This is a genomic window from Streptomyces sp. NPDC012888, assembly GCF_042900645.1.
Classification (GTDB): domain Bacteria; phylum Actinomycetota; class Actinomycetes; order Streptomycetales; family Streptomycetaceae; genus Streptomyces.
Genome location: NZ_JBIBBM010000006.1, coordinates 223,810 through 281,480 on the forward strand (window position 1 = coordinate 223,810; position 57,671 = coordinate 281,480).

A 57,671-nucleotide genomic window follows, 5' to 3' on the forward strand; every position below is an offset into this window, starting at 1 on the left:
TCGGCCTGACCGCCGAGGAGACCGGCCAGATGCTGGGCATGTCGCCGGGCGCGGTGAGGGTGGCGCAGCACCGGGCGCTCAGCCGGCTGCGCGCGCTCGCCGAGCAGTGACCGGTCCGAATCTCGTACGAACAGACGAAACTTCCGGTCGATCTTCATCGTGGAATGAGACGCCGCGCGATCCCGTTAGCATGGACATCCGCGCTGAGCAAGACCATCTGGGAAGGTGTCATGACTGTCAACGGCGACGTCGATGGAGTACCCGGCAAATTCGCGACGCTGGGTCTGACCTACGACGACGTGCTCCTTCTTCCCGGCGCGTCGGACATGGCCCCGGACGAGATCGACACCTCTTCCTACATCTCCAAGAACGTCCGTGTGAACGTTCCGCTGCTGTCCGCCGCCATGGACAAGGTCACCGAGGCCCGTATGGCCATCGCGATGGCCCGCCAGGGCGGCGTCGGCGTACTGCACCGCAACCTCTCCATCGCCGACCAGGCGAACCAGGTCGACCTGGTCAAGCGCTCCGAGTCGGGCATGGTCACCGACCCGATCACCGTGCACCCGGACGCCACCCTGCGCGAGGCCGACGAGCTGTGCGCGAAGTTCCGTATCTCCGGCGTCCCGGTCACCGACGCCGCCGGCAAGCTGCTGGGCATCGTCACCAACCGCGACATGGCCTTCGAGTCGGACCGCTCCCGCCAGGTGCGCGAGGTCATGACCCCGATGCCGCTGGTCACCGGCAAGGTCGGCATCTCGGGCGTGGACGCCATGGAGCTGCTGCGCCGCCACAAGATCGAGAAGCTGCCGCTGGTCGACGACGCGGGCACCCTCAAGGGCCTGATCACGGTCAAGGACTTCGTCAAGGCGGAGAAGTACCCGAACGCCGCCAAGGACAGGGACGGCCGCCTGCTGGTCGGCGCCGCCGTCGGAGTCGCCGGCGACGCCTTCGAGCGCGCCCAGGCGCTCATCGAGGCCGGCGTGGACTTCATCGTGGTCGACACCGCGCACGGCCACTCCCGGCTGGTCGGCGACATGGTCTCCAAGATCAAGTCGAACTCCTCGGTGGACGTCATCGGCGGCAACGTCGCCACCCGCGACGGCGCCCAGGCGCTGATCGACGCCGGCTGCGACGGCATCAAGGTCGGTGTCGGCCCCGGCTCCATCTGCACCACCCGCGTGGTCGCCGGCATCGGCGTCCCGCAGGTCACCGCGATCTACGAGGCCTCGCTGGCCGCCAAGGCCGCGGGCGTCCCGGTCATCGGCGACGGCGGCCTGCAGTACTCCGGCGACATCGCCAAGGCCCTGGTCGCCGGCGCGGACACGGTCATGCTCGGTTCACTGCTGGCGGGCTGCGAGGAGTCCCCGGGCGAGCTGCTGTTCATCAACGGCAAGCAGTTCAAGTCCTACCGGGGCATGGGCTCGCTCGGCGCCATGCAGTCCCGCGGCGACCGCAAGTCCTTCTCCAAGGACCGCTACTTCCAGGAGGGCGTGGGCGGCGACGACAAGCTCATCCCCGAGGGCATCGAGGGCCAGGTCCCGTACCGCGGTCCGCTCGCGGCGGTCGTCCACCAGCTGGTCGGCGGTCTGCGCCAGTCGATGTTCTACGTCGGCGGCCGTACCGTCCCCGAGCTGCAGGAGCGCGGCCGGTTCGTCCGGATCACCTCGGCGGGTCTGAAGGAGAGCCACCCGCACGACATCCAGATGACGGTCGAGGCGCCGAACTACAGCCGCCAGGGCTGACCGCCCCCGTGTCGCGGGAGGGCGGGTCCGGGGAGCACCCGGGCCCGCCCTCCGGCGTTCCCGGGCGCGGGGCGGCGGGCGCGGGTGTCCGTACGGCGGTCACGGGAACGCGCGGCTCCGGCGTTCGGGGATACTGGACGGGCAGACCCAGAGGGAAAGGCCACCACACGTGACTGAGATCGAGATCGGGCGCGGCAAGCGCGGCCGCCGGGCATACGCCTTCGACGACATCGCCATCGTCCCGAGCCGGCGTACGCGCGACCCGAAGGAGGTCTCGATCGCCTGGCAGATCGACGCCTACCGGTTCGAGCTCCCGTTCCTGGCCGCTCCCATGGACTCGGTGGTCTCCCCGCAGACCGCGATCCGCATCGGCGAGCTCGGCGGCCTCGGCGTGCTGAACCTCGAAGGCCTGTGGACCCGGTACGAGGACCCGCAGCCGCTGCTGGACGAGATCGCGGAGCTGCCGGAGGAGGCCGCGACCCGCCGCCTCCAGGAGGTCTACGCGGCGCCGATCCAGGCCGACCTGATCGGGCAGCGCATCAAGGAGGTGCGCGACTCCGGCGTGGTCACGGCCGCGGCCCTCTCCCCGCAGCGCACCGCGCAGTTCTCCAAGGCCGTCGTGGACGCGGGCGTGGACATCTTCGTCATCCGCGGCACCACCGTCTCCGCCGAGCACGTCTCCGGCGCCGCCGAGCCGCTGAACCTGAAGCAGTTCATCTACGAGCTCGACGTCCCCGTCATCGTCGGCGGCTGCGCCACCTACACGGCGGCCCTGCACCTGATGCGCACCGGCGCGGCCGGCGTGCTGGTGGGCTTCGGCGGCGGCGCCGCCCACACCACCCGCAACGTGCTCGGCATCCAGGTCCCGATGGCCACCGCCGTCGCCGACGTGGCCGCGGCCCGCCGCGACTACATGGACGAGTCCGGCGGCCGCTACGTGCACGTCATCGCCGACGGCGGCGTGGGCTGGTCCGGCGACCTGCCCAAGGCCGTCGCCTGTGGCGCGGACGCCGTGATGATCGGCTCCCCGCTGGCCCGCGCCACGGACGCACCCGGCAAGGGCCACCACTGGGGCATGGAGGCCGTCCACGAGGACGTGCCGCGCGGCAAGAAGGTCCACCTCGGCACGGTGGGCACCACCGAGGAGATCCTGACCGGCCCGTCGCACACCCCGGACGGCTCGATGAACCTGTTCGGCGCCCTGCGCCGCTCGATGGCCACCACCGGCTACAGCGAGCTCAAGGAGTTCCAGCGCGTCGAGGTCACCGTGGCGGACTCCCAGCACCGCCGCTGACCCTCCCGACGGCAGCCCGAAGGGCCGGCACCCCGCGCGAGTGGGGCGCCGGCCCTTCGGCGTACGGGGCGCGGCCGTACGGGGCCCGCCGTACGGGGACCGCCGTACGGGGCCCGCCGTACGGGGCCCGCCGGACCGGGCCGGGTCAGAGGCGGTGGGCGGCGCCGGCCGGGGTGGCGCCCCGGGTGTCGAGGAGGAGCTGGGCCTTCACGGCCAGGCCCTGCATGTCGTAGGTGCGGTGGTGCTGGAGCAGGAGGGTGAGGTCGGCGTTGGCGGCGGCCTCGTAGAGGGACTCGGCGCGGGGGACGGGCTGGTCGCGGACCCGCCAGCCGGCGACGAACGGGTCGTGGTAGCTGATCAGCGCGCCGAGGTCGAGGAGGCGGCCGGCGATCTCGCGGGCCGGGGAGCCCTCCTGGTCGGCGAGGTCGGGCTTGTAGGTGACGCCGAGGAGCAGGACGCGGGCGCCGCGCGCGGACTTGCCGTGTTCGTTCAGCAGGGTGGCGCAGCGCTGGATGACGTACTGCGGCATCCGGTCGTTGATCTCCTTGGCCAGGCCGACCATGCGGAGCGGGTGGCCGGGGGTGCGGGAGGAGTGGGGGAGGTAGGTGGGGTCGAGGGGGATGCCGTGGCCGCCGACCCCGGGGCCGGGGCGGAAGGCGTGGAAGCCGTAGGGCTTGGTCTCGGCGCAGCGGACGACGTCCCACAGGTCCACGCCGATGTCGTGGCAGAGCACCGCCATCTCGTTCATCAGGGCGATGTTGACGTGCCGGAAGTTGGTCTCCAGCAGCTGTACGGTCTCGGCCTCGCGCAGGCCGCGGGCCCGGACGACCTTCTCGGTCAGGCGGGCGTAGAAGGCGGCCGCGGACTCGGTGCAGGCGGGGGTGAGGCCGCCGATCACCTTGGGGGTGTTGCCGATGGTGTGCGTGCGGTTGCCGGGGTCGAGGCGGCTGGGGGAGTAGGCCAGGTGGAAGTCCCGGCCGGCCCGGAGGCCGGAGCCCGATTCGAGGATGGGCCGCAGGTAGTCCTCGGTGGCGCCGGGGTGTACGGCGGACTCGAGGATGACGGTGGTGTTCGGGCGCATCCGGGCGGCGAGGGCCTGGCCGGCCTCCCCGACGGCGGAGAGGTCGAGGGCGCGGTCGGGGCCGAGCCGGGTGGGTGCGCAGATGACGGCGGTGCGTACCCGGCCGAGTTCGGCGGGGTCGGTGGCGACCCGGAAGCCGGCCGCCGACATGCGGCGGAGCTCGGCGGCGGTGAGGCTGGTGTCGGTGGCGGGGCCGCAGGTGTAGCCGACGGTCTCGATACCGGCGGCGACGGCGGCCTGGGCGAGCGGGAGGCCGAGGTGGCCGAGTCCGATGACGGCGAGATCTGCGGGCATGGGGGTGCCGTCCCTTCCCTGACATGAGGGGCCTGTGCGCGCAAGTCCTGTGGACAGGGGAAGCTGGCGCTATGTCAGACTAGGCGTATATATGACCGATCTGTCGCATTGTGGGGTAGTGGTCTCCGTTGTGTTGTCCACAGGCGGTGGCTGATGTGGGTGCGCGAGGTCAGACTTGGTGGTCACGGGGGATGTGAGCGGGGCTACCCGCACACCAACGGGAGGCAGTGGTGAGGACAGCGACACTCGGACCGGCGCAGCGCGCCGAGGCGCTCGCCCGGATGGCCGAGCGGGAACTGGACGTGCTGGTGGTCGGGGCCGGCGTCGTGGGGGCCGGTACCGCGCTCGACGCGGTCACCAGGGGCCTGTCCACGGGGCTGGTGGAGGCCCGCGACTGGGCGTCCGGCACCTCCAGCAGATCGAGCAAGCTGATCCACGGCGGCCTGCGCTACCTGGAGATGCTCGACTTCGCGCTCGTCCGGGAGGCCCTGAAGGAACGCGGCCTGCTGCTGGAGCGTCTCGCCCCGCACCTGGTGAAGCCGGTGCCGTTCCTCTACCCGCTCCAGCACAAGGGCTGGGAGCGGTTCTACGCCGGTTCCGGGGTCGCGCTGTACGACGCCATGTCCGTCTCCAGCGGACACGGCCGGGGCCTGCCGGTCCACCGGCACCTGACGCGCCGGCGGGCCCTGCGGGTGGCGCCCTGCCTGCGCAAGGACGCCCTGGTGGGTGCCCTCCAGTACTACGACGCCCAGATGGACGACGCGCGGTTCGTGACCGCGCTCGTCCGGACGGCCGCGGCCTACGGGGCGGGTTGCGCCAACCGGGCGAGGGTGACCGGGTTCCTCCGCGAGGGTGAACGCGTGGTCGGCGCGCGGGTGCGGGACGTGGAGGGCGGCGGCGAGTACGAGGTGCGGGCCAAGCAGGTCGTCAACGCCACCGGGGTGTGGACCGACGACACGCAGGCGCTGATCGGGGAGCGCGGCCAGTTCCACGTCCGCGCCTCGAAGGGCATCCACCTGGTCGTCCCCAAGGACCGGATCCACTCGACCACCGGGCTGATCCTGCGGACGGAGAAGTCCGTGCTGTTCGTGATCCCCTGGGGCCGGCACTGGATCGTCGGCACCACCGACACCGACTGGGACCTGGACAAGGCCCATCCGGCGGCGTCCAGCGCGGACATCGACTACCTGCTGGAGCACGTCAACTCGGTCCTGGCGGTCCCCCTCACCCGGGACGACGTGCAGGGGGTGTACGCGGGCCTGCGCCCGCTGCTGGCCGGCGAGTCGGACGCCACCAGCAAGCTGTCCCGGGAGCACACGGTGGCGCACCCGGTGCCCGGACTGGTGGTCGTGGCCGGCGGCAAGTACACGACGTACCGGGTGATGGCCAAGGACGCGGTGGACGAGGCGGTGCACGGACTGGACCAGCGGGTCGCCGCCTGCGTCACCGAGGACGTCCCGCTGGTCGGCGCCGAGGGGTACCGGGCGCTGTGGAACGCCCGGGCCCGGATCGCGGCCCGGACGGGTCTTCATGTCGTGCGCGTGGAACACCTGTTGAACCGCTACGGATCGCTGACCGAGGAGCTGCTGGACCTCATCGAGAAGGACCCCGGGCTGGGCCGGCCGCTCGGCGGAGCGGAGGACTACCTGCGCGCCGAAGTGGTCTACGCGGCCTCGCACGAGGGGGCCCGGCACCTGGACGACGTACTGACCCGGCGCACCAGGATCTCCATCGAGACCTTCGATCGGGGGACCCGTTCGGCCCGCGAATGCGCGGAGTTGATGGCACCGGTGCTCGGCTGGGACGCCCAGCAGGTGGAGAAGGAGGTGGAACACTACGAGAAGCGGGTCCAGGCGGAACGCGAGTCCCAGCGGCAGCCGGACGACCAGACCGCGGACGCGGCCCGGTTGGGGGCCCCGGACATCGTCCCGCTCTGACGGCGCGCGAACCCGTTCGGGGTTGGTGGAACCGCCGACCCCGGGGGCCCGTCCGTCCCGGAGTGAGGAACAATGAGGGTTCGGCCGGGGCGGGTTATGTACAGCCGGCCGGATCCCGGGGCAGCCGGAGCGGGCGCCACGATCGCAGAGGGGACGCATGTCGAAGCCGGAGCACAACAGCGAGCCGGACGTCTCCACCGGTAACGATCTTGGTGTCGGCGCGGAAGGGCGCCCCACCGACCTGACGAAATCACCGGAGAAGCGCCGGCCGGCCGCCGCGGCGGACGAGGAACCGAGCGGTGCCGGTGCCGGTGCCGGGTCCGGGCCGGACGCGGCCGGGTCCACCACGGCGAAGCCGGCCGCGGAGGCGGACGCGAAGCCGGCCGCGGAGGCCGAGTCCGACGACGCCGGTTCCGGGGCCGGTGACGAGGCGGCGACCGCCGGGGCGGCCGGGGCCGGGGCTGCGGGGGCTGCGGGGGCGCGGTCCGCGGGGGCCGGGAAGGCGCGTACCGGAAAGGCCGCGGCGGAGCGGGCCGGGAGCGACACCAGGGCGGAGACCCGCGCCGGGACCGCCGAGCGCGCCAAGGGCTCCGCGGAGCCGGAGGCCGCCGCGAGGACCACCGGCGGGACCGCCGAGGACGAGGGCAGGCTGCTCGCCGGCCGGTACCGGCTGGAGCGGGTGCTCGGCAAGGGCGGCATGGGCACCGTCTGGCGGGCCCTCGACGAGATCCTCGGCCGGACCGTCGCCGTCAAGGAACTGCGGTTCCACTCCGGTGTCGACGAGGACGAGAAGCGCCGGCTGGTCACCCGCACCCTGCGTGAGGCCAAGGCGATCGCCCGGATCCGCAGCGGCGGCGCCGTCACCGTGTTCGACGTGGTGGACGAGGACGACCGCCCGTGGATCGTCATGGAGCTCATCGAGGGCCTCTCCCTCGCCGAGTACATCCGCGAGCGCGGCACCCTCACCCCCCGCCGCGCGGCCGAGGTCGGTCTCGCCGTGCTCGACGTGCTCAAGGCCGCGCACGGCGAGGGCATCCTGCACCGTGACGTGAAGCCGTCCAACGTCCTGATCGCCGAGAGCGGCCGGGTCGTCCTCACCGACTTCGGCATCGCCCAGGTGGAGGGCGACCCCTCCGTCACCTCCACCGGCATGCTCGTCGGCGCCCCCTCCTACATCTCGCCGGAACGCGCCCGCGGGCAGAAGCCGGGCCCCCCGGCCGACCTGTGGTCGCTGGGCGGCCTGCTCTACGCCTCGGTGGAGGGCGTGCCCCCGTACGACAAGGGCTCGGCGCTCGCGACGCTCACCGCCGTGATGACCGAGCCGGTCGAGCCGCCCAAGAACGCGGGTCCGCTGGCCGAGGTCATCTACGGCCTGCTGGTCAAGGACCCCGCCCGCCGGCTCGACGACGCCCGGACCCGGAACCTGCTGGCCGCTGTCATCAACGCGCCCGAGGAGCCGGAGGACGGGCGGGATTCCGAGCGCACCCGGGTGGTCTCCCTGACGGCCGCCCAGGCGGCCGCGGAGAAGGCGGCGGCCGACAAGGCGGCGGAGAAGGCCGCGGCCAAGGCCGCGGCGCGCAAGGAGCGCGAGCAGCGCGAACGTGCCCGCGAGGCGCTGAAGGCGGCCCGCAAGGCCGCCGCAGCCTCGGCCGCGGCGGCAACCGCCGGCACGGCGGAGGCCGCGTCCGCCGAGCACCGGAGCGACGCCGGCACGCCGGCCACCGCCTCCGCGGGCGGCCGCCCGGCCACGGTCGTGGCCCCGCTCACCGACGTCATGCAGCGCCGCACCATAGCGCTGGCGGTGGCGGCCCTGGTGGTCGTCCTCGCGGTCGTCGGCTCCCTGGTCGTATGGGCGTTCAGCGGCGACGAAGGGCAGAAGGGCGACGCCCGCAAGGGCGGCGCCACCCCCGGCACCACGGCCTCCGGCAGCCCCGTACCCGGCGGCAACGGCGGCACCACCCCCGACGGCAAGGGCGGCACCAGCCCCGTGCCCGGCACCTCGGGCGGCGGGAACGGCCAGGGCAACGGCACCGGTCCGGACGGCGGCACCGCCACCGCCGGACAGGGCGGCTCCGGCTCCGGTTCCGGTTCCGCTACCTCCGGCGCCACGGGCGGTTCCGGCGTGGGTGGCAGCCTGCCCGCCGGTTACCGGATGCTCACCGACCAGAAGTTCCGCTTCAGCATGGCGATGCCCGAGGGCTTCCACCTCACCGGCATCGCGGGCAAGGACTCCGGCGGCATATACAGCAAGGACGGCGGATTCCCGCGGATCCAGGTCGACTTCAACAAGCGGCCCGGGGACGACGCCCGGCTGGCCTGGGCCCAGCTCGCCCCGGCCGTCGCCGGCAGCAGTCAGGACTACCGGCTGCTCGGCCTCGGCGTGCGGGACTACCGCGGCTATCCCACCGTCGCCGACTGGGAGTTCGAGCGCACCCAGAACGGGATGCGGATCCGGGTGCTCAACCGCGGGTTCAAGATCGACGCCACTCACGGCTACGCCATCATGATCAGCTGCCCGGCCGACCAGTGGGACGGCCCGGAGTGCACCCAGATGCGGCAGACGGCCTTCGACACCTTCCAGCCGCTGGGCTGACCGGCTGACCGCGGGCGACCTCGCGAAGGACCGGGACGCGGGCGCGGTGTGCGACGTATCGTGTTCGAGGGGTCATCGGGGGAAACGGGGGATCCGGAGTGGAGGACTACGCGGGGCGCATCCTGGCCGACCGCTACCGTCTGCCGCTGCCGCCCTCCGACGCGTACGAACTGGTCGAGACGCGCGCCTTCGACACGCGCAGCGGGCAGGAAGTGCTGATCCGTCAGGTGCCGTTGCCGGAGGTCGTGGACGCCGAGGTGCTCGACGGACGGCCCGCGCCGGACGTCCGTTCCCCGGGTGAACTCCCCGCGGTCCGGCGGGCCATCGAGGCCGCCCAGGCGGCGGCCCGGATCCCCGACCACCCCCGGCTGGACCAGGTCTTCGACGTGTTCGCCGAGGGCGGCTCGCTGTGGATAGTGAGCGAACTCGTGCCCGCCCGGCCGCTCGCGTCGCTGATCGCCGACGAACCGCTGAGCCCGTACCGGGCCGCGGAGGTCGCCTCCGACGTACTGACGGCCCTGCGGGTGCTGCACGCGCACGGCTGGACCCACCGCAACATCACCGTGCGCACGGTGCTGGTCTGCGACGACGGCCGGGTCGTGCTCACCGGGCTGGCGGCCGGCGCCGCCGAGGACGCGCTCTGCGGCTACGACCCCGTCCCGGACCTCGAGGACGCCGAGCCGCCCATCGGCTCTGCCGACCACGGTCCGCCCGGTCCGCCCGGTCCGCCCGGTCCGCCCGGTCCGCCCCAGTGGCCCGGCAGCCCCCTCCCGGCCGCGCCAGGCGGCCACCCCGGTGACACCCTCGGGCTCCCCCGGTCGACCGGCGGCACCGCGTCCCTGCCGGGCCGGGGCGGCGTGCCCACCCCGTGGTGGTCCGACGACCCCGGCGGCGTCGCCGCGGCCCGGCGGGCACCGGGCGGGGACGGCGAGCCCGCCACGACCGTGCCCGGGCCGGGCGGCGTGGCCGCGCCCCGGTCCGCCGGTCCGGTCCCGGCGGAGGAGCGGCCCGGTACGCCCGTGCCCGGGCCGGGCGGGGGCGTACCGGGCCAGTGGACCGGTGGTGCGCCCACGGACGGCCCCGGTGGGGCCGGGCCCTCGCAGGGTCCCGCGGAAGCCCGGTCCGGGCGGGCCGCCGAGCCGCAGGGGCCCGCGTACGCCGACCGGATCACCCCGGGACGGCCGCGGGCCGAGGACCGGCCCGACCTGAAGGCCGCCGCCCGCGCCGGAGCGGTGGCCGCGTACCGGGCCGGCACCCGTGCCGCAGCCCGGGTCACCGAGGAACGCCGGGCCGTGGAGCCCGGGCAGGCCCCGGAGCCGCGCCCGCGCGGATCGCGGCTGCCCCAGGGCTACTCGTACCCCTACGGCGGCGGACCGGAGGCCGCCGCCGTCGCGCCCGTCCCCGCTCCCGCTCCCGCCCGAACGGAAGCGCCGTCGGAGGAGCTGCCCGAGGTGGCGTCCCAGTCGGCGTCCGAGGCGCCGGCGTCCCAGGCGCGGGCGTCCGAGGCGCCGATCGCGGTCCCGCCGGTGCCGTACGCCCGCCCCGCGTTGCCCGCCCAGCCGGCCCTGCCCCAGGGTTTCCACCAGGCCGACGCGCCCACCGCCCCGGCGGTCCGGCCCGAGCCGCAGCCCCAACCGCCCGCGCAGCCCCAACTGCCCGCGCAGTCCCAGCCCCAACCCCAGTCCCAGCTCCAGGCGCACGCGCATTCGCAGCCGCAGCCGCGGTTGGAGCCCGCCCACGTCCAGCCCCAGCCCCAGCCCCACGCCCGCGCCCGGGCCGGGACGCCCGGCGGCTGGGGAGCCGGTCCGGCCGGCGGGCTGGAGGCCGAGCGGGCCCGCCAGACGCGGATCACCGTCGTGGGAGCCGTCACCGAGCGCTGGGCGCCCGAACAGGCCCGTCCCGTCCAGGGGAACTGGCAGCTCGCCGCACCCGTGGGCCCCGCCACCGACCTGTGGGCGCTCGGCGCCCTGCTCTACCGGTGCGTCCAGGGCCACGCCCCCTACCCCGAGGACAACACCGCCGAACTCGTCGAGATGGTCTGCAGCGAGCCGCCCGCCTTCGCCGAGGAGTGCGGCCCGCTGCGCCCCGTCGTGGAGTCACTGCTGCGCCAGGACCCCACCGAGCGGCCCGACTTCGAGGAACTCCGCGGCTGGCTGCGTTCCCTCGTCCGGTCCGCGCCCGAGCCCGAGGACGCCGGCAACCCGCTGCCGCTGCCGCCCTTCGACCCCGCCCGGCTGCCCGCCGTACGCCGCCGGGCCGAGGTCCACCACGGCCGGCACCGGCAGGAGAACCCCCCGCGCCGCCCGCGCAGCGCCCGCTCCCTGGGCCGCAACCTGCTGCTCGCCGTCCTCGTCGGCATGGCCGGAACCGTCGCGTACGCCGTGTTCCTCATGCCCACGGGTGGCGGTGGCGGTGCCGGGAGCGACCTCGACCCGGACAAGGCCGGTGCGCAGACCCGCACTTCGGCCCCCGTGACCCCGTCCCCCGGCGGCAGCGCCCCACCGGCCCCCGCCCCCCAGACCACCGCGCCGCCGACCGCCGGTCCGGGCACGACCCCCCAGTCCACGCCCCCGCCGGCCACCGCGCCCGGCGGGTACGCCCTCGCCCAGGACGCCGAGGGCTTCGAGCTGTTCGTGCCCGACGGCTGGGAGCGGAGCGCCAAGAACGACGCGGGCCAGGTCCGCTACTCCGACGGGGACTACGAACTGATCGTCGTCCCCGGCAGGGACGCCTACCAGGGCAACCCGGACCCGCTGACCTACCAGAAGGACAAGGAGCGCGAGCTGGAGCCGTTCCGGGCCTCCACCTGGGCCTCCTCCAGCGGCACCAAGCAGACCAAGGTCGGGCAGAAGCTGATGGCCGAGGGCACGTACACCTGGACCGACGCCAACGGCCGCAGCCTGTACGTCCGCAACCACGTGGTCGCGCTCGGCGGCCGCTACCACGTGGTGATGGTGCTGGGCCCGCAGGACGGCCAGGAGAAGGTCGCCGACGTGTTCGCGAAGGCCACGGGGAGTTATCGGCCCGGCCGTTGAGGTGATCCGGGCCGTGCCTGACCATCCGTCACTACGGCAATTGCGTCACAGTGCGGTCTCACGGACCCCGCTTGGCTTCGGGCATGCCCGAGCGCTCCGTAATCTGGCGTCCGAAGTGACAGAGCGGCGGGGTTTCGTGGAACACAGCAGAGGCGCGGGAGTCGGCGAGGACGACGTCCTCGTGGGCCGGTACCGGCTCGCCGAGCCCATCGGGCGCGGCGGAATGGGAAAGGTCTGGCGGGCGCACGACCAGCTGTTGCACCGGACGGTGGCCGTCAAGGAACTGACGGCCGGTCTGTACGTCGCGGAGGCCGACCGCGCCGTCCTGCACGCCCGCACCCAGAAGGAGGCCAGGGCCGCGGCGCGGATCGCCCACCCGGCCGTCGTCACCGTCCACGACGTGTTCGAGCACGACGACCGGCCGTGGATCGTCATGGAGTACGTCGACGGGCCCTCCCTCGCGGACGCCGCGAAGGCGGCCGGCCGGATCGAGCCCCGCGAGGCCGCCCGGATCGGCCTGCACGTGCTCGGTGCGCTGCGCGCCGCGCACGCGGTCGGCGTACTGCACCGGGACGTCAAGCCCGGCAACGTGCTGCTGGCGAAGGACGGCCGGGTGCTGCTCACGGACTTCGGCATCGCCGCCATCGAGGGCGACACGTCGATCACCCGCACCGGCGAACTCGTGGGTTCCATCGACTACCTCGCCCCCGAGCGGGTCACCGGCGGTGCCCCCGACCCGGCCTCCGACCTCTGGTCGCTCGGGGCCACCCTCTACACGGCCGTCGAGGCCCGCTCCCCGTTCCGCCGCACCTCGCCGATCTCCAGCCTGGCGGCCGTGGTCAACGACGAGCCGCCGCCCCCGCGGCAGGCCGGTCCGCTCGGTCCCGTGATCACGGCGCTGCTGCGCAAGGACCCGGCCGACCGGCCCTCCGCCGCGGAGGCCGAGCGGATGCTGCTGGAGGCGATGGAGGGGCGCGAGCCGAAGGCCGCCCAGGCGTACGTGCCGACGCGGTCCTTCGCGCCGGAGGAGCGTCCGGCGGCGGGCGGGCCCGCCGCACCCGCGGACCGGCCGGCGCCCCCGGCCACCACGACGGCGTACCCGCACGACGGCGCCGGTGTCCCCCACCCGCACCCCGGCAGCCGCACCGCCCCCGCCCACGGCCCCGCCCACGGCCCCGCGACCACGGCCGCGACCGTCGCCCGCCCCGGCCGGGGCCCGGCCGCCGGTGCGCGGCAGCCGGGCCGGATCCGCCGGGCCGCCCTGGTCGCGGTGGTGGCGGCGCTGCTCGGCGGCGGCGGAGTGTTCGGCGCCCTGAAGTACTACGGCGGCGACGAGGCGGAGGGCACCGGCGGCACGACGGCGGGCTCCTCCACCGGAGCCTCCGGCGGATCCGGGGGCACCGGCGGTTCCGGCGGCACCGACGGCAAGGCCGATGCCGGCGCCGGTGCCGCCCGCGTACCGGACGGCTGGCGCAAGGTGAAGGACCCGGCCGGGTTCACGCTCTTCGTCCCCGAGGGCTGGCGGCGCCAGATGGACGGCGACCAGATCGACTACACCCCGGACAACGGGAAGCACCGGATCCGGATCAGCGTCGACCCGACCCCCACCCACAGGGACCCGTACGCCCACCTGCTCGACCTGGAGACGCAGGTCCGGGCCCGGTCCGCCTACCAGCGGGTGACCCTGCACCCGAACACCTTCCGGGGCCGCACCCAGGCCGCCCTGTGGGAGTTCACCTGGCAGGAGAAGAAGGACTTCCCGGGGCCGCGGCGCGCCATCGACCAGATGTACTTCGCTCCGGACGGCAAGGAGTACGCGATCTACATGGCGGGGCCGGCCGCCGACTGGGCGACCACGCGGGCCCAGTTCGACACCGTGCTCAGCGGCTGGCAGCCGGCCCCGTGAGGCGGATCGCGCCACCCTGCCAGCGATCGCTGGCGTAAAACCCAAAATCCGGTTACCGGCGGGTACCCAAAGCCATCGGGGCGCAATACGCTCACCCGCATGACGGACTCCCAGGCCCCCGCCCCCCTCCGCACCGCGCCGGCGCCCACCAATCCGGTGGCCGCCGCGCCGGCCGGTGCCCGCACCGCGGCCGATGTGGTGACCCCCGACCTGGTCACCCGGCTGACCCGCGGAGTCGTCGGCTCCGGCCGTACCGCCAACCACACCCCCTTCACCGGGGCCAAGCTCGCCGACCTGCCCGAGGCCACCCCGGAGGACGTCGCCACCGCCTTCGGGCGGGCCCGGGCGGCCCAGCCCGCCTGGGCCGCCGTACCGGTCCGCGAGCGGGCCGCCGTCCTGCTGCGCTTCCACGACCTGGTGCTCGACCGGCAGGCCGAGGTCCTCGACCTGATCCAGCTGGAGACCGGCAAGGCGCGGCTGCACGCCCACGAAGAGGTGCAGGCCGTCGCCGTCGCGGCCCGCCACTACGGCCGCAAGGCCCCCGCCTACCTGCGGCCCAGGCGGCACGCCGGCGCCATGCCCACCCTCACCAAGGTCACCGAACTGCGCCAGCCCCGCGGAGTCGTCGGCCAGATCGCCCCCTGGAACTACCCGCTGGAGCTGTCGGTCGGCGACGCGCTGCCCGCCTTCGTCTCCGGCAACGCCGTGGTGATGAAGCCCGACACCGAGACCGCGCTCACCGCCCTGTGGGCCCGCGACCTGCTGGTCGAGGCCGGCCTGCCCGCCGAGGTCTTCCAGGTGGTCCTCGGCGAGGGCCCGGTGGTCGGCCCCGAGGTGGTCCGGCACGCCGACTACGTCTCCTTCACCGGCTCCACCCGCACCGGCCGCGAGGTCGCCCAGGGGGCCGCTGCCCGCCTGGTCGGCGTCTCCCTCGAGCTCGGCGGCAAGAACGCCATGCTGGTGCTGCACGACGCCGACGTGGAGAAGGCCGCCCAGGGGGCCGTGCGGGCCTGCTTCTCCTCCGCCGGTCAGCTCTGCATCTCCATCGAGCGGCTCTACGTCCACGCCTCGATCGCCGACGCCTTCGTGGAGCGCTTCGCCGCCCGCACCAGGGCCATGCGGCTCGGTGCCTCCCTCGCGTACGGGGCCGACATGGGCTCGCTCGTCGGCGAACGCCAGCTCCAGACCGTGCAGCGGCACGTCGACGAGGCCGTCGCCAAGGGCGCCACCCTGGTCGCGGGCGGAGTGGCCCGCCCCGACATAGGCCCGCTCTTCTACGAGCCCACCATCCTCGACGGGGTGGAGACCCCGATGGCGGTGTGCGCCGAGGAGACCTTCGGGCCGGTGGTCTCCATCTACCGCTTCACCGACGAGGACGAGGCGGTCGAGCAGGCCAACGCGACCCCCTACGGCCTCAACTCCAGCGTGTGGACCAAGGACGCCCGCCGCGGCCACCAGGTCGCCGCCCGGCTGCGCACCGGCACCGTCAACATCAACGAGGGCTACGCACCGGCCTACGGCAGCGTGCAGTCGCCGATGGGCGGCATGAAGGACTCCGGCCTCGGCCGGCGGCACGGCTCCGAGGGCATCCTCAAGTACACCGAGGCGCAGACCGTCGCCCACCAGCGACTGCTCCCCATGGCGCCCTCCCTGGGCATGGACGACGACAGGTACGCCGCGTTCATGACCCGCAGCCTCAAGGTCATGAAGGCCCTTCGCATGCGCTAGGAGGCGCGCCAGTGTCGCTCGACGAGAACGCGCACGACAACACCCACGCCCACGACAACACCCACGCCCACGCCCACACCGACGCCGACGCCGACGCCCACGACGGCGACCACGCGTACGACTACGACGTCGTCGTCGTCGGCTCCGGGTTCGGCGGCTCGGTGTCCGCGCTGCGGCTGACCGAGAAGGGCTACCGGGTCGCCGTCCTGGAGGCGGGCCGCCGCTTCACCCGCGAGGAACTGCCCCGCAACTCCTGGGACCTGCGGAACTACCTGTGGGCCCCAGCCCTCGGCCTGTTCGGCATCCAGCGCATCCACCTGCTGGGCAACGTCATGGTGCTGGCCGGCGCCGGGGTGGGCGGCGGCTCCCTCAACTACGCCAACACCCTGTACGTGCCGCCGCCCGCCTTCTTCCGGGACCGGCAGTGGGCCGCCATCACCGACTGGCAGGAGGAACTGGCCCCGTACTACGACCAGGCCAGGCGGATGCTCGGGGTCCGGCTCAACCCGACCATGACCCCCTCCGACGTCCACCTCAAGGCGGTGGCCGCGCGGATGGGCGTCGGCGACTCCTTCCACATGGCCCCGGTCGGCGTGTTCTTCGGCGACGGAGAGGACGCCGGTAACACCGGCGACGGCCCGCGGGCCCGCCCCGGCGAGGAGGTCCCCGACCCCTACTTCGGCGGCGCCGGGCCCTCCCGCAGGGCCTGCACCGAGTGCGGCGAGTGCATGACCGGCTGCCGGCACGGCGCGAAGAACACCCTCAACGAGAACTACCTCCACCTCGCCGAGCGGGCCGGAGCCGTCATCCACCCCATGACCACGGTGACCGCCCTCGCCGAGCACCCCGACGGCGGGTACCGGATCCGCACGGTGCCCACAGACGCCCGGCGCCGCGGCAAGGCCAGGACGCTGCGCGCCCGCCGGGTGGTCCTCGCGGCCGGCACGTACGGCACCCAGACCCTGCTGCACACCATGAGGGACCGCGGCGAGCTGCCGCGGATCTCCGCCCGGCTCGGCGACCTGACCCGCACCAACTCCGAGGGCCTGGTCGGCGCCCAGACCGACGACCGCCGCTACCGCAGGCGCCACGGCCACGCCCGCCGGGCCGACTTCACCAGGGGCGTGGCCATCACCTCGTCCGTCCACCCCGACGCGGACACCCACATCGAACCGGTCCGCTACGGCAGGGGCTCCAACGCGATGGGCTTCCTCACGGTCCTCCAGGTGCCCTACTCCGAGCACCGGGTGGCCGCCTGGTTCGCCCGCACCGCCGCCCACCCCCTCCAGCTGCTGCGTTCGCTCTCCAACCGCCGCTGGTCGGAGCGGACCATCATCGGCCTGGTCATGCAGTCCGTGGACAACTCGCTGACCACGTACCGCAAACCGCGCGGCATCGGCAAGGGCCTGCTCACCGCCCGCCAGGGCCACGGCGCGCCCAACCCCACCCAGATCGCCGCCGCCACCCGCGCGGCCACCCTGCTGGCGGAGGAGATCAACGGCTTCCCCGGCAGCAACGTGGGCGAGCTGATGGGCACCCCGCTGACCGCGCACTTCCTGGGCGGCTGCCCGATCGGCGCCTCCCCGGAGGAAGGGGTGGTCGACCCGTACCACCGGCTGTACGGACACCCGGGCATCTCGGTGGTGGACGGCTCGGCGGTCTCGGCCAACCTCGGGGTGAACCCGTCGCTGACCATCACCGCGCAGGCCGAGCGGGCCATGTCGTACTGGCCCAACAAGGGCGAGGCGGACCCGCGCCCGGCCCAGGGCGAGCCGTACGCGCGGCTGGCCGCGGTGGAGCCGGTGGCCCCGGCCGTGCCCGAGAAGGCGTTCGGTGCGCTCCGGCTGCCGTTCCTGGCCGTCCCGGAGGTCCCGCCCAGGCAGCCCACCACCTGACCGGCCGACGCACCGGAGCCCCGGCGGGACGTCGGGTCCCGCCGGGGCTCCGGCCTTCCGTACGCGGTCCGCGGCACGCGGTCACGCGCTCACGCCGTCACGCGCGGCCGGCAGCCCGGCGGCGGAACGCCACGACCAGCGCGGCACCGGCGGCGATCACCGCGGCGGCCCCGCCGGCCAGGGGCAGCACGGAGCTGCTGCCGGTGTCGGCGAGGTTGCCGTTGGGCCGGACGTCGTTGCCCCCGGTGCTCGTGACCGGGGCCGGCGTCGCCGAGGCGGACGCGGTGGGGGCGGGGGTGCCGGTCGAGGTCGCGGTCGGCGTCGGCGTGGGGGAGGGCGGGGTGACCCCGGCGTTCAGGACCAGCTCGGCCTTGTTGTTGCCCTGGACCGGATCCGGGGCGTGGCCGCTGACGCTGATGGCGCCCTTGGCGCCGGACACGACCTTGTCGACCTTCAGCTCGAAGGAGTGGAGCTCCTTCTCGCCCGGCAGCACGCTCACGCTGCCGCAGCGGTAGCTGCGGGTGTCCGACACCTTCCCGGGGGCGTGCTCGGTGCCGTCGGCCTCGAAGCCGAAGCAGGTGCCGGGCACCTTGGTGAGGGTGGCGCCCTCCGGCACCTGGAACTCCATCCAGCTGCCCCGCGCGCCCGGCATCTGGTGGTCGAACCAGGCGGGGCCGTGGCTCTGGTAGCCGAGGTCCACCTTGACGGTCTGGCCGGCCTTCGCCTGGACGGTGGCGCCGATGGCCGCCAGGTCGGCGGTGTTGCCGACCTCGAAACGGGTCCGGAAGGTGTTGTCGGACCGGTCGAGGTCCGCGGCCTTCGGGGCCTTGGCGGCGGACTTGCCCACCGGCTTGAAGGTGAGCTTCTTGCCGGTGGCCCCGCGCTTCGCGGCGGCGCCCTTGGGGCCCTTGCCCGCTTCGAAGACGCTCATCTCCACCGACTCGCGCAGCGCGGCCCCGGTGACCTCCAGGGTCAGCGGCTCGACCACCTCGTAGGCGGTGCCGGGCTCGAAGTCGCCCTCCAGGGTGCACGTGGCCGCGGTGACGCCCTCGTAGCCGCCGAGGTCCCCGGCGCCGTACGCGCAGTTGTCGTACTTCTCCGCGAGGACCGTGCCCAGCGTGCTCTCGATGGAGAGGTCCACGCCCTTGGCGGCGATGGAACCGGTGTTCTCGAAGCGTACGGCGAGGGGCAGCTCGTCCCCGGTCTTCGCCTTGCCGGGCAGCTTCGGGTCGGCGATCCGCAGGTCGGGGCCGCCGACCTTGATGCGCGTGGTGAACGGCTTGATCGTGCCGCCCTCGGTCGTGGCGGTGACGGCCAGCTCGCCGGAGGCCCCCGCCTTGGAGCCCTTGGCGGCGGAGACGTCCAGGAAGAGCTGCCGCGCGACCGGGTTGTGGCAGGTCATGGTGGTTCCCGCGGTGGTGCACCGCAGGGGCGAAAGCCCCCCGGGAGCGGCGACGTCCACCACACCGGCGAGCCTGCTCAGGTCGACCTTGAACGTCGCGGGCTTGGCGGGCTGGTCCCAGACGCTGCCGGCCGTGAGGCCGAGGCTGGTCACGCGCGGCTCGCCGGACGTCGGGTAGGCGTGGACGGCGAGTTCGGACGGGCCGACGAGCTCGTACACGGGGTCCGCTGCCATGGCGGGGGTGGTCAGCCCCACGGCCGTCAGGCCGGCCGCGGCCAGGAGGGAGAGTGACTTCTTCATGCCGGTTCAGACCGGTGAACACCGAACGCGGTTGCCGCCTTCGCCGTGTGATCGGCATCACGGCGGTTTCCGGACGGATGGCCGGTGATCCCGTACAACCTTCCGCGCCGACCGCTTGTCTCAACGGTGCGGTCCGCGGGGACCGCGCTCGGAGGGGGAGCGCGGTCCCGGCGGAAGCCGCGGGAGCCGCACCGGCCGTCCGGCGCGAGGGAACGGCCGGCCCCGGGCGTCCCCGGAGCCGGCCGTCCTCATGGGTGACCGGGCTGCTGTCCCCTGCCGTCCGGTCACGCGCCGGAGCGAGGTCCCACGACGTACGGTCCACGGGCCGTGCGTCTCATCGCTCCGGCGGAGCCACGCGTGACAACCTCACCAACGACGCCCGCCGAAGGCGGTCACGGCCCGGACGGGTGACGCGCACCCGCGCCCGGTGACGTGCGGCGGAGGCTCAGACCTGCCCCCGGCACAGCTCCAGCACGGTCATCGCCAGCGAGGTGCCCGGCTTGCCGAGGGCGTCCCGCCAGTGCGCGAGCACCTCCATCTCGCGGGACAGGTGCACCCGGCGGCCGCCCGACGAGATCCGGGCCTCCTGGATCACGGCGGACACGGCCATCCGCTCCTGGATCAGTCCGATGATCCGGTCGTCGATCGCGTCGATCCGGGCGCGGGAGTCGGCGATCAGCTGCTCGGGGGCGGTGGCGGCGGTGGCGGTGGCGGTGGTCATGGTCTCTCCTGCGGTTTCTCGGACGTGGGCCGGCAGGAGCGGGAAACGCGGAGCGCCCCGGTCCTGTCGGACCGGGGCGCTCTCGGAAGTCTGCGGCTCAGGCGAGCATCACGCGGACCCATGGCGACCGGACCGACCGGTGCCATAGGTAAAGAGGAAGCTCAGCTGCTCGCGCATGGCAGCGATTATTGCCCGCCGCCACCGCCGGGGCCAAGCAGGTTCGGATGGTGAGACGAAGCCTCGGGTGGCTCCCCCGTTAGAATCGACAACACAACACCCTCTTTCCGCCGGAAGGCCGCCCCGTGCCAGTCGCATCCCCCGCCGCACCGGACGTCGTCCTCGTTGTCGACTTCGGCGCGCAGTACGCCCAGCTCATCGCCCGCCGCGTCCGTGAGGCCCGGGTCTACAGCGAGATCGTGCCCAGCACGATGCCCGTGGCCGAGATGCTGGCCAAGAACCCCAAGGCGATCATCCTCTCCGGCGGCCCGTCCTCCGTGTACGAGGAGGGTGCCCCTCAGCTCGACCGTTCCCTCTTCGAGGCCGGCGTCCCGGTCTTCGGAATGTGCTACGGCTTCCAGCTGATGGCCACCACCCTCGGTGGCACCGTCGACAACACCGGTGCCCGCGAGTACGGCCGCACCTCCCTGACCGTCACCAAGGCCGGATCCACCCTCTTCGAGGGCACCCCCGAGCACCAGTCGGTGTGGATGTCGCACGGCGACGCCTGCTCCGCGGCGCCCGAGGGCTTCACCGTCACCGCCTCCACCGAGGTGGTGCCGGTCGCCGCCTTCGAGAACGACGAGAAGAAGCTGTACGGCGTGCAGTACCACCCCGAGGTGATGCACTCCACGCACGGCCAGCAGATCCTGGAGCACTTCCTCTACCGCGGCGCCGGCATCCAGCCGAACTGGACCACCGGCTCCATCGTCGAGGAGCAGATCACCGCGATCCGCCGGCAGGTCGGCGACAAGCGCGCCATCTGCGGCCTGTCCGGCGGCGTGGACTCCGCGGTCGCCGCGGCCCTGGTCCAGAAGGCCATCGGGGACCAGCTCACCTGCGTCTACGTCGACCACGGCCTGATGCGCAAGAACGAGACCGAGCAGGTCGAGAAGGACTTCGTCGCCGCGACCGGCGTCCAGCTGAAGGTCGTCGACGCGCAGGACCGGTTCCTCAGCGCCCTCGCCGGGGTCTCCGACCCCGAGGAGAAGCGGAAGATCATCGGCCGCGAGTTCATCCGGGTCTTCGAGCAGGCCCAGGCCGAGATCATCGCCGAGGCCCCCGACGAGAGCCCGGTCGAGTTCCTCGTCCAGGGCACCCTCTACCCGGACATCGTCGAGTCCGGCGGCGGCACCGGCACCGCCAACATCAAGTCGCACCACAACGTCGGCGGCCTCCCCGAGGACCTGGAGTTCGAGCTCGTCGAGCCGCTGCGCCAGCTGTTCAAGGACGAGGTCCGCATGGTGGGCCAGGAACTCGGCCTGCCCGAGGAGATCGTCCAGCGGCAGCCCTTCCCCGGCCCCGGCCTCGGCATCCGCATCGTCGGCGAGGTCACCAAGGAGCGCCTGGACCTGCTCCGCGAGGCCGACGCGATCGCCCGCGAGGAGCTCACCGCGGCCGGCCTGGACCGCGAGATCTGGCAGTGCCCGGTCGTGCTCCTCGCCGACGTCCGCAGCGTCGGCGTCCAGGGTGACGGTCGCACCTACGGCCACCCCGTGGTGCTGCGCCCCGTCTCCTCCGAGGACGCGATGACCGCCGACTGGACGCGCATGCCGTACGAGGTCCTGGCGAAGATCTCCACCCGGATCACCAACGAGGTCCCCGACGTGAACCGCGTGGTGCTCGACTGCACCAGCAAGCCGCCGGGCACCATCGAGTGGGAGTAGGGGTCCCGCACCCCGCGTGACGGTGCCGCCGTCCGGCCTCGGGGCCGGCCGGCGGCACCGTCGTCTCCGCGCCCTGCACGGGCGGCCCCTGCGGGCGTTCCGTCCCTGCACGCCTCTGTCCTCCTCGCGCCCGGGCCAGTACCTTGCGCCCCGACGAGGCGTGGCCGAGGAAGAGGAAGGGGCGACCATGGCCGAACCGACCCCGCCCGCGGCCGCGCCGCCGGACCCCGTGCCCGTGGAGCGGCTGGCGTTCGACCTGCCGCCGCGGTTCACCGGCCCCGGGGAGGAGCGGGAGCACCTCAAGGAGCGGCTCGCCGAGGCCCTGCGGCTGTTCGGCGCGCTCGGCTACGAGGAAGGCGTCGCCGGCCACGTCACCGCCCGCGACCCCGCCTACCGGGACTGCTACTGGGTGAACCCCTTCGGCCGGGCCTTCGCCGAGCTGACCTCCGGGGACCTGCTGCTCGTGGACGGCGACGGGCGGGTGCTCGACGGCGGGCGGCGGGTCAACGAGGCCGCCTTCGCGGTGCACGCCGCCGTCCACCGGGCGCGCCCCGACGTGGTGGCCGTCGTCCACACCCCCACCCCGCACGGCCGGGCGCTCGCCGCGCTGGGCGAGCTGCTCGCCCCCATCGGCCCGGAGGCCTGCGCGTTCTACGAGGACCACGCCCTGCTCGACCAGTACACGGCGGTCGCCGGCGACCCCGGGGAGTGCCGGCGCGTCGCACTGGCGCTGGGCCCCCGCAAGGCGCTGATCCTGCGCAACAGGGGCCTGCTGACGGTCGGCGCCACCGTCGACGCGGCCGCCTGGTGGCTGGTCTCCATGGAACGCGCGGCCCGGGTGCAGCTGCTCGCCCGGGCGGCCGGCAAGCCGGTGCTCCTCGACCACCGCAGCGCCGTCGCCACGCGCGAGCGGTTCGGCACCGACCTCGCGGCCTGGGTCAGCTACCAACCGCTCCGCCGGAGCCTGGCGTCAACATCATGAACGGACAATCACCTGCTCTGACATCGTGCGGAATCCGGAGCACTGCCGCAGTGGTGCACAATTCGCAGGCATTGCCCGGTAGTTGCACGGTAGTGAGAGAGGCGGCACGCTCGTGGCTGTCCAAGAGATCCACCGAAGTACCCACGGCGGCGCCTGCACCTGCGACGACTGCCCGCACGGTGCCCGCGAAGGACACAGACGCGCGGCCCTCGCCTTCCAGGAGTTGCGCGACGAGTTCGCCGCCGGCCAGGGGCTGCCCGCCGCCGTCGCCCGCTCCGCCGGCGCCTCCCGCCAGTGGGTGTCCGACGAGCTGACGCTCTCCGCCCGCACGGTCGCCGACCGCGGCCGCGAGGCCGGGCACTCCTGGCTGTACCTGCTGTCCCGGCGGGCGGTGCTCGCCGTCTGGATCGCCGCCGGCGTCCTGCTGCTGGTCCAGGTCGGGACCGCGCTGGGCACCGGCTGGTCCACCGCCCGCACCGCCGGCCTGCTGGCCGCGCTGCTGCTCGCCGGCCTGCTCACCGTCGCCGCCCGCGCCCAGACCCTGCGCGGCGGGCTGCTGGCCCCGATGGTCGGCGAGGACAACCGGCTGTCCACCTCCAAGGCGGTGGCCTGCGCCTGGCTGCTGCTCACCGCCTTCGCGGCGCTGCTGCCCGCCCTGCGGCTGGCGGCCTCCGGGCCCGGCGCGGAACGGCAGGCGCTGTACGCGGGTCTGGAGCTGTCCCGGGCCCTGCCGCTGCTCGCGGTGGTCGCGCTGACCTCCGGGGTGGCCGTACTCGTCCGCCGGGTGGTGGCCGTACGGATCCTGGCCCAGCGGCTGCAGAAGCTGCCCGCCGACCGGCCGCGCGGCGCGGACCTGCTCACCGACGACTCCGGGCGGGGCAGCTTCCCCGACGCCCAGTACGTGCTGGTGGCCACCGTGGTGCTGGCCTACGCGGCGGTCTCGCTGGCCCGCTTCCCGGACCGGCTGCCCCGGCTGCCGTGGGCGCTGGCCCTGCTGGTCGCGCTGTCCGCCGCGGTCTACCTGGCCGCCAAGTACGCGGAGGGCAGCCGCCCCCTGGTGCTGTCCGTGGTGCGCACCCGCGAACCGGGCGACCTGGACTCGGCCGTGCGGACCGGCGACGACATCGAGATCCGCGGGGTGGGCTTCCTGCCGCCCGGCGCCCAGACGCCGGAGATGCTGGCCTGCCTGGTGGTGCGGATCGGCGCGGTGCACGTGCACGTGCCGCTGGTGCCGGTCGCCGGGGGGTTCAGCAACCCCTCGGACACGGTGCTGGTGGTGCCCGTCCCGGCCGAGGTGGAGCCCGGCCGGACCGAGGTGCAGGTGGTGACCGCCGCCGGTGTGGAGTCCAACCGCTGCACCATCGACGTGGCCGACTGACGGGTATCGCGGTACACATGGCGTGTGACCCGAACCGAACTCCAGGCCCCGGCCGCCCCGCCCGCCGACCCGCGGAGCCGGGCCGCCCGGTACGCCCTGCTGCCGCTGCGCGTGTTCCTCGGTGTGACCTTCGTCTACGCGGGTCTGGACAAGCTGTTCGACCCGGCCTTCCTGTCCGCCTCCGGTGACGGGTCCATCGGCAACCTGATGCGGGGGGTGCGCGACACCTCCGCCGTCCCCGGCCTGGTCGACCTGGCCCTGAGGTCCCCGGTCGGCTTCGCGGTGCTGCTGGCCGTCGGGGAACTGCTGGTCGGGCTCGGCACGCTGGCCGGGCTGTTCGCCCGGGTCGCGGCCGCCGGCGGGGCGCTGATCTCGCTGAGCCTGTGGCTGACCGTGAGCTGGCAGGTCACCCCGTACTACTACGGCAACGACCTGGTCTACCTGATGGCCTGGCTGCCGCTGCTGCTGGCCGGGGCCGCCTACTGGTCGCTGGACTCGCTGCTCCGGGCCCGCCGGTCCCGGCGCACCGCGTAGGTGATCAGGCCGAGGACGGCCGCGAGGGACAGCCCGCCCACGGCCATCGGCACGACCAGCCACCAGGGCACGTCGGACTCCCCGGTCGCGTCGAGCAGGTAGAGCAGGCCCGCGACCAGCAGCACCACACCCGCGACCAGCCGTCCCGGCTGGAACTCATGACGTCGCACGGGCCACCTCCACCTGTCCCACACCCGCGGTCAGGTGCAGCTCGATCGTCCCGCCGGCCTCGGTGCCGGCGGCCGGCGGCAGGGTCGCCGTCCGGCGCTGGTCGCGTACGCCTTCGATGCGGTCGGCGCGGTCACCGGGCATCTGGATGTCGCCGACCCGGATCCGGACGTCGGCCTCGGCGGTGACCTCGCGGGGCAGGATCACCTTGAGCCGGCCCGCCCTGATGGCGGCGTTCACGCCGAGCCTGGTGCCCTTGGCCACGTCCAGCCGGCTCAGGTCCAAGGTGGCCAGGCCGGTGTCCGCCGCGTACGAGGGCCGGACCTCGGCGACGGCGGCCGGCCGCCAGTCGACCTGCCGGAAGTCGGTGCCGATGTCCCGGGGCAGAGCGGCGGCCGCCCCCAGCAGCGCCGCCGTCACCAGGGCCAGCAGTACGGTGCCGAGGCCGGTGCGGCCGAACAGGGAACTCACCAGCAGGCCCAGGCCGAACACGGCGAGCGCGCAGGCCAGGCCCATCTGCAGGGCGTGACCGAGGGGTTCGCCCTGCCAGTTCGCGGCGGCACCGGCGATGCCGGCGGTCAGCGCCGCGCCGAACACGTGCCAGGCCAGCCGGCTCCGCGGCCGGCGGGGGCCGCGCGACGACGGCGGGCCGCCCTCGGCGTGCGGGCCGCCCGAACCCGGCGGCGGGCCGGCCGCGGCGGTGTCCGGGCCGGCCGGCCCCCACAGGTAGCCGGTGCCCGGCGCCCCGTCCTTCACCAGCGGGTCCCGCCACCACGACGGCGAACCGGGCACGGGCGGGGCCTGCGCCTCCGGAGGGGCGTCGACCCGGGGCCGGTCCCCGGCCGGCTCGGCCTCGGCGGCGCCCGCGGCCCCCGCGGCGGGCGCGCCCCGGCGGCGCTGCGACCAGTGCGCGGCGCCCGCGAAGGCCACGATGACCAGCACCGAGAAGAAGCCGATGCCGTTGTTGTCCAGCATCGTCAGGAAGACCGCGCACCCCACCAGCGCGGCCAGCACGGCGGCCAGGGTGCCGCCCTCGATCCGGCCGGTGAGCAGCTTCCTCGCCTCGCTCTCCTCCTCGCCGTCCAGGGGCAGGAACAGCCAGGCGAAGCCGTAGAAGATCAGACCGAGGCCGCCGGTGAGGGCGAGCACGCCGAGCACGATCCGGAACACCACGGGATCGAGGTCGTAGTACCGGCCGAGGCCGCCGCAGACGCCCGCGACGACCTTGTCGCGCTTGACGCGGCGCAGCGGAGGGCGGTCGGCGGTCGGATCCCGGTCCGCAGGCGGGGAGTGCTGGGCTTCGGTCATGCGTCCATGGTGAAGGGCGGCCACGGCCCCCCGGAATCCGGCCCGACCCTGGCCGGACCCTGAGAAACCCCCGAGGACACCCGCCGGAAACCCGGGGGCCAGCCCCGATGTGCCGGGGGCCGCGGGCGTGTGACCATCGGGGCATGCCGGCAGGAACCGCAGCACCTTCGAACCCGCACGCCCCCGACGCCGAGGAGCAGCCCGCGCGCAAGCTCTACCGCAGTGCCGACGGGCGGATGCTGGGCGGGGTCGCGCGCGGCCTCGCCGGACACCTGGGGCTGCCCGTGCTCTGGGTCCGGCTGGCCTTCTTCGGCCTGTTCCTCTTCGGTGACGGGCTGGGCGTCCTGCTCTACGCGGCGTTCTGGGTGTTCGTCCCGCTCGGGGTCGGCGGCAAGCCGGCCGGCCGCTCCCTGTTCGAGACGCTGCCCGACGGCCGGCGGCGGCTGCGTACCCCCGACACCGGGCAGGTCGTCGCGCTGCTGGTGCTCGCCGCGGGGATGGCGACCTTCGGGGCCAAGGTGCAGGCCGGCGGGGACTCCGGCCGCTACCTGTGGCCCACCCTGCTGGTCGGCGCCGGCGTGGTGCTGGTGTGGCGGCAGGCCGACAACGCCCGCCGCGCCCACTGGACGGCCGCCGGGGGGCGCAACGCGCGCCTGCTCCAGGCGGGCCGGGCGGTGGCCGGGGTGGTGCTGGTCGGCGTGGGCCTGACCGTGTTCGTCGTCGTACGCGGCTCGGCCGCGCAGCTGGGCAACGTGCTGACCGCCGCGCTCGCGGTGCTCGTCGGCATAGCCCTGCTCGCCGGCCCCTGGCTGATCCGGATGACCCAGGACCTGTCGGAGGAGCGGCTGATGCGCATCCGCGCCCAGGAGCGCGCCGAGGTGGCCGCGCACGTCCACGACTCCGTCCTGCACACCCTCACGCTGATCCAGCGCAACGCGGAGGACGTCGGCGAGGTGCGCCGTCTGGCCCGCGCGCAGGAGCGGGAGCTGCGGAACTGGCTGTACAAGCCGGAGGGCACCGGCAAGGACGAGGCGGACGAGCCGGCCTCTCTGGCCGAGGGCGTCAAGCGGGCCGCGGCCGAGGTCGAGGACCTGCACGGCGTGCCCATCGAGGTGGTCGTGGTCGGCGACTGCCCGCTCGACGAGCGGCTGGGCGCGCAGCTCCAGGCCGCGCGCGAGGCGATGGTGAACGCGGCCAAGTACGGTGGCGGGGGCGGACCCGTCCAGGTCTTCGCCGAGGTGGAGGGGCGCACGGTGTTCGTGTCGGTACGCGACCGGGGGCCGGGTTTCGACCTCGACGCGGTACCGCAGGACCGGATGGGCGTACGAGAATCGATCATCGGCCGGATGCAGCGCAACGGCGGGACCGCCCGGCTGCGGTCCGCGGCCGGCGGCGGCACGGAAGTCGAGCTGGAGATGGAGAGGGCGGCGAGCGCGCAATGACCGAGGAGACCCGGAGCCAGGAGGGCCAGGGCCGGCACGTGCGGGTGGTGCTCGTCGACGACCACCGCATGTTCCGCACGGGTGTGCAGGCGGAGATCGGCGAGACGGCGCGGACCGGGGTCGAGGTGGTCGGCGAGGCGGCCGACGTGGACCAGGCGGTCACCGTCATCACGGCCACGCGCCCGGAGGTGGTCCTGCTGGACGTGCACCTGCCCGGCGGCGGCGGCGTCGAGGTGCTGCGGCGCTGCGCACCGCTGATGGCGGCGGCGGAGAACCCGGTGCGGTTCCTGGCGCTGTCGGTGTCGGACGCGGCCGAGGACGTCATCGGCGTGATCCGCGGAGGCGCCAGGGGCTACGTCACCAAGACGATCACGGGCACGGACCTGGTGGACTCGGTCTTCCGGGTGCAGGACGGGGACGCGGTGTTCTCCCCGCGACTGGCCGGGTTCGTGCTGGACGCCTTCGCCTCGACGGACGCGCCGCCGGTGGACGAGGACCTGGACCGGCTGACGCAGCGGGAGCGGGAGGTACTGCGGCTGATCGCGCGCGGGTACGCGTACAAGGAGATCGCCAAGCAGCTGTTCATCTCGGTGAAGACGGTCGAGTCGCACGTGTCGGCGGTGCTGCGCAAGCTCCAGCTGTCGAACCGGCACGAGCTGACCCGGTGGGCCACGGCCCGCCGGCTGGTGTGACGGCCGGCTGAGCGGGGGCCGCGCTACCGGCTGACCGGCCTGCCGCGCCCCGCCGCGCCCCCGGCCGGTCAGGCCGGGCGGCTCGCGCCCGCCCAGGGCATGGAGTCGATCGGCGCCAGGCGGACGGTGGAGCCCGGGCGCGGGGCGTGGATCATCTGCCCGTTGCCGACGTACATGCCGACGTGGCTGATCCCGGAGTAGAAGAAGACCAGGTCACCAGGGACGAGTTCGGAGCGGGAGACGCGCCGTCCCGCGTTGATCTGGGTGTAGGTGGTGCGCGGCAGCGACACCCCGGCCGAGCGCCAGGCCGCCTGGGTCAGGCCCGAGCAGTCGAACGAGCCGGGGCCGGTCGACCCCCAGACGTAGGGCTTGCCGATCGCCCCGTACGCGAACGCCACGGCGCGGGCGGCGCGCGAGCTCCGGACGGGTGCGGCGGGCCGGGCGGCGGGCGGGGGAGCGGTCGCGGGGCCGGAGTGCGGGTCCTCGGCCACGAGCCGGGCCCGCTCCTCGGCGGTGAGCCGGGCCAGCAGCCGCTTGGCCTCGTCCAGCTTGGCCTCGGCGGTGCGCTTGTGCCGGGCGAGCTCGGCCTGCTGCTCGCGGAGGTCGGCCAGCCGGCCGGCGGCCTGCTCCCGCAGCGCGCCGACCTCCTCCAGCCGGCGGCGCACGGTGGCGATCTCGACGGCCTTCCGGTCGCCGGCGCGTTCCAGCAGGGCCGCCCGGTCCAGGTACTCCTGCGGGCTGTCGGCCAGGACGAGCTGCATCGCCGGGCCGAGCGCGCCGCTGCGGTACTGCGAGGCGGCGAGTGAGCCCAGGGCGTTGCGGGCGGTGTTCAGGCGGTCGGTCCTGCGTGCCGCTTCGTCGCGCAGCCCGGTCAGCGACCGCTGCGCCAGGTCGGCCTTCTCCTTCGCCCCGTTGTACCGCTCGGTCGCGGCCTCGGCCTCCTCGTACAGCCGGTCGACCTCTGCCTTGACCTGCGCCGGGGTCGGGCGGGGCTCGGCCTGCGAGGTGCCCTCGAACGCGGTGGCGGTGGCAGCGCCGGCGAGGGCGAGGGTGGCGGCCGTGCGGACCGAGCGGACCGTGCCGCCGGAGAGTGGGCGCTGCCTGGGCTTTCGATGACTGGCCACGTGCGTCCTTCCGTTCGTCTTGGGGGAGGACGCTAGACCCGCGGGTAACGGGCCGATGAGGAGATGATCCGAACTGATCGGATGTGACCGATCGGTGTGTAGGGACGTTACTTCCAGAGAACGGCGATGAAGATGTTGAGGATGGTCAGTCCGCCGACCGCACCGAACAGGGCCTTCTCCACCCGCTCCTCGTCCCGCTTGACGTAGACCAGCGCCAGGACGACGAACAGCACGGCGAGCTTCACGCCGATCTTGATGTGGTTCGGCCCGTCACCCTCCATCTCCCGGAAACCGACCAGCGCCACGCCCGTGAGCAGCATGGTCAGCGCGCCGTGCAGCATCGCCGGGGTGAACCGGGCGGTACCCGCGCCCATCGCCTTCATCTGGGTCAGGAACCCACCGAGCAGCGAGGCGATACCGATGATGTGCAGGCCGACGAAGACATTGATCAGTACGTCCATGCGATGAGCGTACGGGGCGGCCCCCACGGCTTTTCCCGGCGGCCCCCGGCTGTCGGCGGCGCCCCCTAGACTCGGAAGGCGATGAGTAGCCTCTTTGACGACAGCTTCCTGGCGGACCTCACCCCCTCCGAGGAGGAGCCGCCGCCCCCGCCCGAGGAGTACGCCCCGGAGGAGGGCGCCGACGACCTCTTCGGAGGTCGCTTCGACGCGCCCCTGAGCGGGGACCGCTACTACCGGAACGGCTCCGAGAAGCCCGTCATCGATCCGGCGGCCCTGCTGGACGGGCTGAACGAGCAGCAGCGGGCCGCCGTGGTGCACGCCGGATCCCCCCTGCTCATCGTGGCCGGCGCCGGCTCGGGCAAGACGCGCGTGCTCACCCACCGCATCGGCCACCTGCTGGCCGCCCGCAACGTGCACCCCGGCCAGATCCTCGCGATCACCTTCACCAACAAGGCCGCCGGGGAGATGAAGGAGCGCGTCGAGGGCCTGGTCGGCCCCCGCGCCGGCGCCATGTGGGTCTCCACCTTCCACAGCGCGTGCGTGCGCATCCTGCGCCGCGAGTCCAAGAAGCTCGGCTTCACCTCGTCGTTCTCGATCTACGACGCGGCGGACAGCAAGCGCCTGATGGCGCTGGTCTGCCGCGACCTCGACCTGGACCCGAAGCGCTACCCGCCCAAGTCGTTCAGCGCCAAGATCTCCAACCTGAAGAACGAGCTGATCGACGCCGAGGCCTTCGCCGACCAGGCCGCTGGGGGTACCTCCCGGACGGAGTCTGGGGGAGGGTTCGAGAAGACCCTCGCGCAGGCCTACGGCATGTACCAGTCCCGGCTGCGCGAGGCCAACGCGCTCGACTTCGACGACATCATCATGACCACGGTGCACCTGCTCCAGGCGTTCCCGGACGTCGCCGAGCACTACCGGCGCCGCTTCCGGCACGTCCTGGTCGACGAGTACCAGGACACCAACCACGCCCAGTACACCCTCGTCCGCGAGCTGGTCGGCCCCGGCTACCCCGACCTGCCGCCCGCCGAGCTGTGCGTCGTCGGCGACGCCGACCAGTCGATCTACGCCTTCCGCGGGGCGACCATCCGCAACATCCTCCAGTTCGAGGAGGACTACAAGGACGCCACCACGATCCTGCTGGAGCAGAACTACCGCTCCACCCAGACGATCCTCTCCGCCGCCAACGCGGTCATCGAGCGCAACGAGAACCGCCGCGCCAAGAACCTGTGGACCGAGGCCGGCACCGGCACCGGCATCGTCGGCTACGTCGCCGACACCGAGCACGACGAGGCCCAGTTCGTCGCCGACGAGATCGACCGGCTGACGGACGCGGGCGACGCGAAGGCCGGGGACGTCGCCGTCTTCTACCGGACCAACGCCCAGTCCCGCGTCTTCGAGGAGATCTTCATCCGCGTCGGCCTGCCCTACAAGGTCGTCGGCGGCGTCCGCTTCTACGAGCGCAAGGAGGTCCGGGACGTCCTCGCCTACCTGCGCGTCCTGGCCAACCCCGAGGACAACGTCCCGCTGCGCCGCATCCTGAACGTGCCCAAGCGCGGCATCGGCGACCGGGCCGAAGCGATGATCGACGCCCTCGCGGCCCGCGAGCGGATCACCTTCCCGCAGGCGCTGCGCCGCGTCGACGAGGCGTACGGCATGGCCGCGCGCTCCACCAACGCCGTCAAGCGCTTCAACGTGCTGATGGAGGAGCTCCGCACCATCGTCGACTCGGGCGCCGGCCCGGCCGTGGTCCTCGAAGCGGTCCTGGAGCGCACCGGCTACCTGGCCGAACTCCAGGCCTCCACCGACCCGCAGGACGAGACCCGGATCGAGAACCTCCAGGAGCTCGCCGCCGTGGCCCTGGAGTTCGAGCAGGCCAGGACGGAGAGCACGGAGGGGCCGGGTACCCTCGCCGAGTTCCTGGAGCAGGTCGCCCTGGTCGCGGACTCCGACCAGATCCCGGACGAGGACCCGGACGGCTCCGGGGTCATCACGCTGATGACCCTGCACACCGCCAAGGGCCTGGAGTTCCCGGTGGTCTTCCTGACCGGCATGGAGGACGGCGTCTTCCCGCACATGAGGTCGCTGGGCCAGACCAAGGAACTGGAGGAGGAGCGGCGGCTGGCGTACGTGGGCATCACCCGCGCCCGCGAACGGCTCTACCTGACCCGCTCGAGCATGCGCAGTGCCTGGGGCACCCCCTCCTACAACCCGCCGTCGCGGTTCCTGGAGGAGATCCCCGACCAGTACCTGTCGTGGAAGCGGACCGGTGCGTCGCAGAAGCCGGCAGGACCCCTGTCGGCCGGGCGCGGCTCGGGCGGCACTTCGTTCGGCACCTCGCCGGAGGCCTTCCTGTCCTCGTCGCGGAAGAAGACCGGTCCGTCCGGTTTCGCGACCCGGCGGGCCTCGGAGAAGCCGGTGATCTCCCTGGCGGTGGGGGACCGGGTCACCCACGACCAGTTCGGCCTGGGCACGGTCATGGAGGTCAAGGGCGCGGGCGCCGACGCGCAGGCCACGATCGACTTCGGCGACGCCAAGCCGAAGCGGCTGCTGCTGCGCTACGCGCCGGTGGAGAAGCTCTAGTTCGGGTTCAGGCCGTGGCTGCGGAACCACGAGGTCGGGTCGACCGGTGACCCGCCGCCGGGCCGTACCTCGAAGTGGAGGTGCGGTCCGGTGGAGTTGCCCGAGTTGCCGGAGTAGGCGATGACGTCGCCGGCCTTGACCTTGCCCGAGCGGATCTTCGTGCTGCTGAGGTGGCAGTACCAGGTCTCGGTGCCGTCGGGCGAGGTCACTATGGCCATGTTGCCGTAGGCGCTGTTGTACTGGGTGCGCACGACGCCGTCGGTGGCGGCCATCACCGGGGTCCCGTAGCCGACGGGGAAGTCGATCCCGGTGTGGACCGACATCCACATGCCGCCGGACTGTCCGAACGAGGCGCTCAGGCCGTGCTGTTTGACCGGAAGCGCGAACTTCGGGCGGAGGGCCTCCTTGCGGGCCGCCTCCTCCGCCGCCTTCTTGCGGGCCTCTTCCTGGGCCACGCGGAGGTCGATGCGCTCCTGGGTGCGGCTGGCACGGTCGGCGAAGTCGCCGGCGTCGGCGCTGAGCGCGGTGAGCTGGGTGTCCAGCTTGTTGTTCGCGGCGACCGGCTTGATGGACGCCGGATCGGCGGCGGCGAGGGTCTTGGTCTCCTCGACCGGCTTCTGCGCGTCGGTCAGCCCCCCGACGGAGGCGGCGGCGACACCCGCCACACCCATCACGCACACGGAGGGAACGGCCACGGTCAGCAGGGCGGAACGCTTCGCCGGGGTCCGGCGGCGGCTGTTGGCGGCGCCGGCTTTGCCCGCGCCCCCCTTGCCCGCGCCCGTCTTGCCCGCGCCGCTGGTCTTGGAGACCTTGGTGTTCTTCGCGGCGGCCCGGCGGGCGGCCCGCGGCCCGGGGGCCGTGTCGGCGGCGGGCTGCTGCGGCATGGTCTGGGTCTCGGCGGCGTGCAGTGCGCCGGGCTCCGGGAGCTCGTCGGCGTAGGGGGCCTCGTCGTCGTACGGCGCGTCGCCGTACGGGGCCTCGGGGAACGAGGGTTCGGAGAAGGGGCTCTCGCTGAACGGGGCCCCGGCGAACGGCGCGTCGGTGAACTGCGCTTCGGCGAAGGGCGTTTGGGAGAACGCGGTCTCCTGGAACGCGAACCCGTCCGCGGCCGGGCCCTGCACGCCGGGCGCGACGGGCTCGAAGACGGCGGTGTCCTGCGGCTGGTCGTAGCCGTAGGAGTACTGCTGCGGCAGTTCCTCCTGCGCCACGGTGTTCCAGGCGGTGGCGTCGTACGCCCCGGTCTCCGTGCCGGCCGTGGCCGCGTACCCGGGCACCGCCCAGTGGCCCGTCTGCTCCTGGGAGGCGTCGTAGCCGAACGCGGCGGGCTGGTAACCGGCGGCGTACCACTGGCCCGTGGTGTCCTCGGGGGCGGCCTGCGCGGGAATCGCGGCGGACCAGGCGGTGGTGTCGTAGACGCCGCTCGCGTCCGGCGTCGCGTAGCCGTTGCCGTAGGCGTCGAAACCGGCGGTGTAGTCGAAGCCCTGGGCCTGCGTCTCGTAGGAGCCGTAGCCCAGATCGCCGGTGAAAGAGCTGGTGGAAAGGCCGTCATACCCGGAAACCGGGTACTGGCCCGACAAGGGGCGGTCGTTCACCAACTTCTCTTTCGCCTCGGCAGTGGGGGGCCTGGGTGGCCGGGGACCTGGTTACCCCGGAGGAGAGCAGTGGCGTGACTGTACCCGGCGGTTCCGGGCGACGACAATCTTCGGCGGGTTCCGGGTCTTCAGGAACCGGGCATTCGGCCGTCTTTCGGTCGCGCCCAGGACGAGCCTTGGCCCTGAGTTCGAAATCTGTTCGACTCCGGTTGATTCCGCTTAGGCGACGGAAGCGGCCCCCGGGGGCGCGCCGGACAGGCGGACGGGACCGTCCAGGACCCTCCGGACCGCCTCGATCACCGCCGGATGCACGGCCAGCGCGAGATGCCCGATCCCGGTGACCTGCACGTTCTCGGAGATCAGGTCGGGATGGTCGATCCGGGCGCTGGCGGTCGGGGCCATCAGCTCGTCGAACTCGCTCCAGAACGCCACGCATCGGGTGCGGCAGCCGGGCGCCGGCGCTGCCAGCTCCGCCAGCACCGCCGAACCGGGGCGCATCTGCCGGACCAGCGGGTGCGCGTCCAGGAACGGGGCGACGGTGGTACCCGCGTGCGGGGTGCCGAGGGTGACGAGGGTGCGGACCCGGGCGTCGCCGCCGAGCCGCTGTACGTAGTAGCGCGCCACCAGACCGCCGAGGCTGTGGCCGACGAGGTCCACGCGGTCCTGTCCGGAACCGGCGCAGAGCTCCTCGACGCGCCGGCCGAGGAGCTGGGCGGCGGCCCGCAGGTCGACGGTGAGCGGCGAGTAGTTGTACGCCTCCACCCGGCGGCCGCCCGCACCGAGGGCACGGCGCAGCAGCACGAAGACGGAGCGGTTGTCGCTGAACCCGTGCAGCAGCAGAACCGGCGGCCGTACGGCCACGGAGCCGGCGCCGGCGGAGGTTCCGTTTCCGGAGACCGGAGCCGGGCGCTCCTGCCGCGCCCCCGACGGGTACAGCAGCAGATGGCCGGCGAGCACGAGCAGCTCCAGCACGGCGGCTCGCAGGGCCGCGCCGGACGCGGGCACGGAGAGCGGGACGGACATACCCACCGGACACCTCCCCCCGCAGCGCCGCACCCCCGTGTCGCAGCGCCACGACACCGTGCCGCGCGGCTGTCGGCACGGTGTCGTGGCGCCCCGTACGGTGCTTGTTCTGTGATTTCCCCCTCCCGGTTGACCGCGAAACGGTGTCGTGCGGGATGCTGTACTTAACGTTCGTTCACTCGGGAGGCAGTGCGATGGGTGTGACCGGTCCGATCCGTGTGGTGGTGGCCAAGCCGGGTCTCGACGGCCACGACCGCGGCGCGAAGGTGATCGCGCGCGCCCTGCGCGACGCGGGCATGGAAGTCATCTACACGGGCCTGCACCAGACCCCCGAGCAGATCGTCGACACCGCGATCCAGGAGGACGCGGACGCGATCGGCCTGTCGATCCTGTCGGGCGCGCACAACACGCTGTTCGTGCGGGTGCTCGAACTGCTCAGGGAGCGCGACGCGGAGGACATCAAGGTCTTCGGCGGCGGCATCATCCCGGAGGAGGACATCCCGCCGCTGAAGGAGAAGGGCGTGGCGGCGATCTTCACGCCGGGCGCCACCACGACGGCGATCGTCGACTGGGTCCGCTCCAACATCGCCCGGGCGGCCTGACCCCCCTCCCCTCCCGTTTCCCCTGACGGGCCGGGCGCCCGGACGCCCGGGCGCGTGCCGTGGTCAGGCCGGGGCGAGTTCGGCGAGCATGGACTGGCGGAGCCGTAGCGTGGCGACGAGCCGCTGGAACGCCTCCGCCCAGTACGCCGCCGCGCCGGGCGACGCCTCGGCGGGCTCCTCCGGGGCCGCGGCGTGCGGTTCCAGTCGCCCGGCCTCCGCCGGGTCGAGGCACCGTTCCGCCAGGCCCATCACCCCGCTGAAGCTCCACGGGTAGCTGCCCGCCCGTCTCGCCGCGTCCAGGGCGTCCACGACCGCCCGCCCCAGCGGCTCGGCCCACGGCACCGCGCACACCCCGAGCAGCTGGAACGCCTCCGAGAGGCCGTGGGACCGGACGAACTCGGCCACCCAGGCCGCGCGTTCCCCCTCCTCCAGGGTCTCCAGCAGCTTGGCGCGCTCCGCCAGCGAGGCCGTGCCCGGTCCGGCGGCGGGCGGCGCGCTCGCCGGACCCAGCAGGGCCTTCGACCACTCCGGGTCCCGCTGCCGGACCGCCGCCCGGCACCAGGCGGCGTGGAGTTCCTCCGCCCAGCCGTCGGCGACCGGCCGCGCCACGATCTCCGCCGGCCCCAGCCCACCGAACCGGTCCCGCCAGCACCCCAGCGGGGCCGCCTCCACCAGCTGCCCCAGCCACCACGCCCGCTCGCCGCGCCCGGCCGGCGGGCGCTTGACCACCCCGTCCCGCTGCATCCCGGCGTCGCACGCGGCCGGCGGCTCCACCCCCTCCGGTCCCACGCAGGCCAGCGCGCGCTCCGCCATCCGGGCCGCCAGCGCCGACCCGGGCAGCGCCGACAGCAACTCGGCCGCGAGGGCACGGACGTTGCGGCTGCGGTCGCCCAGCGCCTGCTCCAGGAACGGCTCGTCCCGGTCCGACAGGCCGGCTCGCAGTGAGTCCAGGAACATCAGCCGGTCCTCGGCCCGCTCCGTCGCCCACGTGGTGGCCAGCAGCCGCGTGGCGGCCGCCGCGTCGTACGCCCGTACCGCTCCGAGCAGGGCGACCCGTTCCGCGAACAGGCCCTCCTGCCAGAGGCGGTCCACTCCCTCCGCGTCCTCGGGGTGCGGCCGGTCCGCGCCGCCGGCTCGGGCGCGCAGTGCGAACCGCCACTCCGGGTTGAGCCGGGCCAGCCAGTGCCCGCGGCTCCCCGCCAGGGCCAGCGCCTGCGGCCGCAGGTCGGTGCGGGCACGGGCCGCGTCCAGCAGGGCCGGCAGTTGCGCGGCCGGTGCCCGGTAGCCGTGGCGGGCGGCCGCGGCCAGCCACTGCGGCAGCAGCTCGGTCAGGTCCGGCGCCGTCCCGCGCCGGCCGGAGCCGCCCGGACCGGTGCGGCCGGCCAGCAGCTCGGCCAGCCGCCGCCGGGCGGGCTCCGGCGGCTCGGGCCGCGGATCCGGCGCCGCCGGTTCCGGCAGCGCGCCCGCCCCGGCGGGCCGCAGTCCGGCACGCCGCCGGAGCGCCTGCACCGCGGCCGCGTCCAGCAGTGCCTCCGGAGACCCGCCCCGGCGCCGTTCGGTGCCCAGCAGGGCCGTGCCGACCAGGGCCTCCCAGTCCTCTTCCACCGCGTCCACGTGTCCGTTCCCCTCCGTCGCCTGCCCGTGCACCACTGCCCCTCCCTCGGATCGTCCACCGGCCGGGCCCCGCCCCCTCCGCGGGGCCCGGCCGGCCCGCTCACGTCGCGTGGTTGTCGCTCACGGTCCCCCGTCTGCTCGCTCCACCCGGCCCCCCGGTCCCCCCGGTTCCCGGTCCTGTCCTGCTCCGCCCCTCGCGCCCCGGCCGGTCAGCCCAGGGCGACGGGCTCCGCCGACCCCGGCTGCCAGGCCGTCAGCGGGGTGAAGCCCCGGTGTCCGCACTCCCCGAAGACCGTCACCGGACCGCCCCCGGACAGCGCGGCCAGCTGCCACAGCCCCGCCGGTGCGGGCCGCCCCCCGGCGGTCCGCACCGGCAGGGCCTCCCCGGCCTCCGGGTCGGCCAGCCGCCAGCCGAGCTCGCCCGGCACCGGCACCACCCCCTCCAGCACCACCGGCCAGGACTCCAGCCACGGGTCCTCCAGCAGGGCGGTCCCGTACGCGTCGAGCGCCGCGCCCGGCCGGACCCCCGGCGGCGGACCGTGGTGCGGTGCCGGAGCCGCGTACCGCTCGCCCAGGTCGGCCCGCAGGCCGGCCGAGCCGGCCCGGAACCGGGCCTCGGCCTCCAGCACCAGGCCCACCGGGAGCGCCAGCTGCGGCGGGCGGCCCGGCGGACCGAAGTCGAGGACCAGGGCGGTGCGTCCGCTGTCCCGGCCGCGCAGCCAGATCCGCCGCGTGATCAGCCGGCCGTCCGCGGAGACCGTGTCGTACTGCCCGAGCACCAGCCAGTGGTCCCTGACCGCGGCCGCCCCCTCCGCGGCCGCGGTCAGACCCACCCGCGCCCGGACCGTGGCGGCCAGCGGCTCCGGGAGCCCGGAGACCCCCAGCCAGGCCCGGTCCAGCAGGTGCAGCAGCCCGCACTCCTCCAGCATCCGGCCGGGCCAGCCCGCGCCGGAGCTCGGTATGGTCCCCAACTCCCGGGCCCGCGCGGCGAGTCCGGGCGCCTGTGCATCGACCATCCGGGCGGCCGTCTCCTCCCACGCGCCGTATCCCGCCTGCTCCTGCCCGGCCAGTCCGCCGCGCAGCAGGTCGGCCAGGCGCTGCTCCAGCTCGGTCACGCCGGCGTCGATCCGGGCCGCGCGCCGCTCGGCGCGCTTCCGGGCCGCCTCCGCGTCCACGGGCTTGGCCGGAGCGGTCCGGGCCGCGGCCTTCGCCGCCCGCGCGGCCAGCCACCCCCCGGCCCAGTCCGGCGCCTCGGCCGGATCCCCGAAGCCCTCCGCCGACCAGAGCAGCAGCAGCCCCAGGGCGTGCTTGCACGGGAACTTCCGGCTCGGGCAGGAGCAGGTGTACGCCGGCCCGGACAGGTCCACGACCGTCCGGTACGGCGTGCTGCCGCTGCCCTTGCACATCCCCCACACCGCACCGGAAGCGGAACCTCCGGTCGCCGACCAGGGGCCCGCTCCACCGAGCTTGGCCCCGGCCTTCCGTGACGTGTCGTCAGGAGCCAGGGCCAGTACCTGTTCCGCTGTCCAGCGGACGTCCTGCGCATTCATGGGAACCACCGTACGGACCCCCACTGACAATCACTCTGACCTGCAACAACGGTTCGAACAAAGGGCGTTGTCAGTGGGGTGGTGCACCGTGGTCACAGCAGTCGTGAAGCGGCTGCCGAGCCTGGAGGGGGACCCATGACCACGCCCGAGAACGTCACCGGGACCGAGGCGCTGCGACCGCACGCCGAGGACGCCTTCGCCCACGAACTGAAAGCCCTGGCCACCCAGGACGACCGGCCCAGGCCGGCCCGCTGGAAGCTCTCCCCGTGGGCCGTCGCCACCTACCTCCTCGGCGGCACCCTCGCCGACGGCACGGTGATCACCCCCAAGTACGTGGGCCCCCGCCGCATCGTCGAGGTGGCCGTCACCACCCTGGCCACCGACCGCGCCCTGCTGCTGCTCGGCGTGCCCGGCACCGCCAAGACCTGGGTGTCCGAACACCTGGCCGCCGCCGTCAGCGGCGACTCCACCCTGCTCGTGCAGGGCACCGCGGGCACCCCGGAGGAAGCGATCCGCTACGGCTGGAACTACGCCAGGCTGCTCGCCCACGGACCCAGCCGCGAGGCCCTCGTCCCCAGTCCCGTCATGCGCGCCATGGCCGAGGGCATGACCGCCCGCGTCGAGGAGCTCACCCGGATCCCGGCCGACGTACAGGACTCGCTGATCACGGTGCTGTCCGAGAAGACCCTCCCCGTCCCCGAGCTCGGCGAGGAGGTGCAGGCGGTCCGCGGCTTCAACCTCATCGCCACCGCCAACGACCGCGACCGCGGGGTCAACGAGCTCTCCAGCGCGCTGCGCCGCCGCTTCAACACCGTGGTCCTGCCGCTGCCCGCCACCGCCGACGCCGAGGTCGACATCGTCGCCCGCCGCGTCGACCAGATGGGCCGGGCCCTGGACCTGCCCCGGGCCCCCGAGGGACTGGACGAGATCCGCAGGGTGGTCACCGTCTTCCGCGAACTCCGCGAGGGCGTCACCGGCGACGGGCGCACCAAGGTGAAGTCGCCCAGCGGCACCCTCTCCACCGCCGAGGCCATCTCGGTGGTGACCAACGGCCTCGCCCTCGCCGCCCACTTCGGCGACGGCGTGCTCCGCCCCTCCGACGTTGCCGCCGGCATCCTCGGCGCCGTCGTCCGCGACCCGGCCGCCGACCGGGTCGTCTGGCAGGAGTACCTGGAGGCCGTCGTCCGCGAGCGGGACGGCTGGAAGGACTTCTACCGCGCCTGCCGCGAGGTGACCGCATGAGCACCGCCGGTCCGGAGCCGCTGCTCCTCGGCGTACGGCACCACGGACCCGGCTCCGCCCGGGCCGTACGGGCCGCCCTCGACGCGGCCCGGCCGGCGGCGGTGCTGATCGAGGGCCCGCCCGAGGGGGACGCGCTGCTCCCGCTCGCCGCCCACCCGGACATGCGCCCCCCGGTGGCGCTGCTCGCGCACGCGGCGGACGACCCGGGCCGGGCCGCGTTCTGGCCGCTCGCCGGGTTCTCCCCCGAATGGGTCGCCATCCGCTGGGCCCAGGAGGCCGGCGTACCCGTCAGGTTCATCGACCTGCCCGCCGCCCACACCCTGGCCCCGGCCGGGCCCGGCGACCCCGAGGCGGCCGGCGACCCCGAGGCGGCCGGCGAACCGGACCGCGAGCGGCTGCGGCTCGACCCGCTCGCCGTCCTCGCCGACACCGCCGGCTACGACGACCCCGAGCGGTGGTGGGAGGACGTGGTCGAGCACCGCGCCGCCGGTCCCGCCGGGCCGACAGCCCCCTTCGAGGCCCTGGCCGACGCCATGACCGCCCTCCGCGAGGCCTACGGGGACGGCGGACACCCCCGGGACCCGGTCCGCGAGGCGCACATGCGGCAGCGGATGCGGGCCGCGCGGCGGGAGTTCGGCCCCGGCTACGCCGTCGTGTGCGGCGCCTGGCACGTCCCGGCGCTGCGCGCCAGGACCACCGTCGCCGCCGACCGGGCCCTGCTCGCGGGACTGCCCAAGGTGAAGGTGGAGACCGCCTGGGTGCCGTGGACCCACCGCCGGCTGTCCCGGTCCGGCGGCTACGGCGCCGGTATCGCCTCCCCCGGCTGGTACGCGCACCTGTTCGCCGCGCCCGACCGGCCGGTGGAGCGCTGGCTGACCCGGATCGCCGGTCTGCTCCGCGCGGAGGACCGTCAGGTGTCCTCGGCCCACGTCATCGAGGCGGTCAGGCTCGCCGAGACCCTCGCGGCCGTCCGCGGCCGTCCCCTGGCGGGCCTCGCCGAGACCCTGGAGGCGGCCCGTGCCGTGATGTGCGACGGCTCGGACGTGCCGCTCGCGCTGATCGAGGACCGGCTGGTCGTCGGGGAGGTACTGGGCGAGGTCCCGGACACCGCCCCGGCCGTGCCGCTCCAGCGCGACCTCACCCGCCTCCAGCGCTCACTGCGGCTCAAGCCCGCGGCGGACGAACGCGAACTCGAACTCGACCTGCGCAAGGACACCGACGCGGCCCGCAGCCTGCTGCTGCACCGGCTGCGGCTCCTGGGAGTCGACTGGGGCGTGCCCACGGCCTCCCGGGGCAGCACCGGAACCTTCCGTGAGACCTGGCGGCTGCGCTGGGAGCCGGAGCTCGCGGTGCGGGTGGCCGAGGCCGCCGTCTGGGGCAACACGGTCCACGCGGCCGCCACCGCCAGGGCGGAGGCCGACGCGGCCGCCGCGCCGGAGCTCGGCGCGGTCACCGCGCTGGCCGAGCGGTGTCTGCTGGCCGGTCTGGCCGGGGCGTTGCCCGCCGTACTGCGGGCGCTCGCCGACCGGGCAGCCCTGGACACCGACGTGGCCGGCCTGGCGAAGGCGCTGCCGGCGCTCGCGCGTTCGCTGCGCTACGGCGACGTGCGGGGCACCGACACCGCCGCACTGGGCACGGTCGCGGCGGGGCTGGCCGAGCGGATCTGCGTGGCGCTGCCACCGGCCTGCGCGGCCGGGCTCGACGCCGACGGCGCGGCGGAGCTCCGGGCGCACGTGGACGCCGTGCACGGGGCGATCGGGCTGCTGGCCGCGGACCGGGAGGGACAGCCGGGTGGCGCGGGCGCCGGGGGACAGGGGCTGCGGGACCGCTGGGCGGCGGTCCTGCGCACGCTGGCCGGCCGGGACACGGTCCCCGGGGCGATACGCGGCCGGGCCGTGCGGCTGCTGCTGGACGAGGGCCGGCTGGAACACGCGGAGACGGCCCGGCTGATGGGGCTGGCCCTGTCCCGGGCGGCCGCGCCGGCCGACGCGGCCGGCTGGATCGAGGGCTTCGCCGGAGGCGGCTCGGGCGGCGGCACCCTGCTCGTCCACGACGAGGGGCTGCTCGCGCTGATCGACGCCTGGCTGACTCAGGTGCCGGCGGGCGCCTTCACCGACGTCCTGCCGCTGCTGCGGCGCACGTTCGGGGCGTACGAGCCGGGTGTCCGGCGCACCCTGGGCGAGCTGGTCCGCCGCGGACCGGGCGGCCCCGGCCGTACGGGAGCCGGCGCCGGCAGCGGGCCCGAGGGCTTCGCGCCGGACCTCGACCCGGCCCGCGCGGACGCGGTGCTGCCGCTGGTGCGGCTGCTGCTCGGCGCGGCGGCCTGACCGGACCCCCGCCACGGGGCGGCGGAGGCCGGCACGAGAGGGCACGACACGACACGGCACGGCATGACACGACGACACCACGACACGACGACACGAGGGGGACGGACGGATGGCGGCGGCGACGGTGGCAGGGGCGGACGCGGCAGCGGCATCGCCGGAGGGACCGGACGGCGAGCGGCTGCGCAGGTGGCGCCTGGTGCTCGGCGGGGGAGAGGGCGAGGGCACCGGCCGCGCGCTGGCCGGGCGGGACGCCGCGATGGACGCCGCGCTCGGCGCGCTGTACGGCGGGGGCCCGGCCGGGACGGGCCGGCGCTCCGGCGAGCGGTCGGCGGGGCTGGGCGGCTCGGCGCCGTCGGTGGCGCGCTGGCTGGGCGACATCCGGGAGTACTTCCCCAGCCCGGTGGTGCAGGTGATGCAGCGTGACGCCATCGACCGGCTGGGGCTGGCCTCCCTGCTGCTGGAGCCGGAGATGCTGGAGGCCGTCGAACCCGACGTGCACCTGGTGGGCACCCTGCTGTCGCTCAACAAGGCGATGCCGGAGACCACCCGGGAGACCGCCCGGGCGGTGGTCCGCCGCGTGGTCGAACAGCTGGAGCAGCGGCTGGCGAGCCGTACCCGGGCCACCCTCACCGGAGCCCTGGACCGGTCGGCGCGGATCAGCCGCCCGCGTCACCGGGACATCGACTGGGACCGGACCATCCGGGCGAACCTGAAGAACTACCTGCCCGAGCACCGCACCGTGGTGCCCGAGCGGCTGATCGGCTACGGCCGCGCGAGCCGGTCGGTGCAGAAGGAGGTCATCCTCTGCATCGACCAGTCCGGCTCGATGGCCGCCTCCGTCGTCTACGCCTCGGTGTTCGGCGCGGTCCTCGCCTCGATGCGGTCCATCGCCACCCGCCTCGTCGTGTTTGACACTTCCGTCGTGGACCTGACGGACCAGCTGGACGATCCGGTCGACGTCCTCTTCGGTACGCAGCTCGGCGGAGGCACCGACATCAACCGCGCCCTCGCCTACTGCCAGTCGAGGATCACCCGGCCCGCCGACACCGTCGTCGTCCTGATCAGTGATCTCTACGAGGGCGGGATCCGCGACGAGATGCTGAAGCGGGTCGCGGCGATGAAGGCGTCCGGAGTGCAGTTCGTGGCCCTGCTGGCCCTGTCCGACGAGGGCGCGCCGTCCTACGACCGGGAACACGCGGCCGCTCTCGCGGCCCTCGGAGCCCCCGCGTTCGCCTGTACGCCGGACCTTTTCCCCGACGTGATGGCCGCCGCGCTGGAGAAGAAGGAAATGGTCGGATCACACGAATCTCCAGCTCAACCGTGAGGGGATCTGTGACAGGTATCACCGCTCTCGTGTGAGCTGCGATTTAGGGACCTGTGTCCCACGGGGATAACCTGCCGGACGGACATGCCGCGTCCACGGTCACCGTGTGCGCTTCCCCTGTGACAGCGCCGTCACGTTGCCCTCGCGGCACGCCCACGCAGACAACCGCGAACACTGCGAATCTTTAAAAGACAAGGGACGGACGCGCGTGGACCTGTTCGAGTACCAGGCGAGGGACCTCTTCGCCAAGCACGGTGTACCGGTGCTGGCCGGTGAAGTCATCGACACGCCTGAGGCGGCCCGCGAGGCGACCGAGCGGCTGGGCGGCAAGTCGGTCGTCAAGGCGCAGGTGAAGGTCGGCGGCCGCGGCAAGGCCGGCGGCGTCAAGCTGGCCGCCACCCCGGACGAGGCCGTCGCCCGCGCGACGGACATCCTGGGCATGGACATCAAGGGCCACACGGTCCACAAGGTGATGATCGCGGAGACCGCTCCCGAGATCCTCGAGGAGTACTACGTCTCCTACCTGCTCGACCGCACCAACCGCACCTTCCTGGCCATGGCCTCGGTCGCGGGTGGCATGGACATCGAGCAGGTCGCCGAGGAGACCCCCGAGAAGCTCGCGAAGGTCCCGGTCAACGCCAACGAGGGCGTCACGATCGAGAAGGCCCGCGAGATCGTCGCCCTGGCGAAGTTCCCGGCCGAGGTCGCCGAGAAGGTCGCCGAGGTCCTCGTCACCCTGTGGAAGACCTTCATCGCCGAGGACGCGCTCCTGGTCGAGGTCAACCCGCTCGCGAAGGTCGCCTCCGGCGAGGTCATCGCCCTCGACGGCAAGGTCTCGCTCGACGAGAACGCCGAGTTCCGCCAGCCCGGCCACGAGGAGTTCGTGGACCACGCGGCGGCGAACCCGCTGGAGGCCGCGGCCAAGGCGAAGGGCCTCAACTACGTCAAGCTCGACGGTGAGGTCGGCATCATCGGCAACGGCGCGGGTCTCGTCATGAGCACCCTGGACGTCGTCGCCTACGCGGGTGAGAACCACGGCGGCGTGAAGCCCGCCAACTTCCTCGACATCGGCGGTGGCGCCTCCGCCGCCGTCATGGCCAACGGTCTCGAGATCATCCTCGGCGACCCGGACGTCAAGTCGGTCTTCGTCAACGTCTTCGGTGGCATCACCGCGTGCGACGAGGTCGCCAACGGCATCGTCCAGGCGCTCCAGCTGCTCGCGGACAAGGGCGAAGAGGTCACCAAGCCGCTCGTCGTCCGTCTCGACGGCAACAACGCGGAGCTGGGTCGCAAGATCCTGTCGGACGCGAACCACCCGCTGGTGCAGCGCGTGGACACCATGGACGGCGCGGCCGACAAGGCCGCCGAGCTCGCGGCTGCGAAGTAAAGGGACGAGGTCACAGACTCACCATGGCTATCTTCCTCAACAAGGACAGCAAGGTCATCGTCCAGGGCATGACCGGTGCCACGGGCATGAAGCACACCAAGCTGATGCTCGCCGACGGCACCAACATCGTCGGTGGCGTCAACCCGCGCAAGGCCGGCACCACCGTCGACTTCGACGGCACCGAGGTCCCGGTCTTCGGCTCGGTCGCCGAGGCGATGGAGAAGACGGGCGCCAACGTCTCCGTCCTCTTCGTCCCGCCGGCCTTCGCCAAGGCCGCCGTCGTCGAGGCCATCGACGCCGAGATCCCCCTCGCGGTCGTCATCACCGAGGGCATCGCGGTGCACGACTCCGCCGCCTTCTGGGCGTACGCCACCGCCAAGGGCAACAAGACCCGGATCATCGGCCCGAACTGCCCCGGCCTGATCACCCCCGGCCAGTCCAACGCCGGCATCATCCCGGGCGACATCACCAAGCCCGGCAAGATCGGTCTGGTGTCCAAGTCCGGCACCCTGACCTACCAGATGATGTACGAGCTGCGCGACATCGGCTTCACCTCCGCCGTCGGCATCGGTGGCGACCCGGTCATCGGCACCACGCACATCGACGCCCTGGAGGCCTTCGAGGCCGACCCGGAGACCGAGCTGATCGTGATGATCGGCGAGATCGGCGGCGACGCCGAGGAGCGTGCGGCGGACTTCATCGCGAAGAACGTCACCAAGCCGGTCGTCGGCTACGTCGCGGGCTTCACCGCCCCCGAGGGCAAGACCATGGGCCACGCGGGCGCGATCGTGTCCGGTTCTTCTGGCACCGCACAGGCCAAGAAGGAAGCCCTGGAGGCCGCCGGCGTGAAGGTCGGCAAGACGCCGACCGAGACCGCCGAGCTGGCGCGCGCGATCCTGAACGGCTGACCTGCCGGACGGTTCGCCGCAGCAGCGGAAGCACGGGCGTGGCCCGCACCCACTCCGGGTGCGGGCCGCGCCCGTGCCGTCTGGTCTCGTCTCCGTCTCCGTCTCCGTGTCCGTGTCCGGCGTCCGCGGCCGGGTCAGTCGGTGCGCGGGACCAGGCGTTCCGGGCCGGGGGCAGGCTCCGAGCGGAGCTTCTCCCGGAGCTGCCGGTCCGCCTCGGTCAGCTGCTCCGGCCCCTTGTGCGGGGGCACGCCGGCGACGTTGTGGCCCGGGGCGATCGGCGGCTCGTAGTGGTCCGGTGCGGTGACCGCGGTGTACGCGGCGGCCACCGCGATCGCCGTGGTCACACCGATGGCCGCGCGGCTCCAGAACCGGGCGCGGTACTCCGCGTACGCCCGTACGGCCCTGGCGGGGCGTGGTTCCAGCCGGACGGCCGGGATGAGGGAGCCGAGCCGTTCGTGCAGGACCGCGGACTGCTTGTCCGGCGGCACACCCTCCAGTTCGGGCAGCCGGGCGGCCAGGCCGGTGTGGGCGTGCAGCAGCCGGATGCCGGCGGTGGGGGTGGTGGCCTCGGTCTCGGCGGCGGTGTCGGGCAGGTCGAGACCGACGCCGTCGTAGAGCAGGACCGTGCGGCGGTACGCGGCGGGCAGCGCGAGCAGGGCGTCGAGCAGGGCGCGGTCGGCCGGGTCGGCCGGGGCCCGGCCGGGATGCCGGCGGACCCGCCGGAACCGGTGCCAGGGGGAGAGCGCGTACTCGTGGACGGCGGCGCGGACCCAGCCGACCGGGTCGGGGTCGGTGGCCACGGCCGGCCACTGGGCCCAGGCGCGCTGGAAGGCCCGCTCGACGGCCTCGTGGGCGAGCCCCCGGTGGCCGGTGAGCAGGTAGGCCTGGCGGGCCAGGGCGGGGGCGGTGTGGCCGTAGAGGACGTCGAAGGCCTCGGCGGGGGTGGTGGGGCGGTCGGCGCGGGGGAGGGGGGCGTCCGGCCGGGCCTGGCCCGCTGCGCCGTCCGGGGCCGGGGCCGGGGCCGGGGCCTGGGCTTCGGCTGATGGGGTGTCCGGTGCGGTGCCTTCGGGTGACGCCCCGTCGGGTGACGTGCCGTCGAATGACGTCCCGTCGGGTGACGTGCCGTCGGCCGGGGTGGCGGACGGAGGGCCGTCGGGGCCGGTCCGTGACGTGTCGCGGTGCGGGGAGCCCGTGGTGCCGGCCGGGGCACCGCGCGAACCGGCCGGGTGTGGGGCGGCCGGCGGCTTCGAGGCCCGTTTGGCCGCGGACTTCGGGCGGGTCCCGGCGGGTGCGGCCCGGCCCGCGCCGCCCTTGGTGAAGGCCCGTACGCCGCCCGACACGCGCGGGGCGGTGCCGGTGGTGGTGCCGGTGGACTCGGTGGGCGGCCCGGCCCCCGGGCCCGGTTCGGTGCCGGTGCCGGAGCCCTCCGCCGCACGGCCGAGGCCGGCCAGCAGCTCGGCGTAGGCCTCGCGCGTACGGCCGCGGGGCTCGGTGCGGCCGGCCTCCCACGAGCGGACCGTGGTGGCCGTGACGCCCACCGCTTCGGCGACCTGTTCGAGGGTCAGCTGGGCGGCCTCGCGCAGCCTGCGGCGTTCCTTGGGCGACGGGAGGGCAGTCGGCTCCATGGCCGTGTCCACACTCTGGGTCATGCCACACCCCGGCAGGTCTGGGCGAAAAAGTACATAACCGTATATTGGGCGACACAACGGTCATTCGCCTGTTACGCGCCCCCAGCGCGTGTCGTTGGGACCATGGCCTCGTGACCCAAGTGACCGAACGCGGGACGTCGTTGCCGACGGACGGGCAGGTTGGCGGACGGCGCCGGACCTCGGCCGCCGCCGCATGTGTGCTGGGCGGCGCGATGGCCGCCGGACTGGGGCTCGGCTCGCTGGCCGTGCTCGTCATGGTGCTCTGGATCAGCTCCCCGTACCCGGACAGCGGTCCGGGCGGGGCGCTGCACGTGGCCGCCGGGGTGTGGCTGCTCGCTCACGGGACGGAGCTGATCAGGTACGACACGCTGTCCGGCGTGCCGGCACCGGTGGGGGTGACGCCGTTGCTGCTGGTGGCCCTTCCGGTGGTGCTGATCCGGCGGGCGGCCCGGCTGGCGGTCGACGAAGGGGGGCTGCCGGGCAGCGCCGTCTTCTCCGCGGTGACGTGCGGCTACCTCGTCGTCGGGGCGGGCGCCACCGCCTACGCGGCGGGCGGCCCGCTGTCCGCGCACCCGCTCAGCGCGGCCTGGCACGTCCCCCTGGTCGCGGCGCTGGCGGCGGCCGGCGGCGTGTGGGCCGCGCAGCCGGCCTGGCTGCCCGCGGGCGTGCGGCGGATGCTCGCGCGCCCCCGCTACGAGCTGGCGCTGCGCGCGGGGGGCGCGGGGGTGCTGGCCCTGCTCGGGGGCGGCGCGTTGCTGACCGGGGCCTCGCTGGTGTGGCACGGCGCGGCGGTGCAGAACTCGTTCGTGCAGCTGACGGGGGTGTGGTCGGGGCGGTTCGCGGTGCTGCTGCTGGCGCTGGCGCTGGTGCCGAACGCGGTGGTGTGGGGCGCGGCGTACGGGCTCGGGCCGGGGTTCGCGCTCGGCGCGGGTGCCACCGCGACGCCGCTGGCGTTCTCCGGGGCGCCCGCGCTGCCGCTGTTCCCGCTGCTGGCGGCGCTGCCCCCGGCCGGTCCGGGCTCGCCGGCGACCTGGGCGGCGCTGCTGGTGCCGGTGGTGGCGGGGCTGGTCGTCGGCCGGTTCGCGGTACGCCGGGCGCGTGACGTCTCGTACGGGGAGACGGCCCTGACGGCGGGTCTGGGGGCGCTGGTGTGCGGGGTGCTGATGGCGGTACTGGCGTACCTGGCCGGCGGGCCGCTCGGCACGGGGGCGCTGGCCGAGTTCGGGCCGGTGTGGTGGTCGACGGGGGCGGCGGCGGCCGTGTGGACGGCGGTGTTCGCGGTGCCGGTCGCGGTGGGAGTGCAGGGGTGGCGGACGCGGCCGGTGCGGGGGGCGGCGGAGCCGCCGGAGGGTGGGGAGGACTGGCACGACAGTGGGGTGCGGGAGGTTCGGTGGGCGGCGCTGCGGGGGGCGGCGGAGCCGCTGGTCGGGCCCTTGGTCGTACCACCGACCCCGGTCGCAGGGGCCGCGCCCCCGGCCGCGGTGGCGGTCGCGTCGGCGGCCGCGTCGGAGGGTGCCGGGGCGGTTGCCGCGTCGCCGGTTGGCGCGTCGCCGGTTGGCGCCTCGCCGGGGGTGGCCCCGCCGGGGGAGCCGGTTGTCGAGGCGGGGTCAGGTGGGGTCCGTGCGGGGGCGGAGTTGTCGCCGCGGGTGGCGGGGGCGCGGGTTCTGGCGCGGCGGGACCGGCCGTCCTAGCGGGGGGTTCGCTGCGCGGGCGATGTCCCCCACCCCGCCCCTTCCCGAAACGCCTCAGTCGCCGGCGAGGCTCCGGAAGCCGGGGCCGCGCTGTCCAGCCCCCGCCGGCGTTCGAGGCGCGTGCTGCGGGGCGGCGCCCCGGCTGGGCCCGCTCAATCGCCGCTCGGGCTGGAAGTGCGGCCCCGCTTCGTGCTGTGGCCCGGCGCTTCCTGCCTCGCCGGCGTTCGAGGCGCGTGCTGCGGGGCGGCGCCCCGCGTGTTCGGGCGGAGCCTTGGTCGGGCCCGCTCAATCGCCGCTCGGGCTTGAAATGCCGCTGCGCGGCATTCCGCCCGGCGGGCAGGCCGGTGCTGCGTCATTTGGAGTGCGGTCGCCGCTTCGGGGTGCGGGGCGCTTGGGCGGGGGTTACTTCTGGACGCCCAGGACGTTGCGGAGGGGGTCGGGGAGTTCGTCGTTGCACTTGAGTTCCGCCGTCTTCGTGAGGGCGTCCTCGCGGCAGACGTAGAAGTCCTTGTAGACGATCTGGAGCGTGTACGAGCCCATCGCCAGGAGTACGGCCAGCGAGGCCGTCACCAGGCCGCTGACCGCCGCCGTCCGCTGGGGCCTGGCCGCCGGGCCGAGGGCGGCCAGGCCGCCGCCGGCCGTCCCGCCCGGCTCCACGCCGGCCGCCGGCTTCGGCTTTCCCCGGAGCGCGCTCACGCCCCAGTACAGGGCCAGCGCGCCCAGCAGCAGCCCCATCGACGGGATGCCGAACAGGCCGAAGAAGAAGCCCCACATGCCCGCGAGCAGCGCGTAGCGGGCCCGGCGCTGGACCGGGTCCGTCGGGTCCCAGCGGGCCGGCCCGCCGGAGCCGCTGCCGGAGCCGCCCCCGGAGCCGCCGCCGGACCGCTGCTCACCGTCCGCGCCGCTCCGCGGCTGCCGCGGCTGCCACGGCTGGTCCGGTCGCCCCTCCGGGGGCGCCGCGAAGGGGTTGTCGTCGCCGCCCTGCGACGCGGGCGGCTGCGGGGTGGAGGACTGACGGCGGTCCGGCATCGGGTGCGTTTCTTCCCCTGTGGTGTGGGCCAGTACGTGACGGTGTTCGCGTTGTACGCCAGACGCTACCCCGCGGCCGGGGGACCGTCCCTCGGGGGCCGTCCGGTGTGCCGGTATCGTTGCAGGCGGTCGGAGGCTTCGTATGGTTCCCCGTAAATCGTGGGCCCGGAGTTTCGTACGATCGCATAAGAAGCAGTCGCGAGAAAGGGCCCCCATGGCCGCCTCCCGCCTGGTCGTGCTGGTCTCCGGATCCGGCACCAACCTCCAGGCCCTCCTCGATGCCATCGACTCCCACCCCCAGGGGCCCGAGGGGTTCGGCGCGCGCGTCGTCGCCGTCGGCGCCGACCGGGAGGGCATCGCCGGTCTGGAGCGGGCCGAGAAGGCCGGCATCCCGACGTTCGTGTGCCCGGTCGGGGCGTACGCCGACCGGGCCGAGTGGGACCGGGCCCTGGCCGCCGCCACCGCCGCGCACGAACCCGACCTCGTCGTGTCCGCCGGGTTCATGAAGATCGTGGGTCCGGAGTTCCTGGCCCGGTTCGGCGGGCGGTTCGTGAACACCCACCCCGCCCTGCTGCCGGCCTTCCCCGGCGCGCACGGGGTGCGCGACGCCCTCGCCTACGGGGCGAAGGTCACCGGCTGCACCGTCCACTTCGTGGACGCCGGCGTGGACACCGGTCCGATCATCGCCCAGGGTGTGGTCGAGGTCCGGGACGAGGACGACGAAGCCGCTCTTCACGAGCGCATCAAGGAAGTCGAGCGCAGGCTGCTCGTCGACGTCGTGGGGCGACTGGCCCGGCACGGCTACCGCATCGAGGGACGAAAGGTAACGATCCAGTGACCACCACGCAGCGGGCCATCCGCCGGGCGCTGATCAGCGTGTACGACAAGACCGGGCTGGAGGACCTCGCGCGCGGGCTGCACGCGGCCGGCGTCTCGCTGGTCTCCACCGGGTCGACCGCGTCGCGGATCGCCGACGCCGGGGTGCCCGTCACCAAGGTCGAGGAGCTGACCGGCTTCCCCGAGTGCCTCGACGGCCGGGTCAAGACCCTGCACCCCCGCGTGCACGCGGGCATCCTCGCCGACCTGCGCCTGGACAGCCACCGCGAGCAGCTCGCCGAGCTCGGCGTCGAGCCGTTCGACCTCGTGGTCGTGAACCTGTACCCGTTCCGGGAGACCGTCGCCTCCGGCGCCACCCCCGACGAGTGCGTGGAGCAGATCGACATCGGCGGCCCCTCCATGGTCCGCGCCGCCGCCAAGAACCACCCCTCGGTGGCCGTGGTGACCAGCCCCGAGCGGTACGCCGACGTCCTCGCGGCCGTCCAGTCCGGCGGCTTCGACCTGACCGCCCGCAAGCGGCTGGCCGCCGAGGCCTTCCAGCACACCGCCGCCTACGACGTGGCCGTGGCCTCCTGGTTCACGAATGCGTACGCGCCGGAGACCGAGGGCGAGGCCGCGCTGCCGGAGTTCCTCGCCGGGGCCTGGGAGCGCAAGGCGACCCTCCGGTACGGCGAGAACCCGCACCAGGGCGCCGCCCTCTACACCGACGGGCAGCCGGGCGGCCTGGCCAACGCCGAGCAGCTGCACGGCAAGGAGATGTCCTTCAACAACTACGTGGACACCGAGGCCGCCCGCCGGGCCGCCTACGACCACGACCGGCCGTGCGTGGCGATCATCAAGCACGCCAACCCGTGCGGCATCGCCGTCGGCGCCGACGTCGCCGAGGCCCACCGCAAGGCCCACGCCTGCGACCCGCTGTCCGCCTTCGGCGGCGTGATCGCCGTCAACCGCCCGGTCACCGTCGAGCTGGCCGAGCAGGTCGCCGAGATCTTCACCGAGGTCATCGCGGCCCCGGCGTACGAGGACGGCGCCCTGGAGGTCCTCGCCAGGAAGAAGAACATCCGCGTGCTCAAGGTCGACGGCACCCCGCACCAGCCGGGCGACCTCAAGCCGATCTCGGGCGGCGTGCTGCTCCAGCACTCCGACGTCTTCCAGGCGGCCGGCGACGACCCGGCGAACTGGACCCTCGCCACCGGCGAGGCCCTGTCGGAGGCGGAGCTCGCCGAGCTCTCCTTCGCCTGGAAGGCCTGCCGGGCCGTGAAGTCCAACGCGATCCTGCTCGCCAAGGACGGAGCCTCGGTCGGCGTCGGCATGGGCCAGGTCAACCGGGTGGACTCGGCGAAGCTGGCGGTCGAGCGGGCCGGCGCGGAGCGCGCCCAGGGCTCGTACGCGGCCTCGGACGCGTTCTTCCCGTTCCCCGACGGCCTGGAGATCCTCACCGCCGCGGGCGTGAAGGCCGTCGTCCAGCCCGGCGGATCGGTCCGCGACGAGCAGGTGGTCGAGGCCGCGAAGGCGGCCGGCGTGACCATGTACTTCACCGGGACCCGGCACTTCTTCCACTGAGCCCGGCCCCGGCGCACGAAAAGGCCGCGCCCCGCATCGCTGCGGGGCGCGGCCTTCGCCGTGAGCGGACGGCAGGGATTACGGGCGGCGGAAGTACGCGCCGGCCGCCGAGCTCGAGAGGCCCGCGATGGTCCAGATGCCCAGACCCAGCGAGATCAGGGTCAGGATGATGGAGAACACGGCGCCGCCGGCCGCCGTGCCGCCCTCGCCCAGTGCGACCAGGTTCGCCAGGATGCTGAGGGCCGCGAACAGGGCCTGGATCGAGCCGTAGATGATGCCGGACACGCGGACGCCGCCGCGGCCCTTGGCCATCTTGGCGGCCGTCAGGATCGGCCACAGCGACAGGCCGATCAGGATCAGGCCGCCCACCACGGCGACGCCGCCGGCCAGCGCGCCCAGGCCCGCCGCCTCGGAGGAGGAGGAGTCGCTGGCGGCCGCGGCGAAGACGCCGCCGACGAGCAGGACGAGCACGCCGACCAGGGCCTGCAGACCACCCTGGATGAACAGGATGACGCGGGCCGCGGTGACACCGCCCGGCATCGGCACCGGGGCACCCGGGTAGCCGCCCGCCGGGCCCGCCGGGTAGGCCGGCATGCCCGCCTGCGGGTACCCGTAACCGGGCTGCTGCGGGACGCCCTGCGGGGCCTGCTGCGGGTAGCCGTAACCGGGCTGGCCCTGCGGGGCCGGCTGCCCGTACGGATTGTTCGGATCGCCGAAGCTCATATGGGGTGTTCCTCCGTGGAGTGCGGGGACGCGCGGCTCGCACGCGGAGGAGCTTTTCGTGAGTGCGGTCCGCCCCCCGGCACTGCCCGCGGCACTATCGCCGTCATCGTGGTCCGATCCGCTCGCCCTTGTCCAGTCGTGCCGCACCCCGTTCGGACTGTCGTTGTGCAAGTGCAACTCGTCACGGACACTTCCGGGACATCACGGGAGGGCCGTACCGGGCCGCCCGCGCGCCACCCCGGTCGGCCGACTGGAACCGGGACGGGTCCATCCGGAAGGATGGGTGCATGACCGCCCAGATTCTCGACGGCAAGGCCACCGCAGCCGCGATCAAGTCCGAACTGACCACCCGCGTCGAGGCGCTCAAGGCCCGTGGCGTCGTCCCCGGCCTCGGCACCCTCCTGGTGGGGGACGATCCGGGCAGCCGCTGGTACGTCAACGGAAAGCACAAGGACTGCGCCGAGGTCGGCATCGAGTCCATCCGGCGCGAACTGCCCGCCACCGCCACCCAGGACGAGATCGAGGCGGTTATCCGCGAGCTCAACGACGATCCCGCCTGCACCGGCTACATCGTGCAACTCCCGCTCCCCAAGGGCATCGACACCAACCGGGTGCTGGAGCTCATGGACCCGGAGAAGGACGCCGACGGGCTCCACCCGATGTCCCTCGGACGGCTGGTCCTGAACGAGCCCGGTCCGCTGCCCTGCACCCCGTACGGCATCGTCCAGCTGCTCCGCCACCACGGGGTGGAGATCAACGGCGCGCACGTGGTGGTCCTCGGCCGCGGCATCACCGTCGGCCGGTCCATCGGCCTGCTGCTCACCCGCAAGTCCGAGAACGCCACCGTGACGCTCTGCCACACCGGCACCCGCGACCTGGCCGGGCTGCTCCGCCAGGCGGACGTGGTCGTGGCCGCCGCCGGCGTCCCGCACCTGGTCAAGCCGGAGGACGTCAAGCCCGGCGCGGCCGTCCTGGACGTGGGCGTCAGCCGCGACGAGAGCGGCAGGATCGTCGGCGACGTGCACCCCGGCGTGGCCGAGGTCGCGGGCTGGATCTCCCCCAACCCCGGCGGCGTCGGCCCGATGACCCGCGCCCAGCTGCTGGTCAACGTGGTCGAGGCGGCGGAACGGGCGTCCGGTGCGGCCTGAGTCCCCGGAGCGGAGGTCCCGGCGGTTCCCGTCCGTCACCCGCGACACCGCCCGGCCCGAGGGCGGCGGCCGCGCCGCGCCGGGCGACGCGCCGGCACCGGCCCGCCAGTGGCCGATGCTCAGCGTGCTCGCCGCCACCGCGGTCGGGCTGCTGCTCACCGCGCTGGGGCACCCCCGCGTCGGCTGCCTGACCATCGGCGTGGCGCTGGTCGTGGCGGCGCTGCTGCGTCAGGCGCTGCCCTCGGTGGGCATGCTGGCGGTCCGGTCCCGGTTCACGGACGTGGCCACGTACGGGGTGCTGGGGCTGGCGATCACGCTGCTGTCCCTGGTGATGGAGCCGCGGCCGCTGCTGGAGGTCCCGTTCCTGGAGAGCACCGTCCGGTTCATCGTCCGCTGAGCCGTGGCGGGCCAGTTGCGGGCCCCGGCCGGGCCCCTGTCGGGCCCGTTGCGGCGTGCCGGGACGCGCCGCCACGGCACGGTCCGTCAAGTCGCCCGGGCCCGTACTTCCCCCGGGCCGGCCCGCCCGAAGGGCGCCGCGCCCGGCCGATGTTCCAGGTGGAGCAAGGTGGCGGGGGCCGTTCGCCTTCGAACCCCGGGCGACGTGTGCGGCGTACCACACGGACCCGGGGGTCGGGCCCTCCCCCGGTCGGATAGCCTGCCCACTACGGGGCAGGGACGCCGCCCCACCGCCAGCTGTCTAACGGAGAAGGCCATGACCCGCACTCCCGTGAATGTCACCGTCACCGGCGCCGCCGGCCAGATCGGTTACGCGCTGCTCTTCCGCATCGCTTCCGGCCACCTGCTCGGCGCGGACGTGCCGGTCAACCTGCGACTCCTGGAGATCCCGCAGGGCCTCAAGGCCGCCGAGGGCACCGCCATGGAGCTCGACGACTGCGCCTTCCCGCTGCTGCGCGGCATCGAGATCACCGACGACGCCAACAAGGCGTTCGACGGCGCCAACGTCGCCCTGCTGGTCGGCGCCCGCCCCCGCACCAAGGGCATGGAGCGCGGCGACCTGCTCTCCGCCAACGGCGGCATCTTCAAGCCGCAGGGCAAGGCCATCAACGACAACGCCGCGGACGACATCAAGGTCCTCGTCGTCGGCAACCCGGCCAACACCAACGCCCTGATCGCCCAGGCCGCCGCCCCGGACGTACCGGCCGAGCGCTTCACCGCGATGACCCGCCTGGACCACAACCGCGCGATCTCGCAGCTGGCCGCCAAGACCGGTGCCGCCGTCTCCGACATCAAGCGCCTGACCATCTGGGGCAACCACTCCGCGACCCAGTACCCGGACATCTTCCACGCGGAGATCGCCGGCAAGAACGCCGCCGAGGTCGTGAACGACGAGGCGTGGCTGGCCGACACCTTCATCCCGACCGTCGCCAAGCGCGGTGCCGCGATCATCGAGGCCCGTGGCGCGTCCTCCGCCGCCTCCGCCGCCAACGCCGCCATCGACCACGTCCACACCTGGGTCAACGGCACCGCCGAGGGCGACTGGACCTCCATGGGCATCCCGTCGGACGGCTCCTACGGCGTCCCCGAGGGCCTCATCTCGTCCTTCCCGGTCACCTGCAAGGACGGCAAGTACGAGATCGTCCAGGGCCTGGACATCAACGAGTTCTCCCGCACCCGCATCGACGCCTCGGTCGCCGAGCTCGTCGAGGAGCGCGACGCGGTCCGTGAGCTCGGCCTGATCTGATCCCCGGCCGACCCGGTACGGCGTCGGATCAGCACCGCCGGTCCGAACGCGCCGAAGCGCCCCCGCCAAACCCGGCCGGGGCGCTTTGGCGTAAAACCGCCTGTCCCTGCATGTAGGGCAAAAATAAGGTCAGTCGGTGACCGACATCCCCATCCCCTCCCAGCCCTCGGGCGCCTGGGACGATCCGCGGAACGGCCGGCCCCCCGTCCACCCCTCCGTCAGCGAGGCGGGACGCCTGCTGTGCGCGGGCACCTACATAGACGGCAGCTACCGCGACCGGGTCATCGACGAGTTGTACGTCCACGAGGAGCGCATCGCCGCCCCCTCCTACGGCTTCGACGCGGCCCGCGTGCTCGCCCACGCCCTGCGCGCCCGGCGCGCCGAACTCGGCTGGGCCGCCGCGGTGCTCGGCACCTGGTTCGTCGGCTTCCTGCTCACCGGCGGCGTGCTGCTCTTCCTCTTCGTGCCGTTCCTCTTCCTGAGCCTCGCCCGGTGGCTCCGCGGACGCGACTCCGGCCTGCTCAGGTTCCTCGGTCTCGTGGTGCGGATCTACGCCGTCGCCGTACTGGCCACCGTGCTGCTCGCCGTCCTCGGCTTCGGCGCGGGCATGTTCGGCTTCCTCGCCGAGATGGTCACCCCCGAGCCCTCCTACGGCTCGCCGTACGGCTCCTCCTACGGGTCCTCGTACGGCTCCTCCGACTTCGCCTTCGCGAGCGCCGCCCTGCTGTGGGGCGTCGCGGCCGTCTTCGCCGCGCTGGTCACCGTCGTCGCCCTGCAGCGCGGCCACGTCGCGAAGACCATCGCCACCGAGCTGGCGCCCCGCCGGTACGCCGACCACGCCACCGACCCCGCCGAGGCCACCCCCAACGCCCGCCACGAGCGGATCCGCCGCCGCATCCGCAACGAGCAGTGGTCCCCGCTGGTCGTCTACGACATCAACGACCCGCTGTGCGGCGCCGGCGACCCCTTCCGGCCCTGGCACCTCTCCGTCGAGCTGCGCCCGCGCGCCGACCTGGGGCCGGACCGCAAGCCGACGCCGCTCGACAACGCCCACATCCTGGGGAAGATCGTGCCCCGGCTGCAGCGGCTGCGGGTGCCCTCCCCGCACGGGTCCGCCGAGGCCCAGGCCGCCGTCATGGACCGGCTGCGGGAACTGGTCATCGAGGAGTGCGTGTTCCTGCCCGCCGCTGGGCTGCCGCACCGGGACGCCGCTCCCGTGCACCCCCAGGCCTTCGCCGAGCACCGGGCGGCCGCCGTCGAGGAGGGCGGCGAACTGC

Annotated in this window: 43 protein-coding genes (2 of these 43 only partly in view); 29 read left to right on the forward strand and 14 right to left on the reverse strand. The window is 74.1% G+C overall.

The genetic code is table 11. The features are described 5' to 3' along the window. From ACFY61_RS13365 to ACFY61_RS13375, 3 genes are all read left to right on the forward strand, one after another. Window positions 1-110 carry the final stretch of a sigma-70 family RNA polymerase sigma factor gene (locus ACFY61_RS13365; RefSeq protein WP_389470892.1) on the forward strand. It extends 520 nt beyond the left edge of the window, so 110 of the gene's 630 nt are visible here — the last part of the coding sequence; its start codon lies off the left edge, out of view; its stop codon occupies window positions 108-110. Window positions 111-230: 120 nt separating this feature from the next. Beyond that, window positions 231-1,742 carry an IMP dehydrogenase gene (guaB, locus tag ACFY61_RS13370; RefSeq protein ID WP_389470894.1) on the forward strand — a complete coding sequence of 504 codons (1,512 nt, stop codon included), beginning with the start codon at window positions 231-233 and terminating at the stop codon, window positions 1,740-1,742. Between the two features lie 169 nt (window positions 1,743-1,911). Beyond that, the gene (locus tag ACFY61_RS13375) at window positions 1,912-3,036 is read left to right on the forward strand and encodes a GuaB3 family IMP dehydrogenase-related protein (RefSeq protein ID WP_389470897.1); all 1,125 of its coding nucleotides are present in this window, start codon (window positions 1,912-1,914) and stop codon (window positions 3,034-3,036) included. Window positions 3,037-3,181: 145 nt separating this feature from the next. Here the strand turns inward: ACFY61_RS13375 and ACFY61_RS13380 are convergent, their stop codons facing one another. Further along, the gene (locus ACFY61_RS13380; protein ID WP_389470900.1) at window positions 3,182-4,411 is read right to left on the reverse strand and encodes a nucleotide sugar dehydrogenase; all 1,230 of its coding nucleotides are present in this window, start codon (window positions 4,409-4,411) and stop codon (window positions 3,182-3,184) included. Between the two features lie 230 nt (window positions 4,412-4,641). Between ACFY61_RS13380 and ACFY61_RS13385 the strand changes: the two genes are divergently transcribed. The 6 genes from ACFY61_RS13385 (at window position 4,642) to ACFY61_RS13410 (ending at window position 17,505) form a co-directional block, all read left to right on the forward strand. Further along, entirely contained in the window at window positions 4,642-6,348 is a 1,707-nt protein-coding gene (locus tag ACFY61_RS13385; RefSeq protein WP_389470902.1) for a glycerol-3-phosphate dehydrogenase/oxidase, read from the forward strand. A 157-nt stretch (window positions 6,349-6,505) separates the two neighbouring features. Continuing rightward, the gene (locus tag ACFY61_RS13390) at window positions 6,506-8,941 is read left to right on the forward strand and encodes a serine/threonine-protein kinase (protein ID WP_389470905.1); all 2,436 of its coding nucleotides are present in this window, start codon (window positions 6,506-6,508) and stop codon (window positions 8,939-8,941) included. 98 nt (window positions 8,942-9,039) lie between these two features. Continuing rightward, window positions 9,040-11,976 (forward strand): protein kinase, encoded by a 2,937-nt coding sequence (locus tag ACFY61_RS13395; protein ID WP_389470908.1) that lies wholly within the window; start codon window positions 9,040-9,042, stop codon window positions 11,974-11,976. A gap of 136 nt (window positions 11,977-12,112) precedes the next feature. Further along, a complete protein-coding gene (locus ACFY61_RS13400; protein WP_389470911.1) occupies window positions 12,113-13,882 on the forward strand; it encodes a serine/threonine-protein kinase in 1,770 nt (589 codons plus the stop codon). 99 nt (window positions 13,883-13,981) lie between these two features. After that, window positions 13,982-15,610, forward strand: a complete 1,629-nt coding sequence (locus ACFY61_RS13405; protein WP_389470913.1) for a succinic semialdehyde dehydrogenase — start codon at window positions 13,982-13,984, stop codon at window positions 15,608-15,610. Between the two features lie 11 nt (window positions 15,611-15,621). Beyond that, on the forward strand, window positions 15,622-17,505 hold the full coding sequence (locus tag ACFY61_RS13410) for a GMC oxidoreductase (protein ID WP_389470916.1): 1,884 nt from the start codon (window positions 15,622-15,624) through the stop codon (window positions 17,503-17,505). A gap of 97 nt (window positions 17,506-17,602) precedes the next feature. On the opposite strand, the gene ACFY61_RS13415 is transcribed toward ACFY61_RS13410, so the two are convergent. Together ACFY61_RS13415 and ACFY61_RS13420 are read right to left on the reverse strand one after the other, a co-directional pair. Next, window positions 17,603-19,207, reverse strand: coding sequence for an LAETG motif-containing sortase-dependent surface protein (locus tag ACFY61_RS13415; RefSeq protein ID WP_389470918.1), 1,605 nt, complete (start codon window positions 19,205-19,207; stop codon window positions 17,603-17,605). Window positions 19,208-19,652: 445 nt separating this feature from the next. Then, a complete protein-coding gene (locus ACFY61_RS13420; RefSeq protein WP_389470921.1) occupies window positions 19,653-19,928 on the reverse strand; it encodes a chorismate mutase in 276 nt (91 codons plus the stop codon). 302 nt (window positions 19,929-20,230) lie between these two features. Here ACFY61_RS13420 and guaA point away from each other — a divergent pair, with 302 nt between their 5' ends. The 4 genes from guaA to ACFY61_RS13440 all read left to right on the forward strand — a co-directional run bounded on the left by guaA (window position 20,231) and on the right by ACFY61_RS13440 (window position 24,705). Further along, window positions 20,231-21,811, forward strand: a complete 1,581-nt coding sequence (gene guaA / locus ACFY61_RS13425) for a glutamine-hydrolyzing GMP synthase (RefSeq protein WP_389470924.1) — start codon at window positions 20,231-20,233, stop codon at window positions 21,809-21,811. Between the two features lie 187 nt (window positions 21,812-21,998). Further along, window positions 21,999-22,793, forward strand: a complete 795-nt coding sequence (locus ACFY61_RS13430; RefSeq protein ID WP_389470927.1) for a class II aldolase/adducin family protein — start codon at window positions 21,999-22,001, stop codon at window positions 22,791-22,793. A 112-nt stretch (window positions 22,794-22,905) separates the two neighbouring features. Continuing rightward, window positions 22,906-24,171 (forward strand): hypothetical protein, encoded by a 1,266-nt coding sequence (locus ACFY61_RS13435; RefSeq protein WP_389470928.1) that lies wholly within the window; start codon window positions 22,906-22,908, stop codon window positions 24,169-24,171. 24 nt (window positions 24,172-24,195) lie between these two features. Then, window positions 24,196-24,705, forward strand: coding sequence for a DoxX family protein (locus ACFY61_RS13440; RefSeq protein ID WP_389470931.1), 510 nt, complete (start codon window positions 24,196-24,198; stop codon window positions 24,703-24,705). Here ACFY61_RS13440 and ACFY61_RS13445 read toward each other — a convergent pair. Together ACFY61_RS13445 and ACFY61_RS13450 are read right to left on the reverse strand one after the other, a co-directional pair. After that, on the reverse strand, window positions 24,651-24,875 hold the full coding sequence (locus tag ACFY61_RS13445) for a hypothetical protein (protein WP_389470933.1): 225 nt from the start codon (window positions 24,873-24,875) through the stop codon (window positions 24,651-24,653). The genes ACFY61_RS13440 and ACFY61_RS13445 overlap by 55 nt on opposite strands. Next, a complete protein-coding gene (locus ACFY61_RS13450) occupies window positions 24,862-26,181 on the reverse strand; it encodes a PspC domain-containing protein (RefSeq protein WP_389470936.1) in 1,320 nt (439 codons plus the stop codon). The genes ACFY61_RS13445 and ACFY61_RS13450 overlap by 14 nt, the downstream gene beginning before the upstream one ends. Before the next feature lie 143 nt (window positions 26,182-26,324). Here ACFY61_RS13450 and ACFY61_RS13455 point away from each other — a divergent pair, with 143 nt between their 5' ends. Further along, window positions 26,325-27,623, forward strand: coding sequence for a PspC domain-containing protein (locus ACFY61_RS13455; RefSeq protein WP_389470939.1), 1,299 nt, complete (start codon window positions 26,325-26,327; stop codon window positions 27,621-27,623). After that, entirely contained in the window at window positions 27,620-28,315 is a 696-nt protein-coding gene (locus ACFY61_RS13460; RefSeq protein ID WP_389470942.1) for a LuxR C-terminal-related transcriptional regulator, read from the forward strand. Before ACFY61_RS13455 ends, ACFY61_RS13460 begins: the two co-directional genes overlap by 4 nt. 68 nt (window positions 28,316-28,383) lie before the next feature. Here the strand turns inward: ACFY61_RS13460 and ACFY61_RS13465 are convergent, their stop codons facing one another. Then, entirely contained in the window at window positions 28,384-29,439 is a 1,056-nt protein-coding gene (locus tag ACFY61_RS13465) for an NlpC/P60 family protein (protein WP_389470944.1), read from the reverse strand. A gap of 107 nt (window positions 29,440-29,546) precedes the next feature. Then, complete coding sequence (locus ACFY61_RS13470; RefSeq protein ID WP_389470946.1) at window positions 29,547-29,900, reverse strand: hypothetical protein; 354 nt, start codon at window positions 29,898-29,900, stop codon at window positions 29,547-29,549. 81 nt (window positions 29,901-29,981) lie between these two features. On the opposite strand from ACFY61_RS13470, the gene pcrA reads away from it, so the two are divergent. After that, window positions 29,982-32,483, forward strand: a complete 2,502-nt coding sequence (pcrA, locus tag ACFY61_RS13475; protein WP_389470947.1) for a DNA helicase PcrA — start codon at window positions 29,982-29,984, stop codon at window positions 32,481-32,483. Here the strand turns inward: pcrA and ACFY61_RS13480 are convergent. Then, window positions 32,480-34,075, reverse strand: coding sequence for a peptidoglycan DD-metalloendopeptidase family protein (locus tag ACFY61_RS13480; protein ID WP_389470950.1), 1,596 nt, complete (start codon window positions 34,073-34,075; stop codon window positions 32,480-32,482). The two genes, pcrA and ACFY61_RS13480, sit on opposite strands and share 4 nt — an antisense overlap. Window positions 34,076-34,294: 219 nt before the next feature. Continuing rightward, window positions 34,295-35,098, reverse strand: a complete 804-nt coding sequence (locus ACFY61_RS13485) for an esterase/lipase family protein (RefSeq protein WP_389470952.1) — start codon at window positions 35,096-35,098, stop codon at window positions 34,295-34,297. 194 nt (window positions 35,099-35,292) lie between these two features. On the opposite strand from ACFY61_RS13485, the gene ACFY61_RS13490 reads away from it, so the two are divergent. Next, window positions 35,293-35,700 carry a cobalamin B12-binding domain-containing protein gene (locus tag ACFY61_RS13490; protein WP_389470954.1) on the forward strand — a complete coding sequence of 136 codons (408 nt, stop codon included), beginning with the start codon at window positions 35,293-35,295 and terminating at the stop codon, window positions 35,698-35,700. 63 nt (window positions 35,701-35,763) lie between these two features. On the opposite strand, the gene ACFY61_RS13495 is transcribed toward ACFY61_RS13490, so the two are convergent. Beyond that, on the reverse strand, window positions 35,764-37,314 hold the full coding sequence (locus tag ACFY61_RS13495) for a DUF5691 domain-containing protein (RefSeq protein WP_389470956.1): 1,551 nt from the start codon (window positions 37,312-37,314) through the stop codon (window positions 35,764-35,766). A 209-nt stretch (window positions 37,315-37,523) separates the two neighbouring features. Beyond that, window positions 37,524-38,864, reverse strand: coding sequence for an SWIM zinc finger family protein (locus ACFY61_RS13500; RefSeq protein ID WP_389470959.1), 1,341 nt, complete (start codon window positions 38,862-38,864; stop codon window positions 37,524-37,526). A gap of 135 nt (window positions 38,865-38,999) precedes the next feature. Between ACFY61_RS13500 and ACFY61_RS13505 the strand changes: the two genes are divergently transcribed. The 5 genes from ACFY61_RS13505 to sucD all read left to right on the forward strand — a co-directional run bounded on the left by ACFY61_RS13505 (window position 39,000) and on the right by sucD (window position 46,052). After that, complete coding sequence (locus tag ACFY61_RS13505) at window positions 39,000-40,106, forward strand: AAA family ATPase (RefSeq protein WP_389470961.1); 1,107 nt, start codon at window positions 39,000-39,002, stop codon at window positions 40,104-40,106. Further along, window positions 40,103-42,433, forward strand: coding sequence for a DUF5682 family protein (locus ACFY61_RS13510; protein WP_389470964.1), 2,331 nt, complete (start codon window positions 40,103-40,105; stop codon window positions 42,431-42,433). Before ACFY61_RS13505 ends, ACFY61_RS13510 begins: the two co-directional genes overlap by 4 nt. 109 nt (window positions 42,434-42,542) lie before the next feature. After that, window positions 42,543-43,757: a VWA domain-containing protein gene (locus ACFY61_RS13515; protein ID WP_389470966.1), complete on the forward strand. Its 1,215-nt coding sequence runs from the start codon at window positions 42,543-42,545 to the stop codon at window positions 43,755-43,757. Window positions 43,758-43,965: 208 nt separating this feature from the next. After that, a complete protein-coding gene (sucC, locus tag ACFY61_RS13520) occupies window positions 43,966-45,144 on the forward strand; it encodes an ADP-forming succinate--CoA ligase subunit beta (protein ID WP_389470968.1) in 1,179 nt (392 codons plus the stop codon). Window positions 45,145-45,167: 23 nt separating this feature from the next. After that, the gene (gene sucD, locus ACFY61_RS13525) at window positions 45,168-46,052 is read left to right on the forward strand and encodes a succinate--CoA ligase subunit alpha (protein ID WP_389470971.1); all 885 of its coding nucleotides are present in this window, start codon (window positions 45,168-45,170) and stop codon (window positions 46,050-46,052) included. A gap of 134 nt (window positions 46,053-46,186) precedes the next feature. Here the strand turns inward: sucD and ACFY61_RS13530 are convergent, their stop codons facing one another. Then, entirely contained in the window at window positions 46,187-47,701 is a 1,515-nt protein-coding gene (locus ACFY61_RS13530; RefSeq protein WP_389470973.1) for a helix-turn-helix domain-containing protein, read from the reverse strand. 110 nt (window positions 47,702-47,811) lie between these two features. Between ACFY61_RS13530 and ACFY61_RS13535 the strand changes: the two genes are divergently transcribed. After that, entirely contained in the window at window positions 47,812-49,392 is a 1,581-nt protein-coding gene (locus ACFY61_RS13535) for a DUF6350 family protein (RefSeq protein ID WP_389470976.1), read from the forward strand. A gap of 402 nt (window positions 49,393-49,794) precedes the next feature. Here ACFY61_RS13535 and ACFY61_RS13540 read toward each other — a convergent pair whose 3' ends face one another. Continuing rightward, a complete protein-coding gene (locus ACFY61_RS13540; RefSeq protein ID WP_389470979.1) occupies window positions 49,795-50,421 on the reverse strand; it encodes a hypothetical protein in 627 nt (208 codons plus the stop codon). A 214-nt stretch (window positions 50,422-50,635) separates the two neighbouring features. Here ACFY61_RS13540 and purN point away from each other — a divergent pair, with 214 nt between their 5' ends. Both purN and purH read left to right on the forward strand, forming a co-directional pair. Further along, a complete protein-coding gene (gene purN, locus ACFY61_RS13545; protein ID WP_389470981.1) occupies window positions 50,636-51,259 on the forward strand; it encodes a phosphoribosylglycinamide formyltransferase in 624 nt (207 codons plus the stop codon). After that, a complete protein-coding gene (gene purH, locus ACFY61_RS13550; protein ID WP_389470984.1) occupies window positions 51,256-52,821 on the forward strand; it encodes a bifunctional phosphoribosylaminoimidazolecarboxamide formyltransferase/IMP cyclohydrolase in 1,566 nt (521 codons plus the stop codon). The genes purN and purH overlap by 4 nt, the downstream gene beginning before the upstream one ends. Window positions 52,822-52,899: 78 nt before the next feature. On the opposite strand, the gene ACFY61_RS13555 is transcribed toward purH, so the two are convergent. After that, entirely contained in the window at window positions 52,900-53,544 is a 645-nt protein-coding gene (locus ACFY61_RS13555; RefSeq protein WP_389470987.1) for a hypothetical protein, read from the reverse strand. Window positions 53,545-53,831: 287 nt separating this feature from the next. Between ACFY61_RS13555 and ACFY61_RS13560 the strand changes: the two genes are divergently transcribed. The 4 genes from ACFY61_RS13560 to ACFY61_RS13575 all read left to right on the forward strand — a co-directional run. Beyond that, a complete protein-coding gene (locus ACFY61_RS13560; protein ID WP_389470989.1) occupies window positions 53,832-54,692 on the forward strand; it encodes a bifunctional methylenetetrahydrofolate dehydrogenase/methenyltetrahydrofolate cyclohydrolase in 861 nt (286 codons plus the stop codon). Then, window positions 54,682-55,089, forward strand: a complete 408-nt coding sequence (locus ACFY61_RS13565) for a DUF3017 domain-containing protein (RefSeq protein ID WP_389470991.1) — start codon at window positions 54,682-54,684, stop codon at window positions 55,087-55,089. Before ACFY61_RS13560 ends, ACFY61_RS13565 begins: the two co-directional genes overlap by 11 nt. 315 nt (window positions 55,090-55,404) lie before the next feature. After that, window positions 55,405-56,394 carry a malate dehydrogenase gene (locus ACFY61_RS13570; protein ID WP_389470993.1) on the forward strand — a complete coding sequence of 330 codons (990 nt, stop codon included), beginning with the start codon at window positions 55,405-55,407 and terminating at the stop codon, window positions 56,392-56,394. Window positions 56,395-56,530: 136 nt separating this feature from the next. Beyond that, on the forward strand, window positions 56,531-57,671 hold the 5' portion of the coding sequence (locus ACFY61_RS13575; RefSeq protein ID WP_389470994.1) for a hypothetical protein. 614 nt of this gene lie beyond the right edge of the window; only the first 1,141 of its 1,755 coding nucleotides appear in the window; the start codon lies at window positions 56,531-56,533; its stop codon lies beyond the right edge, outside the window.

Coding starts and splice junctions, on each gene's coding strand:
- pcrA (WP_389470947.1), top strand. CDS start 29,982: ATGAGTAGCCTCTTTGACGACAGCTTCCTGGCGGACCTCACCCCCTCC.
- ACFY61_RS13540 (WP_389470979.1), bottom strand. CDS start 50,421: ATGCCGGACCGCCGTCAGTCCTCCACCCCGCAGCCGCCCGCGTCGCAG.
- ACFY61_RS13390 (WP_389470905.1), top strand. CDS start 6,506: ATGTCGAAGCCGGAGCACAACAGCGAGCCGGACGTCTCCACCGGTAAC.
- ACFY61_RS13560 (WP_389470989.1), top strand. CDS start 53,832: ATGACCGCCCAGATTCTCGACGGCAAGGCCACCGCAGCCGCGATCAAG.
- ACFY61_RS13570 (WP_389470993.1), top strand. CDS start 55,405: ATGACCCGCACTCCCGTGAATGTCACCGTCACCGGCGCCGCCGGCCAG.
- ACFY61_RS13510 (WP_389470964.1), top strand. CDS start 40,103: ATGAGCACCGCCGGTCCGGAGCCGCTGCTCCTCGGCGTACGGCACCAC.
- ACFY61_RS13380 (WP_389470900.1), bottom strand. CDS start 4,411: ATGCCCGCAGATCTCGCCGTCATCGGACTCGGCCACCTCGGCCTCCCG.
- ACFY61_RS13555 (WP_389470987.1), bottom strand. CDS start 53,544: ATGAGCTTCGGCGATCCGAACAATCCGTACGGGCAGCCGGCCCCGCAG.
- ACFY61_RS13470 (WP_389470946.1), bottom strand. CDS start 29,900: ATGGACGTACTGATCAATGTCTTCGTCGGCCTGCACATCATCGGTATC.
- ACFY61_RS13460 (WP_389470942.1), top strand. CDS start 27,620: ATGACCGAGGAGACCCGGAGCCAGGAGGGCCAGGGCCGGCACGTGCGG.
- ACFY61_RS13500 (WP_389470959.1), bottom strand. CDS start 38,864: ATGAATGCGCAGGACGTCCGCTGGACAGCGGAACAGGTACTGGCCCTG.
- ACFY61_RS13515 (WP_389470966.1), top strand. CDS start 42,543: ATGGCGGCGGCGACGGTGGCAGGGGCGGACGCGGCAGCGGCATCGCCG.
- ACFY61_RS13430 (WP_389470927.1), top strand. CDS start 21,999: ATGGCCGAACCGACCCCGCCCGCGGCCGCGCCGCCGGACCCCGTGCCC.
- ACFY61_RS13450 (WP_389470936.1), bottom strand. CDS start 26,181: ATGACCGAAGCCCAGCACTCCCCGCCTGCGGACCGGGATCCGACCGCC.
- ACFY61_RS13405 (WP_389470913.1), top strand. CDS start 13,982: ATGACGGACTCCCAGGCCCCCGCCCCCCTCCGCACCGCGCCGGCGCCC.
- ACFY61_RS13485 (WP_389470952.1), bottom strand. CDS start 35,098: ATGTCCGTCCCGCTCTCCGTGCCCGCGTCCGGCGCGGCCCTGCGAGCC.
- ACFY61_RS13505 (WP_389470961.1), top strand. CDS start 39,000: ATGACCACGCCCGAGAACGTCACCGGGACCGAGGCGCTGCGACCGCAC.
- ACFY61_RS13415 (WP_389470918.1), bottom strand. CDS start 19,207: ATGAAGAAGTCACTCTCCCTCCTGGCCGCGGCCGGCCTGACGGCCGTG.
- guaB (WP_389470894.1), top strand. CDS start 231: ATGACTGTCAACGGCGACGTCGATGGAGTACCCGGCAAATTCGCGACG.
- ACFY61_RS13420 (WP_389470921.1), bottom strand. CDS start 19,928: ATGACCACCGCCACCGCCACCGCCGCCACCGCCCCCGAGCAGCTGATC.
- ACFY61_RS13530 (WP_389470973.1), bottom strand. CDS start 47,701: ATGACCCAGAGTGTGGACACGGCCATGGAGCCGACTGCCCTCCCGTCG.
- ACFY61_RS13455 (WP_389470939.1), top strand. CDS start 26,325: ATGCCGGCAGGAACCGCAGCACCTTCGAACCCGCACGCCCCCGACGCC.
- ACFY61_RS13490 (WP_389470954.1), top strand. CDS start 35,293: ATGGGTGTGACCGGTCCGATCCGTGTGGTGGTGGCCAAGCCGGGTCTC.
- sucD (WP_389470971.1), top strand. CDS start 45,168: ATGGCTATCTTCCTCAACAAGGACAGCAAGGTCATCGTCCAGGGCATG.
- purN (WP_389470981.1), top strand. CDS start 50,636: ATGGCCGCCTCCCGCCTGGTCGTGCTGGTCTCCGGATCCGGCACCAAC.